The following is a 53,199-nucleotide window of genomic DNA, read 5'->3' on the forward strand; positions in this document are numbered from 1 at the left end:
TGCCGAGGTGGCGCTGGCCTGGCTGATGGCTCAGCCCGGTGTGACCGCGCCGATCGCCAGCGCGACCTCGGTGGCGCAGGTGGAAAGCTTTGCCCGCGCAGCCGCGCTGGCCCTCGCGCCCGACGAGCTGGCCCTTCTGACGGGCGCGGCATAGGGCAGCCGGATACGAAAAATCCCGCCGTGCTGTGCCACGGCGGGATTGTTTTCAGGTGGCCTGGATCAGGCCGCCAGAACCTCGTCGGCGGGGCCGAAGAACTCGTAATGGATCCGATCCGCCGGGACGCCTGCCTTGGCAAGCTCACCCACGAAATGCCGCAGGAACGGCTTTGGTCCACACAGATAGATGTCGGCCGATCGCAGCGGCACATTGGCATGCAGCCAGTCCATCGTGACAAAGCCCGTGTTCACATTATCCGCCGGGGCGGGCCGTTCATAGAACGTCGCCACCGTGGTCTGCCCATGCGATTGCGCGAAAGCCCGGATCTCATGGTCCAGCGCGTGGGTCTCGCGGCTCGTGGTGCCGTGGATGTAATAGGCGGCAAGGTCGGGATGGTTGCCGGCGATTTCCGCCAACATGCTGACCATGGGCGTCAGGCCGACCCCGCCCGACAGCAGCACGACGGGACGCGCGGGTGCCGAGGGAAGCTGGAAATCCCCAGCGGGCGCGGTGCATTCCAGAACCGCCCCGACCGCCAGCTGGTCGTGCAGGAAACGCGAGGCCTCGCCCTGCGGCTCGCGCTTGACGGTGATGCGGTAATGGTCCGCATTTGGCGCGCAAGAGACCGAATAGTTGCGGATGACACCCGGCAGGCCGGCGGTCTCGAAGCGCAGGGTCAGATACTGGCCGGGCCGGTGCGGGATGACCTTGCCCCCATCTTCGGGACTCAGGGTGAAAGAGGTGATGGTGTCGCTCTCGTCCCGCCGCTCGGCGATGACGAAGCGCCGCCAGCCCGTCCAGCCGCCGGGCGCGGCGTCGAGGTCGTCGCGCAGCACGCCTTCGCGCGCGATCAGGATATTGGCAAGGAACCAATAGGCCTCGCCCCATGCCTCAAGGATCTCGGGTGTCGCCGCGTCGCCCAGCACCTCGCTGATCGCGCCAAGGAGGGCGGTCGCAACATGCGGATAATGCTCGGGCAGGATGGCGTAGCCCACATGTTTCTGGGCGATCCGCTCGACCGCGCCGGCCAGCGCGCCCAGATTGTCGATGTTCTGCGCATAGGCCAGCACGGCCCCGGCCAGCGCGAAACGCTGCGCGCCGCTGCGCTGGTTGGCCTGATTGAACAGGCGGGCGATCTCGGGATCCTGGAACAGGCGGCGATACATGGCCTCGGTGATCCGGGGTCCGTGTTCCGCAAGAGCGGGAATCGTCGCCTTCACCAGAGCGATGGTTTGAGCCGAGAGGGGGGTCGTCATGGCATTCTCCTAAAAGAAGTATCCTGAATGCATCTTACCCGACCGGTATATACATGCATCTGATCTGCATGTAATGTGACAAAATGAAGCTGACCCGATATTCCGATTACGCTTTGCGCGTGCTGATGTATCTCGCGACTCACCCCGATCAGGTCGCCTCGATCCGGGAAATTTCGGGGTTTTACGGCATTTCGCACAACCATCTGATGAAGGTCGTGCAGGATCTTGGTCAGGCGGGATTTGTCGAAACCCTGCGCGGGCGCAATGGCGGGCTGCGTCTGGGTCACCCGGCCGCCGAAATCAGCATCGGCAAAGTGATCCGCCATACCGAGGGCCATAACAAGGTGATCGACTGCACCGGTTGCGTGATCGCCCCGGTCTGCGACCTGCCCCATGCGCTGTCCGCAGCGATGGAGGCGTTCATGGCCGTCCTCGACCGCTATCGCCTGTCCGATCTGGTCGCCTCGCCCGAAAAGCTGCGCGGGCTGTTCGAACCTGCCGGGACCGCGTCCCCGGCCTGATCGAACAGGTCCGGGGGCGCGCTCTTTCAGCGGGTTTGCTGGCTGGCGGTCTGGCCGATGATATAGCCGAAGGTCAGTGCCGGCCCCAGCGTGATCCCCGGCCCCGGATAGGCCCCCGACATGATCGAGTTGATGTCATTGCCGCAGGCGAAAAGCCCCGGAATGACCGCGCCAGAACGATCCTTGACCTCTCCCTTCCCGGTGATGTCGAGGCCCATCGAGGTGCCGATATCGCCCGGATAGATTTCGACCGCGTAGAACGGCCCTTTCAGCGGGCGCAGGCACGGGTTGGGCTGGTTCTCGGCATCGCCCAGATAGCGCTGATAGCTGGTCGAGCCCTTGCCGAAGGTCGTGTCCTCGGCGCGTGCCGCGTCCCGGTTGAAAGCCGCGACCGTGTCGCGCAAGGCCGTGGCGTCGATGCCGCATTGGCGCGCCAATCCCTCCAGCGTCGCGTCGCGCTTCAGATAGCCGCTGTCGATATGCTTGCCGATCCGCGCCGGGAAAGCATGGGCTGCGCCGAGCCCGTAGCGCCGCGTGGCGCGATGATCCGCGATCAACCAGGCCGAGCGCTGGCCCTCGGCCAGTAGTTTGCCGATCAGGCCCTGCACGAAATCATGGTAGCTTGAGGCTTCGTTGACGAAGCGCCTGCCATCATGCCCGACCGCGATGACCCCCGGCTTGGCCCGGTCGAGGAACAGATGTGGGAAGGGGCGCTTGCTGCCATCGGGATTGGGCAGAAGCGATACCGGCGTCCAGAAGCCGCCATTGGCGTTCGTGTCGACAAAGGCCGCCCCCGCCGCTTCGGCGGCCGAGATCGCGCCGCCGGTCCCGGTGACGGGCGACATCGAATAATGCGGCAGCCCGCGTTTCACATGCTCGAACGTCGCCTGACGCCGGGTCACGTCATGCGGATAGCCGCCCGCCGCCAGCACGACGCCCCGCGCGGTCGATATCCGCACCAGCCCCTTCGGTCCCTTGACCTCGGCCCCGGTCACCCTCCCATCCTCGTCCTTCACGAGGCTGATCAGCTCATGCCCGGTGCAAAGCGGGATGTTCAGGGCAAAGACCGTCTCGGCCAGACGCCCCGAAACCGCGGCACCCATCACCAGACGGGTATTTCGGCCATGCCTCACCCGGTCCAGCGCATAGCGCGCCACCCGTTTCGTCGCATAGACCATCGACGCGGTCGAGCGTGTCATGCGCAGGAAATGATACATGTCGGGCCGCCCCAGCGGCAGGCCGCCAAGGATGGTGAAATCGCCATAGGGCGGGCGCATGCGGTGCAGGTTCCTGCCCAGACGGCGCCCGTCATGGTCGAAGGCATCAAGCGAGCGGCCACCCTCGGTCGCGCCTTCGGCATCCGAGTGGTAGTCGGGGGAAACGACGCGATGGGCCAGCTTCAGCTCGGTTTTTTCGTGGAAAAAGCCGATCGCCTCGGGGCCCTTGTCCAGAAAGGCATCGACCAGTTCGGCATTGAAGAGGTTCCCGGTCTCGCCCTGGATATAGGTGCGGGCCGCCTCGCGGCTGTCCGGCATCCCGGCCGCCGTGGCGATGGGATTGCCCGGCACCCAGATCGCCCCGCCCGAGATCGCAGTCGAGCCGCCGAAATATTCGGATTTCTCGATGATGACCGGGTTAAGACCATGGTGACGCGCCGAAATCGCGGCGGCCATGCCAGCGGCGCCCGATCCGACGATCAGCAGGTCGCAGGTCGCGGGCAGGTCGGGTGAAAGGGGTTCAGGCATTGATCGCCTCCTCGCGCGGATAGCGGCCCATGGCCCAGCCGCCATCGACGGCAATGACCTGACCGGTGACAAAGGCTGCCTCGTCCGAGGCGAGGAAGCGCACCACGCGGGCCACCTCCTGCGGCGTTCCGGCCCGGCGCAGTGGCGCGCCGTCCACCATCTGATGACGCCGCCAGGCTTCGGTGCGGATGCGCTCGGCGGTCAGCGGCGTTTCGATCAGGCCCGGCGCCACAGCATTCACGCGGATGCCGTTCGGGCCGAAATCCGTCGCCATCTGCCGCGTCAGGCCGATCACCGCCGCTTTCGACGCGGTATAGCCCGCCGAATTCTGCGCCCCGATTTCGCCGAAGATCGAGGCGGTGTTGACGATCGCGCCACCGCCCGTCGCCATCATGGAAGCTGCGGCCCAACGGGACAGGCGGAAAAGGCCAAGGACGTTCACTTCGTAGAAGCGAGTGAAATCGGCGTCGCTGGTCCCCAGCGCATGGGCACCCGCACCGATTCCGGCATTGTTGACAAGGATGTTCAGCGTAAGGCCCGCGGCATCCAGCGCCGCGCCGATCCGCTCCGGCAGCGCCGAGTCAGTGACATCGCCTTGCAGCGCGGTGACGGCGGGACGGGCGCCAAGCCCGGCGATCCCGGCCATCTCGCGATCGACCGCGACGACGTGGGCGCCTGCGGCAAGCAGGGCCTCGGCAATGGCAAGGCCGATGCCCTGCCCCGCGCCGGTGACGACGGCGGTGCGCCCGTCGAGGGTGGAAATTCCAAACATGTCCGGCCCCTCAGAACGCCGCCGTGCCGCCGACCGAGCGGCCGCCATCGACAATGAGCACTTGCCCGGTGACGAATTGCGCGCGCGGATCGGCAAAGAAGGCGACCGCATGGGCGATGTCCTCGGGTGTGCCGAGCTGGCCCGAGGGTTGCTGCACGCGCAGCCCCTCGACGCCCTCGGAGCGCTCAAGCAGCATGTCGGTCAGGATCACGCCCGGTGCGACGGCGTTGACCGTGATCTGCTTCTCGGCCAGTTCCAGCGCCAGAGCCTTGGTGAAACCGGCCACCCCGGCCTTCGAGGCGACGTAATGGGCATAGTTGCGCGCGCCAAAGGCCGCACGCGAGGCGAGGTTCACGACCCGCCCGCCTTCCGGTAGCACCCGCGCCGCCTGCTGCGAGAGGGTGAACATCGCAACGAGGTTCACCTCATACATGCGGCGGAAATCCTCAGGCGTGAGGCTGTCGAAATCCTTGGTATTGAAGATGCCGGCATTATTGACCAGCACCCGCAGATCCCCCGCCCCGTCGATCAGCGCTTGCGTGGCGGCCGGGTCGGTGATGTCCAGCACCGCGGCGCGGGCGTCCCGGCCCGCCGCGACAAGCTGGCGGACGGTCTCGCTGGCGCCGTCCTCGGCGCGGTCGGCGACGATGATGGCATAGCCCTCTTCGGCAAGGCGATAGGCGATGGCCCGGCCGATGCCGGAGCCCGCGCCAGTGACGATAGCGGTAGGAGCAGATTGGGAGGTCATTCGGATCACCATTCGGTCGGAAAGGAACCCCGCGCGGACCGGGATCGTGCGCGGGGGTGGTTCGGTTCAGTTCGTGCCGAACGTCGTCTCGTCGATGCCGTCGTAGAGATTGGTCTTCAGCACTGCCGCCAGCGCCTCGGGATCGTCCTTGTTGACGTCCTTCAGCAAGTCGATCCACCTGTCCTCGAGCGCGACGAACTGCTTCAGAACCTCGGTCGGATCCTCGATCTTGCGCTCGGCCATCGACTTCGCGGGCAGCTCGGCCGCGACCTTGCTCTGGAAGGCGGCAAGGGTGTCGGTCATCTCCTGCGTCGGTTCGCTGACCTTCAGGCCGCGTTCCTTCGATCCTTCGAGGGCAGCGGCGACACCGACATTATAGGCCGCCTGCGACCGCGCGAGGCCGACCGCCATATTGTCGAGCAGCACACGGCGCTCGGCCGGTTCGAGACCCGCCCAGAAATCCGTGCCCACGACATAGGTCGCGCCCAGCACCACGCCTTGCGGCAGGGTGTTCACGGTCTTGGCGATCTCCCAGAACTTGTTGCCTTTGTCGAGGTTCGTCGCGTCCGACATGGTGCAGTCGATGGACCCGCGCTCCATACCCGAATAGACGTCCCCGATTGGAACCGAGACCGGGACACCGCCGAGCGACTGGATCCAGGCGGTCTGCGCCGTTCCCGCGACCCGCACCTTCTTGCCCGAAACGTCCTTGGGCGAGACGATGTCGCTCATGCAGATCAGGGTATAGAAGGGCGTCGCATAGCCGCCGAGGAACAGGCCGCCATTCCCGTTCCATTCCGCCTGCACCCGCGCGTTGGTCAGGCCCAGCTCGGTATAGGCGAAGGCGGCCGCGGTGCTGTCCCGGGCCGTGAAGGCCTGGTCGTTGACCGCATTGTTCAGCGGCAGTTCCGAGGGGTTGTAGGGCGGATAGACGATGCCGAGTTGCGCCACGCTGTCGCCGATGCCCTGCATGGTCGTGGGTGCGGGCACGAGGGCGCCCGAGGAATAGACCTCGAACTCGATCGCCCCGTCCGAGGCCGCGGCGACGTCCTTGGCGAATTGCTGATAGGGGTATTCGTTCAGGATATGCGCCGGGGCCATCCAGTTCGTCGCCTGATAGGTATCGGCGGTCGCGCTGCCCAGAAGTGCCGGCAGGATCGCTGCGCTCAGAAGATATTTCCGCATTGCTCATTCTCCCTTGTATGTGGTGGGGCCCGCCGGGCTCCTCATCCCGGCGGGTGGGGTCGTTAACGGGTGACCATCATCCCGGGCAGCCATAGGCTGATCTGGGGCACGGCGATCAGCAGGGCCAACACGCAGAGGTCCACGGCGATGAACCAGGTGACGCCTCCGAAGATGCTGTTCAGCGAGACCTTGTCGCCCAGCGAGGACTTGATGACGAAGACGTTCATGCCGACCGGCGGGCTGATCAGGCCAATGGTCATCAGCTTGATGACGAGGATGCCGAACCAGGTCAGGTCGACCCCGTGCTGGGTCAGCAGCGGCACCAGCACCGGCATCGTCAGCAGCATGATCGAGATTTCTTCCATGAAGGTCCCCATCACCACCAGGATGATGCAGATCAGGATCACGATGGTCATGGTGCTGTAGCCGTCGAAGAAGCCCATCACCCAGGTCGGAATGGTAGCCAGCGCGATGAACCGGGCGAAAAGCGCCGCACCGACAACGATCATGAAGATGGCCGAGGTGCCCGCCGCCGTGTCGATCACCGCCCGCTTCAGGATCTGGACGCTGAGGCGTCCACGAATGGCCGCGATGATGCAGGCAAGAAACGCACCGACCGCGCCCGATTCCGTCGCCGTGAAGGCGCCGGTGAAGATGCCGCCCATCACGATGATCGTCACGACCGGCAGCGGCCATGCGTCGCGCAGCAGGGCGAACTTCTCGGCCCGCGTCGAATTGTCGACATAACGCGGAGCAAGGTTCGGGTTCAGGATGCAGCGGATGGTGATCATCGCAATGAAGGCGCAGGCCGTGAGGATGCCGGGGATGAAGCCCGCCATGAACAGCGTGTTGATCGAGGTATCGACCAGCAGGCAATAGACGATCATCAGGACCGAGGGCGGAATCAGCGCCGCGAGGGTTCCCGAGGCCGCGACCGAGCCGGTGGCAAGGCCGGGATCATACTTGCTGTCCAGCATCTCGGGCACCGCGATGCGCGAGAAGGCCGCCGATGTCGCGACACTCGATCCGCTGGCCGCGCCGAAGAGGGCAGAGGCGAATACCGTGGACGAGGCAAGCCCGCCGGGGATCCGCGCAAGGAAGATCCGCGCGGCGCCGAAGAGACCACTGGTCAGGCGCGCCTCGACCGCGACGAAACCCATCAGCAGGAACATGGGGATCGCCGACAGGTTCCAGTCGCCGATCAGGTTGAAGGGGATGGCCTTGGTGATGCCGATCGCGGGTTTCAGCCCCATCATCGCCCAGATCCCGAAGAATGCGGTCGAGCCCATGGCCACGCCAATTGGTACGCGAATGCCGATCAGGCCAAGAATGATTGCGATGCCGGCGAAGCCGATTTCAAGACGTTCCATGACGAACCTCAGATTTCCAGGGCATGGGCCGAGGTGCGGACACGCCCGCGCTCGCCCAGAATGAGCCGCAAGAGGATGACGACCACCGCCAGCAGGAAGCCGAGGGGAAGCAGGAATTTCGCGGGCCAGGTGGTGATCCGCCAGATCCCGTCAACGGTCTCGTTGATGCGCCAGGCATGCACCGCCACGCCCCACGAGAACCAGCCGAGGATCGCGTAGTAGACAATCGAGACCACGTCGGCGAGCTTCAGCATCACCGCCTGTACGCGCGGCGAACATTTCTCGTAGACCACCTCGACGACGATCGAGCCGCCCGAGGCCTCGACCCAGGCCAGCGGCAGGAAGACGCAGCCGATCATGTAATAGGCCGCGACGATTTCCGCTGTTCCGGGCAGTGGCGCGTTGAACGCGTATTTGCCGACCACGTCGATCATGACGTGGAACATCATCAGCGCGACTGTCGCGCCTGCTATCAGACCCAGCAGGTGGGTCAGTCTTTCTGTAATCTTGACCATCTCGCCCTCCCCCGGCGCGTCATTGCATGCGATAGCCGCCGTTCACGTCGATAACCGCGCCCGTGATGTAAGAGGCGTCGGCGCCCATCAGGAAGGCGACGGCCCCCGCGACATCCTCGGGTGTCCCGATGCGGTTCAGCGGAATGTTGGCAGCCGCCGTGGCGTCGTTCTCGGGCGGCAAGGACAGGCGCAGCATCGGCGCGTCGATCAGGCCCGGCGCAACCGCGTTGACGGTGATGCCCAGATGCGCGGATTCCCTCGCGCCGGCCTTGATCAGCGCCATGACCGCACCCTTGGACGCAATATAGGCCGAGCTCGAGCGATAGCCGCCAAGCTGTGCCGCGACCGAGGAGAAGCCGACGAAGCGGCCATTCTCGATCCGGCGCCGGTTCGCGCCGCGCAGGTATTCGCGCAAAAGCAGGAAAGTCCCGGTCGAGTTCACGGTTTGCGTGCGGTCCCAATCAGCCAGGGTGATATCGGTGATCGGCGGGCGCTCGCCATTCGCGGCGAAAAGCAGGATGCCCGCCGCGGCGACGACCTGATCGATCGGCGCGTCAAGCGCCTCGGCCTCGGCGAAAGCTGCGGCGACAGCGGCTTCGTCGGCGACGTTCAGCGCAATCGCGCGGTGCCCTTCTCCCGGCAATCCCGCCACGACGCGCGCGGCCGCCTTCAGCGAGAGGTCTGCCGCGAGGACGCGAAATCCCTCGTCTGCAAGCCTGCGGCAGACAAATTCACCGATGCCACCGGCCGCGCCGGTGACAAGACAAGTTCCATTCATATCGAGAGGCTCCCCACCTTCATTGATCTTGCAATGAACACATTATCGGCAATATGGCAAATTAAATCTTTCCAAATTACGCATTTTGGATACATTCAAGACATACATGAAGGAGAGCCACTTGTCCGAACCGCATACCAGCACCGAGCTGGCGACAGAGCGTCTGCGCGAGGCGATCCTCAGCGGACAGCTTCTGCCCGGTGACAAGCTCCATCAGGACCGGCTGGCCGAAATGCTGGGGATCTCACGCACGCCGCTTCGGGCGGCACTGACGACGCTGGCGCAGACCGGGCTCGTCTCCTATGCCAGCAACCGCGGTTTCTATGTCCGTGAGTTTTCGCTGTCCGAGGTTGCTGGAGCCTTCGAGGTGCGGGCCGAGATGGAGGCGCTGGCCTGTCGCCTCGCTGCCGCCAACATGACCGACGAGGCCGCCCGCCACCTCTCCGAACTCGTGGCCGAGGGGGATCGCCTTTTGGAGCCCGGCGAGCTATTGCCCGAGAATCTTGGCGACTATCGGCGCATGAACGTGAATTTCCATACGGCGGTGATGCGCCTCTCGGCCAATCCCTGGATCACCACTTTCGTGCAAAGCCTGCACAATGTGCCCGCGGCATCCGACCGGGTAATCATGTGGCGGGACTTCCGCGTCATCGCGCGGTCCCATGACGACCACCACCGCATCGCCCATGCCCTGAGCAAGCGGCAGGGCGAACGCGCCGCCGCCATCATGCGCGAACACATCACCTTCGCGCTGGAACACCTGAAACTGCAATTGCAGCTTTACCCGCAGGACTTCCTGCGCATCCCCAGCCCCGACAAACCCGTGCGGGGCAGACAATCGACCCGGAACCGGAGAACCCAGGAATGACCGCTCGTCTCTTCTTTTCGCCAGCCTCGCCCTATGTCCGCAAAGTCATGGTGGCGGCGCATGAGCGCGGCGTTGCCGATCAGGTGGAACTGCTGCCCTCGGCGGCAGGGCCGGTGAAGCGCGATCCCGCGATCGTGCGCCATAACTCGACCGGCAAGGTGCCCTGCCTGCTGCTGGAGGATGATTCCCCGGTATTCGACAGCCGCGTCATCACCGCCTATCTGGATTCGATCGGCACCTCGGGAACGACGATCTATCCGCAGGATGACAGCCGCTTCACCGTCCTGACGGTCGAGGCGCTTGGCGACGCGATTCTGGATGCGGCGCTGCTGCACCGCTATGAAAACGTCCTGCGCCCCGAGGAAAAGCGCTGGGACGACTGGGCGCGCGGCCAGATGGAAAAGATCGACTCGGGCCTTGATGACCTTGAGGGTCGCTGGTTCGAGGCCATCTCGGGTCCGTTCCACGCCGGCGCGATCGCAATGGCCTGCACGCTCGGCTATCTGGACTTCCGGTTTGCGGACAAGGACTGGCGCAAGGGGCGCGAAAGGCTGGCGGCCTGGTATGACGAGGTGGCAAAGCGCCCCTCGATGACCCAGACCGCGCCGAAGGCCTGACCCGCCACGCGCCGAGACAGGCTCGCCCGCGTCTCCCTTTGGGGAGGACGCGGGCGAAACCTCGACCCCCTGCCCTCACAACAGGAAGCTATTCGCGTTGAGGGTGACGGGATCGTCCAGCAGGATGGCGAAATCGGCCTTCCGGTCGCCATTCACATCGGCGAGCACCTGCGTCCCTGCGGCAACGCTTCGGGTGGCAAGCTCTCCGGCCTTGCCGGTGAAGGCGGCCGCACCGATAAAGCTGAACGCCTGATTTCCCGCCAGATCGGTCCGGGCGTCGATCGCGCTCAGATCGATGCGGTCGCCTTGGGCCATGCTGAAATCGGTGATCGTGTCGCGGCCTGTCGCGGCCGCGGTCGAATCCGAAAGCGCCCGGAAGACGAAGACATCGGCGCCCTGCGCGCCGGTCAGCCGGTCTGCCCCTTGCTCGCCGATCAGCCGGTCGGCACCGGCGCCGCCATCCAGCACATCCTTGCCGGCCCCGCCCGACAGCGTGTCGTTGCCCCCGCCACCGGCCAGCGTGTCATTGCCCGCGGCGCCGTTCAGCATGTTCTTGCCAGCATTCCCCAGCAGATTGTTCGCAAGGGCATTCCCGGTGCCATTGAGATTGCCGCTGCCTGCAAGGACGAGGTTTTCCAGATTCGCACCCAGCGTCCAGGCAATCGAGGTCTGCACGCGGTCGGTGCCGCCATTCGCGGCCTCGACCACGCGATCGCCGACGGTTTCCACGATATAGGTGTCGTTGCCCGCGCCCCCGGTCAGCAGGTCGCTGCCGTAGCCACCTGCCAGCGTATCATTGCCGGCCCCGCCGTCGATCGTGTCATCGTCGCCATTCCCGTCGAGATAATCCGCCCCGTCGCCGCCATAGATCTCATCCCGACCGAAACCGCCCGAGATCACGTCGGCACCGGAGTCGCCGCTGAGCGTGTCATTCCCCGCGCCGCCGAGCAGGCTGTCATTCTCGGTCCCGCCGCTGATCAGGTCGTTGTCATTGCCGCCGTCGATGGTGTCATTTCCCGCGTCGCCGGACAGCGTGTCCATTCCGGCTCCGCCAAGGATGCTGTCCTGTCCGGTTCCGCCGCGGATCAGGTCGTTACCGGTCTCGCCGAACAGGCTGTCATTGCCCGCCTCGCCGTTCAGCGTGTCGTCGCCATCATGGCCCACGGCGCTATCAGCGCCGTCGCCACCGGTCAGCAGGTCGTTTCCGCTGCGTCCGGCGAGCACGTCGTTGCCAGCGCCACCGTCGATCACGTCGTTCGAGATGCTGCCATTTATGGTGTCGTTGCCGCCCAGGCCCTGAACCGGCTTGCCCTCCCATGTCAGGGTATCCCCCTCGACATCGACATAGCCGACCCCGATGTTATCCGCCCCCTCGGTGCCTTGCACGATTCCATCGGGGCGCCGCAGGTTCAGAAGAACGGCGCGACCATTCGCCCAGTCCAGCACCAGATCATCGGAGATGCCGTCGCCGTCATGGTCGACCAGCTTGCCCGAGGCCATAAGCTCGGCCGCCGTCCATTCGCGGCCGCCAATGGTGATCCGGTCGCCCAGATCACCCCGGAAATCGGTCACGAGATCCTCGCCCCCGCCGTCGAGCACGAAATGATCCGCGCCGCGACCTCCGGTCAGGACGTCATTGCCGGCTCCGCCGTGCAGGAAATCGTCGCCATCGCCGCCCAACAGGACGTCATGGCCGGCACCGGCCACGAGGCGGTCATTATCGCCCTGCCCGAACAGGTAATCGCGGCCCGCGGTCCCCGTAAGGCTGTCGTCTCCCGTCCCGCCATAAAGCATGTTTAACGCGCGCCCGATGCCGACAAGCGTGTCATTGCCACCGTGCCCGGTTCCATAGCCAAGCCCGTCCACCGCAATGACACTGCCGTCCTCCTCATAGACGGTGCCGGGAAGAAGCGTCGCAACGACACGCTCGTTCCCCGCCCGGTCCGGGTCGGACTGGCCAAGCAGGAAGCCGTTCATGGCCTCTGCATAGATGTCGGGATGCAGGAAATTGACCCGCTTGCCATTGGTGATGGTCACGAGGGACGAGTCGCCCGTTTCCGCCGCCGGAAACCAGCCGAGCCCGATCCCGGCCTCTGCAAAGACCTCATAGGTCCGGGCCATCCAGAAGGCCATGTTCGATGCATGGTGCGAGAGGTTGGTCTCGGTGATGACCAGATCATCATCCCCGATGGCGCCATAGCGCTGCCTGATCAGGTCCGCCATGCCGTCGATCTCTTGCCCCGGACCTGCACCCGCCGCCCAATGGGGATAAAGATGCGCCGACCAGACAAGGTCGTCGCCCACCGCAGCGCGGATCTGGTCCAGAACGCTGGTCCCGCCATCGCTGGCCGTCGTTTCGGCCAGAACGTCAAAGAGCGAGGAATAGGCCCAGCCGCCGACCATGATGCGGGCATCCGAACGCGCGTCGATCAGTTCCGCGACCTCGGCCATATGGTCGCCGTAAAGGCGCACGAACTCGCCACTGCCGCCACCCATGTCCTCGGCCCGGCTGTAGGAGGCCGGCTCGTTGACTGCCTCCAGCGCGTAGACGGCCGATTTCACATCGCCATGGGCATCCAGCCAGTCGAGCATCTTGCCCCAGCTTCCGATCATCCGGTCATGGACCGAACCAGCTAGCCCGGCGCGCATCCCCTCGACGTCGAGGTTCCCCGTCTCGCCCAGCCGCTGCGCCTCGCCATCGGCATAAGTGAAGACAAGCTGAAAGCCCTGCTGGGTTGCCGCGCTGAGGAAACGTTCGAACTGCGGATCAAGCGAGCCATTCTTGTTGAACGACCAGTCATTGAACATCACGCGGATGGTATTCGCGTCGGGAATGCTCGATCGCAGCAGGCTCGCATAGGCTTCGGGCTGGTTCTCCATTCCCATCGGCCGGGTCTGAAATTCCGACTGCCAGAGGTAGTATTTGTCGTCGGAGGCGAGATTCTCGCCATAGGTGCCAGCAGCCTTGTCGGCTGCAATTGCCTTTTCTGCCATGACTTGCAGGTTAATCATGCGGATCTGAGTGGTGTCGGACACGGGTTCTCTCCTCCGAAGCTTGCTTTCTTCGCTGCCTGCTCCCTCGTAACGGACATAGCCCCTTAAACCCAAGATTGTGGTGCTTTGTTGCAAAACAATCTTGAATATCAAAAAAGTCCTGCAAATTTAGAGGGTTGTGTGGCGAAAAGAAGCCGACGGAGTCGTGATTTACGACCCCGCCACGTGCTTTCCGATATGTAGGAGGGAATCACTCCCTGCCCCGCCGGCCAGAGCAAGCGGGGCACCGACCGCCGGCTGCGGTCCGGGCTGGAGAGTTACCGCCCCTAGTTGCTGAAGGCGTTGATCAGGTTCAGGACCGACAGCACCTTCCGCGTCCCGCTGTCGACGCGATAGATCTGGTCGTCGTCACGGTAATAATCCCAGCCGCGCCGCGCCTCCAGGTCATAGCGCCTCGGGTCGCGGATGATGGCATAGTCTCCGACGCGCAGGATATCCCCTACGCGCGTCCCATAGCCTTTTGCATGTCCCGGCGGAACGCAGGGCGGGTTCTTCTTGGCAAGGCCGGGCGGGCAATCGGCGCGGTAATAGGCACGGCCGTAATGACCGCCGCGCGGCCTGTCGTCATCATAGTGACGGGAATGCTTCTTTCCGTGACCGTTTCCCTTGCCGGGGTCGGCGGTGACGGGTGTGGCGACAATCAGGCCGAGCGCAAGCCCGGCGAGCGCCAATCTGAAGGGGGACTTCATCGTGATGCCCTCGATGGATGGTGATGAAGGTTTAACGCGTCATCCGTCGGTTCGGTCCTCACAGACCTGACAGCGGCGGGATTCCGCTGCCACGACGCCCGCCCTTCGCCGGTGAGCATCTGCGGGGTAGATGGTCGTTGCCGCGAAAACAGCCATATCGCGGTGCATTTGCACAATAATTAGACAAAATTCGTAGCCATCCAAAATTTTCCTTGCCTCTGGCGTCAAATTTGGTCTTGTAGCCTGTATACAGGATTCAAATGCCCCGGAAGGACTCACCATGGCGCTTATGACGGCCGAACAGTATCGCGAAAGCCTCCGTGACGGGCGTCAGGTCTGGGTTTCAGGCGAGAAGGTTGAAGACGTCGCGACCCATCCGGCGCTGAAGCCGATGGTCGATGCCATCGCGCGCATCTATGACATGCATCACGATCCCAAGACCCGCGATCTGATGACCTATACCCGCGAGGACGGGACGCTTGGGGCGCGGACCTATCAGGTTCCGACCACCAAGGAGGAATTGCGCGCCCGCCGGCTGATGACGACCGCCATCCTCGACGATATCTGCCCGACGATCGACCGCTTCGGAGACGAGACGGTGACGCCGCTCTTCGTCCTCGCCAACCGCAAGGAACTGCTCGACAAATATGACGAGCGTTACCACAAGAACGCCGTCGCCTGGATCGAGCGCCTGCAGCGCGACAACCTGTTCATGACCTCGGGCAATACCGATGTGAAGGGCGACCGCTCCAAGCAGCCCTGGCAGCAGGACGACCTCGACATGAACACCCGTGTCGTGCGCGAGACGCCCGAGGGCGTGATCATTCGCGGCGCCAAGTTCGAGACCGGCGCACCCTATGGCCATGTCGCCTTCATCAAGCCGACGGTCGGCTATTGGTGCGAGGAGAACCGCGACTTCGCCATCGCCTGCGTGCTGAAGCTGAATGCGCCGGGCGTGCGCCATATCTGCCGCCGCCGTCTGTCGGGCAACAACACCGATCTGAACAGCTTCGAGAACCCGCTCGCCGCCCGCTTCGACGAGCTGGACACCCTGATCGTGTTCGATGACGTGCTGATCCCGTGGGAGGACGTGCTGATCTGCCGCCATCACGAGCTTGCCGCCTATATCCGGTCGGATTTCTCGCGTTGGTCGGCACAGGCCTTCCTGGTGCGCAGCCAGGCCAAGGCCGAGCTGCTGGTCGGCGCGGCGCTGCTCAACGCCGAGCAGGCCGGGACGCTGAACATGCCGCCGGTCCGCTCGAAGATCGCGCAGCTCATGGCCTATAAGGCGACGATCGACGGCTTCCTGCTGGGCGCCGAAGAGGCCTGCCAGACCACGGAATCCGGTTTTGTCATGCCGAACCAGCAGATTCAGAATGCCGGTCGGGTCTATTGCTCGATGAACTACGGCAAGATGGTCGACCTGCTGCGCGATCTGGTCGGCGGAACCCCGGTGATGCTGCCGGACGAGGCGATGCTGCGCTCGCCCGAGACGCGGGCCGATGTCGAGAAGTTCTTCCGCGTCGGCAATTACGACGCCGAAACGCGGCTCCGCGTGATGTCGCTGGTCCATGACCTGACCGCATCGGCCTATGCCGGCCGGGCTACCTCCTATTCGATGTTCGCCGAAACCCCGGTCTTTGCGCAGGAGGGCGCGCTTTTCGCCTCGTTCGAGAAAGACAAGGCTGTCAATCGCGCCAAGGAAATGGCAGGTCTTCCTGTATCCTGAATACAAGGAGAGGTGAGGATATGGCGAGCGACTGGCAGATAACCCCAAGCAGAAGTGCCAAGGAACTGGTCTACGAATCCCTTCGCGACCGGATCGTCAGCGGCGATCTGGCGCATGGGGAGAAGCTTTCCGAGGTTCCTCTGGCCGAGCGGCTTGGCGTTTCGCGCACGCCCCTGCGCGACGCGCTCGCCCGGCTGGCGGCCGAGGGGTATCTGGCGCCCGCCGAACCCTCGGGCCTCAGCGTGGTCGACCCGCTGCAAAACCTCGAGGAACTCATCATCCGTCGCGCGGCCCTTGACGGGGTGACGGCGCATCTTGCGGCGCGCCGCGCGACCGATGACGAGATCGAGACCATCCTTGCCCTTGGCGCGCAATACTCGCAGGGCGCGGATCTCGACCTCGGCGAAAGGCGGCTGCGCAACCATCGCTTCCACGACGCGATCACCATCGCCGCGCATTCGAACAACCTGCGCATCGAAGCCGAGAATTTCCGCGTCTTCTTCACCTCGACCCGGCTTCTGCAGGCCTTGACCGTGAGCGAGACGGCCGAAGCCATTCAGGGCCACATGAAGATCGCCGAGGCCATTCAACAGCGCGATCCCTTCGCCGCCGAGCATGAGGCGCGCGAGCATATCTACTCGGCCTATCGGCGCCATCTTGGCGCGGACAATAAAGCGTAAACCTACAGGGAGCCCAACCATGGTCAATTCGATCATATCTCGTCGTCGTCTGCTGGGAACTGCCGGTCTGGGCATGGCCGTGGCGCTTGCCGCCCCGCGCCTTGCCTTCGCCAATGCAGGAAAGGAGATCTCGGTCCAGATCTGGGGCTCCACATGGACCGGCTCGGTCTCCAAGGCGGCCGCCCTGTTCGAGGAGCGCACCGGCATCAAGGTCAAGGTCATCACCCAGGCCTCCGCGGGCGAGGGGCTGGTGAAGCTCCAGACCATGCGCGACAAGCCCGAGGTCGATGTCTGGTTCACCACCTCGGCGCTGGCGGCGCGGGCGCAAGAAGATGCGGGACTGTTCCTGCCGATGCCCTATGACCTGTTGCCCGCCGCCGCCGCGATCGAGGAAACGGCGCGGTCGAGCCATTGGGTCGGCCTTTATTCCTATCCGATGGGCATCGCCTATCTGACCGACGAGGTCGATGCGCCGATCACCGAATGGTCCGACCTCTGGGATCCGCGTTTCAGCCAGTCGCTCTGCGTGCCGGCGATGACGCAATATCAGGGCCGTGTGCTGGCGATTGCCGCGATGATCAACGGGGGCGACCTCACGAATGTCGATCCGGGCTTTGCCGCGCTGAAGGAACTCTCGCCGAACGTGGTGTCCTGGTACACCTCCGACACCACGGCCCGCAAAGGTATCGCGCAGGGCGAGTATTCGGTGCTGGTCACGCCGCCCGCGGGCTACAAGATGCTGCTCGACAATGGCATCAACGCCAGCTTCGTGACGCCCAAGCCCTCGCCGATGACCTATGACGTGATGATGCTGGTCAACACGCCCCGTCAGGCCGAGGCCGCGCAATTCATCGACTTCTGCCTGACCGAGGAGGTGCAGAACCTCGTCGCGCAAGCCCAGGGCATGGGTCCGGTGCATCCGAACGCGACCTCGATCCCCGAGATCCAGGCCGTCCTGCCCAAGCCCGAGGACCGCGTCGGTCTGGACGAGGTGCTGATCAACGCCGACATCAACGCATGGAACGAGCGTTTCAACAGGGAAGTGGTTTCGTGAACGGACACAAGGGTCTGGATGTTCGCGATGTCGTCAAGAAATATGGCGATGTCACCGCGCTTCACGACATCAACTTTCATCTGGAGCGCGGCGAACTCCTGACCTTGCTGGGGCCTTCGGGCTGCGGCAAGACTACGCTTCTGCGGTCGATCGGCGGCTTCGTCTCGATCCATTCGGGCGAGATCGTGATCGAGGGGGCCTCCGTCGGCTCCCTCCCGCCAGAAAAGCGTCCGACGGCGACGGTGTTTCAGGGCTATGCGCTTTTCCCGCATATGAGCGTGGCCGAGAATGTCGCCTATGGCCTGCGCCTGCGCGGAGTCCCGAAATCCGAGCTGAGGGACCGGGTGACAAAGGCCCTCGACTCGGTGCAGCTCTCGCATCTTTCCGACCGGATGCCGGCGCAGCTTTCCGGCGGGCAGCAGCAGCGCGTGGCGCTGGCCCGCTGCTTCGTCGTCGAACCGCGCGTGTTGCTGATGGACGAGCCCTTCTCAGCGCTGGACAAGAACCTGCGCGAGGACATGCAGGTCGACCTGCGCAAATTGCAGCAGCGCCTTGGCATCACGACCGTCGTGGTCACCCATGATCAGGAGGAGGCCTATATCCTCTCGGACAAGGTCGCGGTGATGAATGCCGGACGGCTTCACCAGTTCGACACGCCGGGCGGGATCTATGACCGCCCCGCCACGCGCTTCGTCGCCGATTTCACCGCGATGACCAATGTGCTGAGCGGCCGGCGCGAGGGCGAGATGTTCCTGGCCGATGGCATCGGCGCCTTCCCGGCGCCGGCCGATCTGCAGCAGGGCGATTTTCTGGGTCTTCGCCCGGAAAGCCTCGATGTGGTTCCGGCGGATGACCAGCGCGCGATCCTGCAAGGCGAGGTGAAATTCGTTGCCATGACCGGCGCCAATGCCTCGATCGAGCTTGGCTTCGCGGGTGGCCGCATCAAGATCGTCGCGCCGCGCCTGCCAACGGTTCCCGCCATCGGCAGCGTCGTCGGCCTTGCCATGTCGGATCGCGGTCGCCCGGTGCGAGTGCCCGCATGAGGAAGCTGCCCCTGATCAGCGCGCCAGCCTTCGTGCTGCTGGCCATGCTGTGCGGAGCCTATGGCGCGTTCTTCGCCTCGGGCTTCCTGACCCAGATCGAGGGCACCGCCCGCATCGGCGGCGCGCCCTCCTTCGACAACTATATCCGCTTCCTGACCGATGAGAGCCAGCTGAGCCTTTTCGGCTATACGCTGGTCTTCTCGCTGATCGTGTCGGCCATCACCATCGTGATCGGCTATCCTCTGGCCTATTTCCTCGCCCGGTCCGAGCATCGCAGGCTGCGCCTGCTCATCCTCGGGCTGCTGATCGCCACCTTCATGTCGGGCACCGTGACGCGGGCCTATGGCTGGATGGTGCTGCTGGGCAACAAGGGCCTGCTCAACCAGCTCCTCATGGATCTGGGGATTATCACCCGTCCGCTCAGGATCATCTATCGCGATGCCGGGGTTGCGATTGCGCTGATCCATTTCATCCTGCCCTTCTTCGTGATGACTGTGGTTGGCGGCATCAAGAACCTGCCGCGCGGGGTCGAGGAAGCCTCACGCGACATGGGCGCGGGTCCGGTCAAAACCTTCTTCAAGGTGACGCTGCCCCTCTCGCTGCCCGCGATTGCCGAAGGTCTGGCGCTCGCGCTGGCGCTCTCGCTCTCGGCCTTCCTCTTCCCGCTGATGCTGGGTGGCGGACGCGTGCGCATGGTGGCGAATTACATCTATGAGCAGATCTTCGTCTCCTTCGACATGGCCTTTGCGGCGGTGGTCTCGGTCGCCTTCCTCGTCATGGCGCTGCTGACGCTGGTGCTGATGAACAAGGGGCAGAGGTTGCTTCTGAACTTCATCGCCGGCCGCTACACCCGGAAAGGAGAGCCGTCATGAAGCTTGGTCCCGTTGGGCGGGTGCTGTGGTCGGCCTATATGGTCCTGATCCTCGGCTTCCTGCTCGCGCCGCTGGTGTTCGTGGTCTATTATTCCTTCCTGCCGACCGCCTTCTTCAAGCTGGAATGGCAAGGCTTCTCGCTGCGCTGGTATGAGGCATTCTTTGCCTCGGACGTGTTCATGTCGGCGCTGTGGAACACGCTGACCATCGCCCTGCTCGTGGTTCCGGTGACCCTGATCGTCGCCCTGCCAACCACGCATATGATGGCGAACGGACAGTTGAAATGGCTGGGTCAGGCGCTGACGATCCCGGTGATCGTCCCCGGCGTCGTGACCGGGATCGCGCTGATGGGTCTTTTCGCCATGCTGGGAATGGACAATGCCTATCTGCGGCTGATCCTTGGCCTGACGCTGTTCTGCCTGCCCTTCACCATGCGCGCGATCAACGCGGTCTATTCCAGCCTCGACCGCCGGCCCGAGGAAGCCGCGCGTGATCTGGGCGCGGGTCCGGTGCGGACCTATATGCAGATCACCCTGCCGCAACTGAAGGCCGGGATCCTCTCCGGGGCGATCCTTGCCTTTGTCGAGGCGATCGACAACTTCTCGATCGCGGTCTTCATGGCCGACACCTCGACCAAGACCCTGCCGATCGCCGCCTATGAACATATCCGCGACTTCGACGATCCGACTGTCGCGGCGATGTCGACGCTGTTGATCGGGCTCGCCTTCCTGCTGGTCGTGGTTCTGGAAAAGACCGTCGGCCTCGAAAAAATGATCCGCCAGGGCTGAGGTGCCAAGATGAATGACGAGACCTTATCGCGCGACACCTTCCGGCAGGCCATGTCCAAGCTGCCTGCCTCGGTCAATGTGATCACAACCGATGGCGATGCGGGGCGCTGGGGGATGACGGCCTCGGCCGTGTGTTCGGTCTCGGACCAGCCGCCAAGCCTGCTGGTCTGCATCAATCAGGCGACGCGGCTTTACGAGCTGGCGATGAAGAACCGGGTTCTCGCCGTCAATGTGCTGAAGAACGACCAGAAGGAAATCTCGGCCCTGTTCGCGGGCGGCGATGTCGCGCGGCGCTTCGCGACCGGCAACTGGCAAAGCCTGCGCACCGGCGCGCCGCTGCTTCTGGATGCCCTCGTCAGCTTCGATTGCCGGGTGTCGCAGGTGGTGCCCTCGGGCACGCATGGCATCTTCATCGCCGAGGTCGTGGCGGCCCATGTCGCCGATGCGGGCGGCGGTCTGGTCTATTTCGACCGCGCCTATCGGCCATTGGACGAAATGGCTGCCTGACCGGCCCCCCCGAAAGCCCCGCGAAGCGCGGGGCTTTTTCATGGGTTCAGATCGCGGACGGATCCAGTGCTCGCTGCTGGTAAAGCGCGGCGGTCGGGCGATATTCCTGCCAGAGCGCCTGAAGCTGGGCCAGCGGCTCCTCGGCCGCGTCCACGCGCAGATCGGCCCATGTCACGTCGGTATCGTCGACGACCTTCATGGCCGCCGCGCGCAGGGGGCCACCCTCTCCGCCCGAGGCCTCGCCAGCCTGAAGGGCAGCAAGCAGCCGATCCTCCAGATCAGCCGTGGGATCGGCAGCGAAGGCCGCGACCATCGCCTCGACCACGCCCGCGCTGGCAAGGATATTGCCGATCGCCACGCAATCCTGACCACTCGCCCCGCCAATCGCGCCGCGATTTCGGGCGCCATGCCGGAATGCGCTTTCGCCCCGCAAGTTCAGCACCGCCAGTTGACGCCATTCGATATCCGGGGTCGAGGCCGCAAGCGCCGCGATCACCGCTGCGGGGGCGACCCCCTCGGCCAGCAGCGACAGCCCGCGCGGACCCAGCCGGGGATCGGTGATCGCCTGCGTCAGCACCCCGCCGACGCCGGGCTTCAGAAACAGGCAACGCGCGCCCACGCAGGGGCTCGAGGTGGTGATGACGCCGCCGATCCTGCCCGTGCGGTCGCAGCGTCCCAGAAGGGAAAAGGTCATTCTCCGGGGTTCTCCCACTTGGCCGCGTCGGTGGCTGGCGGGATTGACGCCCTGCGCCATTGACTTGCGGCGATTATTGCGGTGTCCTGTATGCAGGATACATAAAAGAATCGCCATGCCAAAAATCACCGAACTCGCCGCCCGCTTCACTACCGACCTGCCGCGGATCCTCGATCAGGTGAGGCAGGTGGTGAATATCGACAGCGGAAGCTGGGATGTTGAGGGCGTGAACGCCGTTCAGGATGTCTTTGCCGCGGCGCTGGCGGATCTGGGCTTTGCCGTCACGCGCATTCCCGGCGAAGGGCGTGGCGATCAGTTGCGGGCCTTCCGGCGGTTTGGAGAGGGGCCGAACGTGATGATCCTCGGCCATGCCGATACGGTCTGGCCGCGCGGCACCGTGGCGGAATGGCCCTTTGCGCAGGACGGCAACCGGCTGACCGGGCCGGGCATCGCCGACATGAAAACGAATGTGGTCATGGCCATCCACGCGCTGCGGCTTCTGATCGAAGGCGTCGGCGGCGCGGACATGTCCAAGGTCGGCGCGGTCACCTTCCTGATCGTCCCCGACGAGGAGATCGGATCGCCCCAGTCAAAGGACTGGATCATCGCCGAAGGGCAGGATTGCGACATCTGCCTGACACTCGAACCCGCGCGCCCCGGTGGCGGCACGGTGATCGGCCGCGGCGCGGTGGGCGCGGCCTATATCCATGCGACCGGGGTAACGGCGCATGCCGGCTCGAACCGGCTGGGCGGGGCCAGCGCCATTTCGGCCGTGGCGCCGCTGGTCGCCCGGATCGAGGCGCTCGGCTCGATCGAGGAGGGGAATTACGCCACGGTGGGCGTCCTGCGCGGCGGTGATGCCAAGCAGGTGGTCTCGGGCAGCTGCGAGGCGCATCTGGACCTGCGCGCCGCCAGTCAGGAGGCCGCCGATGCGCTGTGGCAGGGGATCGTCGATATCGTCGAAAAGGCAGAGATCGACAGCCGCGTGACCCTGAAGCTGTCGGGAGGCTTCATCCGCCCCTGTTTCCCGCGCCTGCCCGCGATGGATCGTCTTTATGCGCTGGCCGCGGATTTCGCGAGCCAGATCAATCATCCGATCGCCCCGAACATCTCGCGCGGGGGGTCGGATGGCAGCTTCATCGCCGCCCTCGGCAAACCGACCATCGACGGTCTGGGCGTCATCGGACATGATATCTGCTCGCGCCGGGAATGGGCAGAGTTGGACAGCCTGCCCGCGCGCGGTGCCATCCTGGCCGGGCTGATCGCCAAGGCGGCCACGATCTGATGCCGCATATCCTGATGATCGCAACCGGCGGCACCATCGCCTCACGCGCGGCGGCGGAGGGCGGGCCGGTCACGGCGCAACTTGGCGGCCCCGATCTTCTTGCCGGGGTGGACCTGCCCGAGGGGGTCGAGGTCACGGTGAGGGGCTTCGCTTCGCTGGGGTCATATGCACTGACGCTCGCCGATCTCCACGATCTGGCCGCGCTGCTGGCATCCGAAATGACGGATTACGACGGCGTTGTGATCACACATGGCACCGACACGATGGAGGAGACCGCCTTCGCGCTGGAACTGCTTCTGGCCCCGCCGATACCGGTGATCCTGACCGGGGCGCAGCGCCACGCCGGACAGGCGGATACCGACGGGCCGCGCAACCTGCGCGATGCGATCCTTGCCGCGGCCACCCCCGCCCTCGGCGCGGCCGGCGTCGCGATCCTGTTCGAGGGCGACCTTCATGCCGCCCGCCATGTCCGCAAAAGCCATACCAGCCGCGTCGACACCTTCCGCTCGGGTGATTTCGGCAAGATCGGCTCGGTCGATGTGGGCAGGATCGACCTGCGCCATCTGCCTCAGCGCCTCGCACCCTTGGGACTCGACGCCGCCCCGCAGGAGGTGGCGCTGATCTCGGCCGCGATGGGAATGGGGCCGGAACTGCTGCATTTCGCACTCGGCCATCCCTATCGCGCCGTCATTTTGGAAGGCTTCGGCCGGGGCAATTTCCCGCAAGGATGGGCCGAGGCCACCGCCGCCCTTACCGCTGCCGGAAAGCCGGTCATCGTCACCTCGCGCTGCCCGGAGGGCGCGGTCCGGCCGATCTATGGCAAGGACAGCGGCGGCACCAGCATGGCGGCTGCCGGCGCGATCTTCGCCGGCGACCTTGCCGGCAACAAGGCGCGGATCCTGCTGGCCTTCCTTCTCGGCCACCCTTCCCTTGACGCGGAGACCGAGTTTGAACGCTATTGTGCCTAAGACCGCCTTCGCCCCTGTCTCCACCGTCGAGGCGGGGCTGGAGGCCGATGATCCACGCCGCGGCGCCGTCATTGCGCTTGGCAATTTCGACGGCTTTCATGTGGGTCATCTCTATCTGCTCGAAACGGCGCGCGACATGGCCGGCGATGCGCCCTTCGCGGCGATGTCCTGCGAGCCGCATCCCGTCAGCCTGTTTCGACCGCAATCGCCCCGCTTCCGCATTGCCAGCGCCACCCAGAAGGCATGGCGCGCGGCCGAGATCGGCCTGAGCTATCTGTTTCAGCCGCGTTTCGACCCTGACTTCGCCGCCCTCACGCCCGAGGAGTTTCTCCACGACACGCTCATCGGCGGGCTTGGCATCAAGGGCATCGTGGTGGGCGAGGATTTCCGCTTTGGCCGCGACCGCGCCGGAGATACCGGCTTTCTTGAAACCCATTGCGCCCGGTCGGGGATCGAGTTGCGGGTGGTCAAGAAGCTGCCCGGCTATTCCTCGACCCGGGTGCGGCAGGCGATACAGCGCGGCGACCTCGACGCCGCCGCCGACATGCTCGGGCGGCCCTGGCACGCCGAAGTCACCTTCGACGGCTGCCATATGCAGATCGAAGCCAGCCAGATCCTGCCGCCTCCGGGGCAATACATCCTGCGCAAGCGCGCGACGGGAGAGGTGATCTCCAGTCATCTCGACGCCGAGGGCGCGCTGCATGGTCCCGTCACGATCGAACCCGGCTCGGCAAGCTGGGCGTTCCTGCGGCTGATCGCCTCGGCCGCGTGAGGCCGGCAGCCGGGTCCGCTCTCCCGACAGGGCCGGTCAGATCCAGCCATGCCCTGAGCGAAAACCTGCCTTGCGTCACCAATGGTTCTTGTTGGGATCGCAACCAACTAAGCATGGGACGAGGCCCTTCCCGTTTCGCGATCGCAACGCCGCAAGGCATAAGGACGCGCGCAGCAGGATAAGACAGCCAGCACCCTTGCGGCAGCCCGCTGCAGAACCGGAGAAGCCCGATGGATCCTGTGCGTTCCGCACGGCGGCGCCAGCTTTTTTGCTCGCTCGCGATATTCGCAGCACTTCTGGGCAGCACCGCGCCAAGCCCGCTTTATCCGGTCTATGCCGAGCGGTTCGGGCTGAGCCATGCGATGAATACGACGGTCTTTGCCGTCTATGCCATCGGCACGCTGCTGGCCCTGCTGTTTTGCGGCGCGCTGGCGGCGCGGGTGCGCGACCTGCGCGCGATCCTGTTGCCGGGTCTTGCGATCACGGCGACAGGCGCGCTGGTCTTTGCCTTCGCGCAGGATCTGCCGATGCTGCTGGCCGGGCGAGCGCTGAACGGTTTCGGGACGGGGATGATCACCGGCATCGCCTCTGCCGCGATCTATGGCCTGGCGGCACCCGGTCGTCAGCGGGGCGCCGCGGCGCTGGCGACGCTGGCTTTCACCGCAGGCGCAGCGGGCGGCCCCTTGCTTACCGCAGCCGCGCTTTCGCTGAATATCGCGCCGACCGTCACACCGTTCATCGCCATCGTCGCCGTGGCCCTGCTGGCCATTGCGGGCCTCATGTCCTCGGGGGCACTGGCCGGAGGCGCGCCCCGCAAGCCTGAGGCAACACCCCCCTCCGCCGAGGACGGGGTGATGTGGAGCAGCTTCCTCCTTGCCTGCCTCGGGATCTTTTCGGCCTGGACGCTTGGCGCGATGCTGATGGCGCTGGGGGCGGATCTGGCGCATGAGGTCTATGGTCTGCAATCGGCCGCCATAGCCGGGATGGTCGCCATGCTCTTTCAGGCCTCGGGTGGCATGGGGCAGGCGATCTTCGGCACGCTCCAGCCGCGCCTCTCGCTTGGGGTCGGGCTGACGGGGATCGCGCTGGCTCAGGCCGGGCTGGTTCTTGCGGCGATCTGGGGGCTGGGAGGGGTGATGCTGGCCCTCATGCTGCTTTGCGGGCTTTCCTATGGCGCAACTTTCGTCGGTGCGCTCAGCATGGCCAGCGCCTCGTCCGGCGATGATCGTCGCGCCGCCCTGCTCTCACGCTTCTATATCTGCGGCTATGCTGCCAATGCCGGTCCGCCGCTGGTGATGGGCGCCTTTGCCGATCGGATCGGCCTGCAGGCTGCGTTCTTCGGCTTTTCCGCGATCCTGATCCCGCTTGCGGCAATCGGCGTGGTCCTGGTGCTGGTGGCAAAGACCCCTCACCCACATCAATGCCCCGAGATCGAACAGGCCGACACCGGCTGCTGATCTTTGCCGACGGGCAGCCGATGCGCTAGGGGCGGGCGCGAAACTCCTCCACCGCCTCCTCGGCCACCTGCTGAAGCGCGGCGGCCAGATCGGCGGGCACGCGCGGATAGGGTCCGTCCTTTCCTTTCAGCACCAATGGCAGGCCGACCGGGGATTCTCCGGTCAGGGTGGCGTAATGGACCATGGTGATGAAATACCAGCCGTTGGGATTGGGATGGATGTTGTCGTCGAACACGTCCCGGATCGAGGACATTCCCGGCACCCGCCCCTCACCGATCGCTTCCTGCAGATGGACCATCGCGACCCCCGCCGGAACCAGCTGCATGGGGTTCTTCAGTTCCGGCAGGCCGGCATTCACGTCATCGACGATCTTCTGCCAGATCGGCAGGTCCGCCACGATCCGGTCCCGCCATGCCTGCGGATCGTCGATATCGTCCCAGGTCTGGTAGAGATATGACCTGACCTCCGGGTTGGCCTTCGCCGCCAGCTCGACCCAGCGCTTCGCGTAATCCGGGGATTCGTGCCATTCGACGGTCGTGGCCAGCGGGACGCGCTCGGTGATGACGAGGGCGTCGACCGGATGCGCGGACAGCCATGCCCTGCCATCCACGCCCTGCGCGGTCGCGCTGTCCCGCCACAGGATCTGCAGCGGTGCGCCATTGATCAGCGAATATTCGACCGGCGCATCCAACACCGCGGACATCCTCTCGGGCAGGTTCGGGCTGACGAGGCTGTGCCCGATGTAAAGCGCCGAGATCCCCTTGATCAGGAGTTGCAGGATGGCCGGCATCGTCAATCCTTTCCGCGCTGGTTGCGAAGCGGTGGCCGACCTCCTGCACCGCCGATGCCGCCCGGCCTTCCAGCGATTGGAGGAGACGGCTTCGTCATCGTCAAGCGGAATTCGTGGGGTGGGTTGGTCCCATGTCGTCGCGCGCACTCGCCCGTGGTCAGGGCGCTCAACCCGACAAACGCCATGCTGGCGCCGGATCCCGGGGAACCGCGTTGACAGCCTCCGATGCCAGACCTACCGTCCGCGGCGATCCGTGGCATCCTTCCCGCGCCTTGGCGACCCTTTAGGCTGAACGAAGGCGGAACTGCGCGACATCCCTGACCACACATGGCCCGTCCTCACCTGCGCAGGCCGGCGGGCCGTCGAATCCCGGCGGATGGCCGTGACAGCCGCCACTATACGAAACTGGAGAGCAGAATGTCCTATCCCACCCCGATGATGTTCATTGCCGGCGAATGGTGCCCGGCCTCGGACGGGGCCAGCCAGCCGGTGCTGAACCCCGCGACCCAAGAGGTTATCGGACATGTGCCTCTGGCCACGGCGGACGATCTGGACCGCGCCGTCGAGGCCGCGGTCAGGGGCTTTGCCGTCTGGCGCAAGGTCGGGGCCTTCGACCGCTACAAGATCATGCGCAAGGCCGGCGAGCTTTTGCGCGAACGCGCGCCCGCGATCGCGCGCAACCTCACGATCGAGCAGGGCAAGCCTCTGGCCGAGGCCATGGTCGAGACCCTCAGCTGCGCCGATGTGATCGACTGGTTCGCCGAGGAAGGCCGCCGGAACTATGGCCGCATCGTTCCTCCGCGCGCATCGAACATCCACCAGCAGGTCATCCGTGAGCCGGTGGGGCCGGTCGCGGCCTTCACGCCGTGGAACTTCCCTCTGAACCAGGCGGTCCGCAAGATCTCGGCGGCGCTGGCGGCGGGATGCTCGGTCGTGATCAAGGCGCCGGAGGAGACGCCGGCCAGCCCGATGGCGCTGATCCAGGCCTTTGTCGATGCCGGCGTTCCGGGCGATGTGCTGAGCCTCGTCTTTGGCGAGCCTGCGATGGTGTCGAACCATCTGATCCCGCATCCCGATATCCGCAAGATCTCGTTCACCGGATCGACCGCGATCGGCAAGGAGCTTTCGGCGCTGGCCGGGCGCCACATGAAGCGCAGCACCATGGAGCTGGGCGGCCATGCCCCCGCCATCGTCTTTGCCGATGCCGATGTGGATCAGGCGGCGAAGCTCCTTAGCATGAGCAAGTTCCGCAATGCGGGGCAGGTCTGCGTCTCGCCCACCCGGTTCCTCGTCCATGAGAATGTGATGGACCAGTTCCTTGACCGCTTCCAGACCGCAGCCGCCGCCCTGAAGGTCGGGGATGGGCTGGAAGACGGCGTAACCATGGGACCGCTGGCCCATGCCCGCCGCCTGTCCGCGATGGAGGAGATCGTCGGCGATGCGCGCGAGAAGGGGGCGGAAATCCGCCTCGGCGGCGCGCGGCATGGCAACAAGGGCTATTTCTTCCAGCCGACGGTCATGACCTCGGTTCCCGAGGACGCGCGGATCCTGCATGAGGAACCCTTCGGCCCGATCGCGCCCATGATCCCGTTCCGTGACGAGGAGGCCCTGATGACCGAGGTGAACCGCCTGCCCTATGGGCTGGCCGCCTATGCCTTCACCGCCGCAGCCGAGACGCGGGCCATGCTGGCCGACAGGGTCGAGGCCGGGATGCTGACCATCAATCATCTGGGTCTTGCTTTGCCCGAGGTTCCGTTCGGCGGGATCAAGGATTCCGGCTATGGTTCGGAAGGCGGGACCGAGGCGCTGGACGCCTATGTCAACACCAAGTTCGTGACCCAGACGGTCTGAACCTGTCCTGCGCCCGTCCTGACGGGCGGGCGCATACCGCAATGACCAGCGACTAGCGCGAACGCCCGTCCAGTGCGAGCGCCCCCGGACCCGTGGTCACCAGCATGAGGAACACGAAGCAGAACAGGACCGCCGCATCCCCGCCATTGGCCGCCGGATAGGGGCTTTGGGGCGCATGTACCAGAAAATAGGCGAATGCCATATGACCGGACAGGATGAAGGCGACGGGGCGGGTGAACAGCCCCAGAATGATCATCAGGCCGCCCACGATCTCCAGCCCGGCCGAGACCAGCAATAGCGTGGAAAGCGTGCCCGGGCCGGGCACCGGGAAGTTCAGCAGCTTCTGTGTTCCATGCTCGAGATAGAGCAGACCCGCCACGATCCTCAGAAGCGCGATTGCATAAGACTGTAGGCCGTTCAGAGTGTTAACCATCATGGTCCTCATGCCACAGGATGTCCTGCGCCCCAGTCAGGGGCAGCAACCCGGCAAAAGCAAGCGGCGCGGTGGGCAGCGCCCCGAAAAACCGGGGGCCGCTTGCACCGGCGACACACCGGTCAACCCTTGGGCGCACCATGATGCCGCGCCAGATGCACCCGGTCGTCGACGCTCGAGAACAGGACGGCGATGACCATGCCCAGCGTGACACCGAGGAGCGTGTCCCACACCCGCTCGGGCGCCATGGCGGGGCCGGAAACATGCGGCGCGGCCAGATGGCTCATCAGAAGCGCCATGGGCGTGATCAGGATCTGCCCCAACCCGTAATTGCTGCCGATGATCACCTCGGTCGCGAATTGCAGCAGGATCAGGATGCCGATCAGGCTCCAGGCCGAGGGGTCGTGGGTCAGGATCAGCCAGACGACAAGCGCCCCGGCCATTGTCCCGACCATGCGTTGCAGCGCGCGGTTGAGGCTGAGATGCAGGTGCTGTCCCTGAATGACGGCGATGGTGCCCATCGCGGCCCATGCAGGATGTGGCGCGCCGAGCGCATGGCCCACCAACCCCGCAATCGCCGTCCCGAGCGCGATGCGCGCCGAGGCCAGCAGCCGATGGCCAAGCGGACGCTCGGGTTCGGAGGGAAGGGGCCTGTCCGGTCCCGCAGCGTGACGGATGCCTTCGGTCGCGATGCAGACGACCAGCCCCAGCACGGCGACAAGGCCGGTGGCGAGGACGCGGGCGGCGATATCCTGCAAGTCCCCGCCATGCCCCATCGAGGCCCCGGCGGCAAAGACAAAGATCAGGACGCCCGGCGGCCCGAACTGACCGGTGACCGAGACGAAGAAGAACACACCCGACAGCACGGCCAGCAGCAGCAGTTGGACCACGGCCGAGGCCCCGGCCCAGACCGCCAGCGACATGGTGAGCACCGCAGAGACCTGCACGAGGCCGCAGAGCAGCACGATCCGCGCGCGCCGCCCCTCGGGTGCGAACCGCCCGAACAGCGCGACCAATGCGCCGAGCGCCGCGAAGCCCGCCAGATCGCTATAGGGCGAAAGCTGCATAATCGGCAGGGCAATCGCCAGCGTCAGCGCAGCCTGAAACCCGGCCAGCGCCGAGTTGCGCAGCGATGGCTGGCGAACCAGTGCCATGCTGTCGCGCATGTGATGGGGCCGCATCAGGTGGCGGACGGCGCGAAAGCGGCCGGGGGCCAGAGCGGTTTCGGTCGTCTCGCTCACTTTGTCGCCTCGCTCTCGGTCAACCCGATGAGCCGGCGCTCGATCGTCTGAAGACTGTCCAGCATATCGGCGATCTGCGCATCGCTCAGGTCGATCAGCAACTCCTCCTCGGCGCGGCTAAGCTGGCGGCGGATCTCGGCGACACGCGCCCTGCCCTTTTCGGTCAGGTGGATCAGCTTGGCGCGCCCGTCGGTCGGATCTGACTGACGCTCGACCAGGCCCTCGCGGCACAGGAAATCCAGGATTCGGACAAGGCTCGAGCCATCGACCCCGACCAGCGCCGCCAGATCCTTCTGGCTGATCCCGCCGCCCGTCTCCTGCAGATGGACCAGCGGCAGCCAGCTGGCATCCGTCAGCCCGGCCTCGGCCAGACGCAATTCCAGCGTCCGCCTCCACTTGCGGGCAAGAATCGAGAAGCGGATGCCGAAACGGGCGCGGGGGGAGGTCGGATCATGGGTCATGCAGGAGAGATAGGAAAATATGATTTGAATTGCAATGCAAATCATATTTAGCCCAACGCGAGGCCGCGCTGACCGTCACGTGTCGGCCTCTTCCGGCGCTTTCAGCATCCGCCAGCCCATCACCCCGAAAAGAATGGTGATCAGGGGGTTCAGCAAATTGAAGAACGCATAGGGAATGTAGTCGATGGTGGCGATCCCCAGCGTCGCCGCCATATAGGCCCCGCAACTGTTCCAGGGGACCAGCGGGCTTGTGACCGTCGCGGAATCGCCCACCGCGCGGGACAGAACCACGGGGGCGAGGCCCAGTTTCCTGAAGGCCTTCTGAAACAGCTTTCCGGGCAGGACGATCGAGATGTATTGATCCGATGCCAGCACATTGGTCCCGATCGCAGCCACCACCAAGGCGACGATCAGCCGGCCGGTGGTCGTGGCGCCGCGCAGGACGGGCGCGAGGATGCGGTTCAGCGCGCCGATGCGGTCGAGAATGCCCCCAAAGCTCAGCGCGGCGAGGATAAGCCAGACGGTGACGAGCATACTCTCCATCCCGCCCCGGCTGAGGAGGATATCGAGAGATTCCTCGCCGGTATGCGAGACGAAGCCATTGGCCAGCGCGATCCACACGCCCTTGACCAGAACCAGCACCCTCGGCAAGTCACCGGCATCGGGAACCGAGCGGATGACCGCGTCGGGGTTCAAAAACACCCCGAGCAGCCCCCCGACGATGGCCCCGGTAAAGATGGTCAGAAAGGGCGGAACCCGCAGCAGGGCCATGGCCAGCACCACGACCAGCGGCAGGAAGGCCAGCGGCCCCTTGTTCAGCGCGGCGAGATCTCCGCTGAGGTCGGGGACATAGTCGCTGGGCTGACCCAGCAGCCAGAAGGCGACGAAACACAGCAGAAGCGTCGGGATCGAGGTCCAGAGCGTCTCGACGATATGCGTATAGAGGTTGGCCCCCGCCGCGGCCGTGGCAAGATTGGTCGCATCCGACAGCGGCGAGGATTTGTCGCCGAAATAGGCGCCGGAGATGATGGCGCCCGCGGTGATCGCCGGGTTGAGGCCCATTTCGACCGAAACGCCCATCAGCCCGATCCCGATCGTGCCCGCCACCGTCCAGGACGATCCGATGCAGATCGCCACCGCGGCGCAGATCACCACCACGGAAATGTAGAAATAATGCGGCGACAGAACCTTGAGCCCCCAATAGACCATCGTTACCAGGGTTCCAGACATCGCCCATGTGCCGATCAGCGCCCCCACCGCCATCAGGATGAAAAGCGCAGGCAGGCCGGTGCCCACGCTTTCCAGCGCCGCCGCGCGCATGTTGTCAAGCGAATGGCCAAAGCGCAGCCCCACCAGCACGGTCACGACAGCGGCGATGACCAGGGCAATCTGATTCGCGCCGCCTGCGGCCTCGTCCCCGAAAAGCGCATAGGCAAGCGCCAGCATCGCCACCAGCGCCACGATCGGCACAAGCGACCAGCCAAGTGTCGGCGTCGCTCCGGCCTGCGGGGCGGGCACGTCATCATCGCTCATCGACTCTCCCTTTCGAACCGGATCGGGCCACGGTTGGACCGCCATGCGCTGCGGTGACGGGGCTTATACTTGCGCACCAGAACCAACGGGATAGCAAGTCGAATTAATGTGAGCAATTGCAGCAATCCGAAATCGTTTCGATCACAATTTGCGCTCATATCCCACGAAAGTCATTGACTAAGAACATTCTCCGGGGTGGAGTGTGAACGGCAACAGATGCCCCTACGATTTTCGACTCGTCAAGATAATCATATCGGGAGGTCGCCATTCGTAATTTTCGCTTTCCCACAGCTTTCACGATCCTCTTTGCCTTAATTGTCATCGTTGCGATTCTGACGTGGATCGTGCCAGCCGGCGTGTATGAGCGCGCATTAAATCCCAATCTCGGAGCGGAAGCGCCTGTCCCGGGAACCTATCACAACGTGGACCCGAATCCCCAGGGACTGACATCGGTCATTCTTGCTCCAATCGCGGGCATGTATGATCCGGGGCTGCTCGGCTCCAGCTCCAGCGCCGCCATCGACGTCGCCCTGTTCGTGCTGATCATCGGCGGCTTCCTTGCGGTCGTCACCAAGACCGGCGCGATCGACGCGGGGATCGGCGGCCTGCTCCACAAGCTCAAGGGGCGGGAGATCCTGATGATTCCCATCCTGATGATTGCCTTTGCGCTGGGTGGCACCAGCTATGGCATGGCCGAGGAGACGCTGGCCTTCTATGCGCTGGTCATCCCTGTATTCTTGCGGGCGGGCTATGACACGGTTACCGGTGTCGCGGTTATCATGCTTGGCGCGGGGATCGGAACATTGGGGTCGACCTTCAATGCCTTCGCCACGGTCGTCGCATCGCAAGGCGCGGGCATTCCATTTACCACCGGCATCGTATTACGGTTCGTGATTCTTGCTGCCTGCCTTGCGATCGGTATTCTATATGTGATGCGTTACGCCCGCCGGGTGCAGGCCGAACCCTCGCGATCCATCGTTGCGGATATGGCAACCGAAAACCGCAACTTCTTTCTCAAGTCATCCGAGGAGGAAGGCGATAACCTGCCCGAGCTGACCACAATTCGGAGCGTTATTCTCGGGCTCTTCGGTCTGACTTTCGTGGCGATGATTTACGGCGTCGTCGCGATGGACTGGTGGATGGGCGAAATGTCCGGCCTGTTCCTTGCGATGGCCATTGTCGTCTGGATCGTCGCCAAATTCGGCCCGGAAACACGCATGGATGAAAAAACGCTTGTCGATACCTTTGTCGACGGCGCGCGCGACCTTCTCGGGGTGGCGCTGATCATCGGCGTCGCGCGGGGCGTCGTCGTGATCATGGATGCAGGCAAGATCACCGACACGATCCTGCATTCGGCCGAGGAATTCGTCATGGGGCTGAGCGAGATCACCTTCATCAGTGCGATGTTCGTGATCCAGCTTCTGATGTCCTTCCTCGTCCCCTCGTCCTCGGGGCTGGCCACGCTGTCGATGCCGATCATGGCGCCCATGGCGGACTTCGCCAATGTCGGCCGCGATCTGGTGGTGACGGCGTTCCAGTCGGCGAATGGTCTGGTGAACCTCTTCAACCCGACCTTCGCCGTGGTCATGGGCGGCATTGCCATCGGCCGCGTCTCCTATGAGCGATGGCTGCGTTTCGTCTTTCCTCTCGTCCTGATGCTCGCCGTGGTCATCCTCGTCGCGCTGAGCATCGGTGCCCTCGTAAGTTAATTTCCCTGCGGATCCGGCCCATGTGGCCGATCCGACAATCACAGGAGCGCAAGATGCAGTTCGGAGTCCATTCCGAAATCGGTAAGTTGCGGAAGGTGATCGTATCACGCCCTTCGCTGGCGCATGAGCGGCTGACGCCCGAAAATTCCCATGAGCTGCTGTTCGACGACGTGATCTGGGTCCAGAAGGCCCGCTCGCATCACGCCGATTTCGTCCTTCGCATGAAGGATCGCGGCATCGAGGTTTTCGACATTCAGGAATTGCTGGCGGAAACCTTCGATGCCTCGCCCGAGGGGCGCGCGTTCTTCATGGAGCGCCGCATCACGCCAAACTACATCCTGCCCACCGTGACCGAGGCCCTCAAGCCCTGGCTCGACAGCCTTTCGGGCAAGGAACTGGCCCGTCACATGATGGGCGGCGTGCTGATGTCCGACCTGCCGCAGGATCTGCTGTCGCCCTTGCTGAAGACCGCGGTTGAGACCACGACCTTCATCATCCCTCCGGTTCCCAACATGCTGTTCCAGCGCGACCCGTCCTGCTGGATCTATAATGGCGTGACCGTGAACCCGATGTTCTGGCCGGCCCGCAAGCCCGAGACGCTGATGCAGCGGACGGTCTACAAGTTCCATCCGATGTTCCGCGACCAGGATTTCAAGATCTGGTGGGGGGACGAGGATCAGGACTGGGGCAATGCCAGCATGGAAGGCGGCGACGTCATGCCCATCGGCAAGGGCGTCGTGCTGATCGGCATGGGCGAGCGGACGACGCCCCAAGCGGTGGGTCAAGTCGCGCGGGCGCTGTTCCGCAATGGCGCGGCCGAACGGGTGATCGCCTGCATGATGCCGAAATCGCGCGCGGCGATGCATCTCGACACGGTGTTCACCTGCCTTGACCATGACAAGGTGACAGCCTTCCGGTCCGTCGCCGACCAGATCAGGTGCTTCTCGGCCCGCCCCGGTTCTTCGGGTGGCGACGATGTGGACCTGCGCGCCGAAAAGGGCTCGATCTTCGATGTCTACAAGGATGCGCTGTCGCTGAACCGGCTCGAGATCATCGGCACCGGCGGCAACGAGTTCCAGAAGGAGCGCGAGCAATGGGACGACGGCAACAACGTCGTCGCGCTCGAACCCGGTGTCGTCCTTGGTTATGACCGGAACACCTACACCAATACCCAGATGCGCAAGGCCGGTATCGAGGTCATCACCATCGACGGCTCCGAGCTGGGCCGCGGGCGCGGCGGCGGTCACTGCATGACCTGCCCGATCCTGCGCGATCCCGCCTACTGATCCCCGAGCCGGCCGCGCCTGACCGATCGGCGCGACCGGCCCCATGCCATATTCGAGGACTCTTGCCATGTCGTTCAACCTGAAGGGCCGAAGCTACCTCAAGATCCAGGACTTCTCGCAGAGGGAGATGCACTATCTCCTCAATCTGGCGCGAGACCTGAAGCGGGCGAAATACAGCTACTCCGAACAGCCGGCCCTGATCGGGCGCGAGATCTGCCTGATCTTCGAAAAGACCTCGACCCGGACCCGCTGCGCCTTCGAGGTCGCGGCCCATGACCAAGGCGCCCATATCACCTATCTCGATCCCTCGGGCAGCCAGATCGGCCATAAGGAGTCGATGAAGGACACCGCCCGCGTGCTGGGCCGCATGTTCGACGCGATCGAGTATCGTGGTTCGGACCAGAAGAAGGTCGAGGAGCTTTCGACTTTCGCGGGCGTGCCGGTCTATAACGGCCTGACCGATGACTGGCACCCGACGCAGATGCTGGCCGACATGCTGACCATGGTCGAACATGCCGACAAGCCGCTCAAGGACATTTCCTATTGCTTCATCGGCGATGCCCGCAACAACATGGGCAACTCGCTGCTGATGCTCGGGGCGATCTTCGGGATGGATGTGCGGATGATCGCGCCGAAGTCCTTGTGGAACCACGAGGAAGTGATCGAGGCCGCAAAGGAACGCGCCAAGGAAACCGGCGCCCGCATCACCATCACCGACAATATCGACGAGGGCGTCAAGGGCGTGGATTTCGTCCATACCGACGTCTGGGTGTCGATGGGCGAGCCGAAGGAGGTCTGGGGCGAGCGGATCAAGCTCTTGCTGCCCTATCAGGTCAACCGCGCCCTTCTCGACAAGACCGGGAACCCGCAGGTCAAGTTCATGCATTGCCTGCCGGCGTTCCACAACACCGAGACCAAGGTGGGCCAGGACATCTTCGACCAGTTCGGCATCTCGGAAATGGAAGTGACCGAGGAGGTGTTCGAAAGCCCGGTGAACATCGCGTTCGAGCAGGCCGAGAACCGGATGCATACCATCAAGGCCATCCTGGTCGCCACGCTGGGGGGCTGATCCATGTCCCGCATCGTGGTGGCCCTCGGGGGCAACGCGCTTCTCCGCCGGGGAGAGGCGATGACGGCCGAGAACCAGCGCAGAAACGCCCGCCTCGCCGCGGAAGCGCTTGCGCCCCTCTGCCTGGAGCATGACACCGTCATCACGCATGGTAATGGCCCGCAGGTCGGCCTGCTGGCCCTGCAGGAGATCATGAATACCGAGGTCGAGGACTATCCCCTCGACGTTCTCGTCGGCGAGACGATGGGGATGATCGGCTATATGATCGAGCAGGAACTGGGCAATTTCCTGCCGCTCGATCATCATATCGCCACGCTGCTGACCATGATCGAAGTCGATCCCGACGATCCGGCCTTCGCCGACCCGACCAAGTTCATCGGCAAGGTCTATTCCGAGGAAGAGGCAAGGCAGGAAGAGGCCAGCAAGGGCTGGACGATGAAGCCCGACGGCAAGTACTGGCGCCGGGTCGTCCCCTCGCCCAAGCCGAAGCAGATCTTCCAGACCGAGGCGATCAAGTGGCTTCTGGAAAAGGGCGTCACCGTCATCGCCGCGGGCGGCGGCGGCATCCCGACCATGTACAAGCCCGGCGAGGAGCGAAAGCTGGTCGGGATTGAGGCTGTGATCGACAAGGATCTGGCCTCATGCCTTCTGGCCAAGGTCATCAATGCCGATACGCTGGTGATCGCGACGGATGCGGATGCGGTCTATCTGGACTGGGGTACCCCTGAACAGCGGGCGATCCGCGCGATCACCCCGGACGGGCTCGACGCCTATGACTTCCCGGCGGGTTCGATGGGCCCGAAGGTGCAGGCCGCGCAGGACTTCGCCCGGGTCAGCGGGCAGAAGGCGATCATCTGCTCTCTCAAGGGGATCTCGGCCGCCCTGCGGGGCGAGGCGGGAACCACCGTCAGCAATGCCAGCACCGAAACGATCGTGAACGGCTAGAAGATCGAGAGGCGGCCCGTCCTGCCGGGGCGACGGCAGGGGCCGCCTTCAGGAAAGGTTGAGATGACAGATCGCGTGACTGCCGATGCCCCCTGGGCGATCGGTGCCGATGCCGTGGCCTTGGGGCTGGGGGTGGACCCGGAACAGGGGCTTTCCCCCGAGGAGGCACAGGCGCGGTTGGCCGCCCATGGCCCGAACCGGCTGGCCGCGACCCACACCACCCCGATCTACGTGCTTTTCCTGCGCGAGTTTGCGAACCCTCTGCTGATCGTGCTGCTGATCGGCGCGGCGGTCTCGCTGCTGACCGGTCATACGATCGACGCCATCGCCATTGCCACCATCGTCGTTCTGAACGCGATCATCAGCTTTTATCAGGAATACAGCGCCGCCCGCTCGCTTGCCGCGCTGCGCGAAATGGCCTCGCCGCTTGCCTTCGTCAAGCGCGGCGGCAATTGGGAGGAGATCCCCGCCGCCGACGTGGTCCCGGGGGACATCCTGCGCCTCAAGGCGGGCGATATCGTGGCGGCGGACCTGCGCTTTTTCCGCGCCGCGCAATTCGCCGTGGACGAGGCCGCGCTGACCGGCGAATCCGAGCCGGTGGACAAGGGCATTGCCCCGATCGACGACCCGGAACTGACGCTGGCCGACCGGGTCAATATGGGCTTCACCAGCACCAAGGTCACGCATGGCACGGCCGAGGGCATCGTCACCGCCACCGGCATGGACAGCGAGGTCGGCCATATCGCCCACCTGATGACCACCGCCGAGGAACCGAAAACCCCGCTGCAGACCCGGATCGAGAAGCTGTCGAAGATCCTGATGGCCATGGCGATCGGCGTAGTCGCCGTGGTCATCGGCATCGGGATCTTTCACGGCATGGCCCCGCTCGAGATGCTGAATACCGGCATCTCGCTTTCGGTGGCGGCGATCCCCGAGGGCTTGCCGACCGTCGTGACCATCGTGCTGACGCTCGGGTCAAAGCGGATGGTGCAGAACAATGCGCTGGCGCGAAAGCTTTCCTCGGTCGAGACATTGGGCACCACCTCGGTCATCTGCACCGACAAGACCGGGACGCTGACCCAGAACCAGATGCAGGTCATGCGGCTCTGGGGCGGCGGCAAGACCTGGACCGTGACCGGAGAGGGTTTCGATCCGCATGGCAACTTCCTCGATCCCGCGGGAAAGCCCGCCGTGCTGGATCAGGAGCCGGGCTTGCGCGATCTGCTGGAGATCGCGGTCTATTGCAACGACTCCGTGCTGACCGAGGTTGACGGCCGCGCGGCCATTCAGGGCAACCCGACCGATGGCGCGCTGGTCGTGGCCGGGGCCAAGCTGGGCATCACCCGCGACGGGTTGATCGAACGGAATTTCCGCACGCAGGAAGTCTTCCCCTTCGATTCCGAGCGCAAGATGATGAGCATGCGCGTCGCGTTGCCCGACGGAACGCATCGGCTGATCGCCAAGGGCGCGCCCGACGTGCTGGTCGCGCGGTCGCAGGGCGTGCTGATCGACGGCGTGGTCCAGCCCCTGACCGGCGAGGCTCGGGCCGAGGTCGACCGCGTCATCGCGGATTTCGGGGGCCGGGCACTGCGCACGCTCGCCGTCGGGTTCCGGCCGCTCGACGGGGCCGGCATCAATCCTGACGACCCGGAGCGTGAGCTGGTCCTGACCGGCATCTTCGGCATCATGGATCCCCCGCGCCCAGAGGTCAGCGAGGCGGTCGCCGAGGCCCGGACGGCCGGCATCCGCACCGTGATGATCACCGGCGACCACGCCGTCACCGCCCGCGCCATCGCCGAGCAGATCGGCATCATGACCTCGACCGACCAGACGGTCCATACCGGGGCGGAAATCGACCACATGTCGGATCTGGAACTGCGCGGCATCATGCCCCATGCCGCCGTCTTTGCCCGCGTCACGCCCGAGCACAAGCTGCGCATCGTCAAAGCGATGCAGGCCAATGGCGAAGTCACCGCGATGACGGGCGACGGCGTGAACGACGCGCCGGCGCTGCGCACCGCCGATATCGGCGTCGCCATGGGCATCACCGGGACCAACGTGGCCAAGGACAGCGCTGCGCTGGTGCTTCTGGACGACAACTTCTCGACCATCGTGAAGGCGGTTCGCGAGGGGCGGCGGATCTATGGCAACCTGCTGAAATTCGTGCGCCAGGCCCTGACCGCCAACGTGGCCGAGGTTTCGACCATCCTTTTCGCCTTCCTGCTGATGGGCGCGGACCCCCTGATGCCGCTGACCCCGCTGATGGTGCTTTGGGTCAACCTCGTCTCGGACGGCATCCCCGCCCTTGCGCTTGGCTTCGAGGAATCCGAGCCGGACGTGATGGAACACAAACCCCGCCCCCGTGACGAGGACATCTTTGCCGGTGGCCTCAAAGAGCGGATCGTCATCCGGGGGTTGGCCGTCGGCGCGGTCAGCTATTACTCGTTCACGGTCGGTCAGGGCATGGGACTCAGCCTCGAGGCCTCGCAGACCATGGCCTTCGCGACGATCATCTTCGCGCAGCTCTGGCACATCTTCGACGCGCGGACCACGACGACGCTGTTCCGCAAATCGCCCTTCGGCAATTCCAAGCTGCTGATGGCCATTACCCTGTCGCTGGTTCTGTCGGCCATCGCCATCTATACGCCCTTCGGCAATCTGGTCATCGGGACCGAAAGCCTCAGCGCCCGCCTGCTTCTGGGCTGTGCCTTCATCGCCGCGCTGCCGACTTTCGTGCTGTCTGGCCTGAAGGAGATCTTCGGCTTCAAGTTCCTCTGACCCCGGCGAGGGCTTGCCGCCTTATGGTTGGCAATCCCCCCGTCAAGCTCTATGAGGAAGCAAATCACACGGACCCGGTGCAATTCCGGGTGGCTATTCCGGCCGCCGATCCGCCGGACAACACCACATCCCCGTCCCTTCACATGAACAGATCACGGCACTACCTGCGTCAGTGGCAGGAAAACCCTGTTTCGGAACTCCTTGCCGGCGCAGTCGCTACCTTCGCGCTGATCCCCGAGGTCATCGCATTCTCCTTTACCGCCGGCGTCGATCCCGAAGTCGGCCTGTTCGCCTCCTTCGTGATCAGCATCGTCATCGCGATCTTCGGCGGCCGTCCGGCGATGATCTCTGCCGCGGCGGGTTCCGTCGCGCTGGTCGCGGCGCCCTTGGTGCGTGAACATGGCCTCGAATACCTGCTTGCGGCGGGGCTGCTGGCCGGGCTTCTGCAGGTGGCGTTCGGCATTCTCCGCCTCAGCTCGCTGATGCGCTATGTCTCCAGTTCGGTCCGCACCGGCTTTGTCAACGCCTTGGCAATCCTGATCCTTGCCGCGCAGTTCCCGCATATCATCGGGGCCGGGGCCGCCGGCTATGCGGTGATCGCAGCCGGGCTCGTGATCATCTATCTTGCGCCGCGCCTGACCACGCGCATCCCCGCGCCGCTGATCTGCGTGGTCGTGCTGACGGCGCTCTGCGCGCTCGTTGGGGTCGAGGTGCCGACGGTCGCGGATCTGGGCCAGTTGCCGCAGGGATTGCCGGTTTTCGCGCTTCCCGAGGTTCCCGTCGATCTGGACCTGCTGCGGATCATCTTCATGCCGGCGCTTGCGATCGCCATGGTGGGCCTGCTTGAATCGCTGATGACCGCCACGGTGGTCGACGACCAGACCGGGACGCCCTCCGACAAGGATGCCGAGGCGCGGGGGCTGGGCCTTGCCAATGTCGCGGCGAGCCTCTTCGGAGGCATCGCCGGCTGCGGCATGATCGGCCAGACCGTTTCGAACGTGAAATATGGCGGGCGGGGCCGGCTTTCGACCATGGCGGCGGGCGCGATCCTGCTGCTGCTGATGGTGTCTTTGAAGGGTGTGGTTTCGCAGGTGCCGGTCGGCGCGCTGGTCGCGATCATGATCATGGTCTCGATCGACACGTTCGACTGGGCGTCACTGCGGCGGCTGCGCCGCGCTCCGCGCATGTCCAATCTGGTGATGCTGGCCACGGTCGCCGTCACCGTGGTCAGCCACAACCTGTCGCTGGGCGTGCTGACCGGCATCCTGATGAGCGGGGTGTTCTTTGCCTCGAAGGTCGCCGCCATGCAAAGCGTCACGCGCGAGGGCGACACCTATACGGTCGAGGGGCAGATCTTCTTCGCCTCGGCCGATGCCTTCATCGACGCCTTCGACCCGCTGGAGCATGACGGGCCGGTCAGGATCGACCTCAGCCGCGCGAAGATCTGGGACATTACCGCCGCCGCGGCGGTGGAAAAGGTCCGCGACCGCTTTGCCCGTCACGGGCTGCCGGTCACGGTCGTAGGCCTTGGCGCGGGGCCTGCCTGAGCCACGCTCAAGATTATGTGCAGCAAATATTTATTTGATGCACACTTGCTTTCATGTGCAGCAAGTTTCTAATTGATGCACATGAAAAGCCAAAGGTGAACGACATGCAGATCATGGCCCAGAGCCGGCCGGCGGTGGCCGCATATCAGGATCTTCTGCGGCTTCATCTGGATGAAAACGCCTCCGGCCTGATCGGCACTGTCGAGGAACGGCACCGCAATGGCCGCACCTATCTTTATGAGCGTTTCCGCATCGGCACCGAGATGCAAAGCCGCTACCTGGGCGAGGACAAGCCGGAACTGCGCAAGCGTCTGGAGCGCGCAGAGGCGCTGAAGGCCGAGGCAGAGGAACGCCGTCGGCGCATGAGCCGGCTTGCCCGGACCCTACGCGCCGAGGGGTTCAGCGCCACCGACCGGGAAACCGGCTCGATGCTTCTGGCCTTTGCCCGCGCCGGGGTGTTCCGGCTGGGCGGCACGCTGGTCGGCACTTCGGCCTACGGGCTTTATCAGGGCGAGCTGGGCGTGCGGATGGATTACGAGCAACTGGCCCAGACCGGCGACATCGACTTTGCCAGCTTCGAGCGGCTCTCGGTCGCGCTTGAGGACCGGGTCGAGGAAAGCCCGGCCCAGATCCTCGCCGCGCTCAAGTTCGATCCGGTCCCCGGCATCTCGGACCGGCAGGTCTGGAAGTGGCGGCAGAGCCATTCCGAAGCCATGGTCGAGTTCCTGACCCCTGCCTTCGGTGACGAGACGGTCAAGCCCCTGCCCGCCCTTGGCGTCAGCGCGCTGGCCCTGAATTATCTGAATTTCCTGATCGCCGAGCCGATCCCTGCCGTCGCCATCTATCGCTCGGGCGTTCTGGTTCAGGTGCCCCGGCCCGAGCGTTTTGCTATCCACAAGCTGATCGTGGCCGATCGCCGCATCGGCGGCCCGGACCAGTTGAAGGCGCGAAAGGACCGGGCACAGGCGGAATTCCTGATCACCGTCCTCGCGCAGGACCGCCCCGACGATCTGGCCGAGGCCTATGAGGACGCCCTGTCCCGAGGCCCCCGCTGGCGCCAGCGGATCGAGGCGAGCCTCGCGCGGATGCCCGAAACGCGCGAACGACTTGCCGTGCTGGGTTGAGCTATGCCTCGTCCGCCCCGTTCGTGGTGATCAGCCGGTCCAATGCCGCGTCCAGTGCCGCGGCCTGATCGCCCAGTTCGGCGCGCAGCCGGTCCTGAAACTCCAATGCCAGCGGGGCAAGGCGATCCATCAGCGCCCGCCCCTCGGGCGTCAGTTGCAGCACGATCAGGCGACGATCAGAGCCGTGGTCGGATTTCTGGACCAGCCCGGCCTCTTCCAGACGGGTGGCTGCCCGGCTGACCACGGATTTGTCCAGGTTGACCCGGTGGTGGATGTCGCGGATGCTGACCTCTGCCGACTGGCCAAGATGGGCCAGAACGCGCCATTCCGGAACGGTGAGTCCCGCCTCGGCGGCATAGATCATCGCAAAACGGCGGCTGACCTGCGCCGCCGCGACGCTAAGCCGATAGGGCAGGAACTCATCCAGGTGAAACGGCATCGGCAAATTCCTTGTTCTGTCCATTGCATCGACAATAATTTTCGCCACCGCACAAGAAAAGATTGCTTCGTTGTGACGGCAACGGTATATTCGTTGCAACAGCAATGAAATTCGTCAGCGATGGAGGGCGCCCCATGACGATCCAGGAACTTCCCAACGGCATGGTCCGTGCGGCAACGACCAGCGGCACCCATGAAGGCTATATGCCGGGCTTCGGCAACGACTTCGAGACCGAGGCGCTGCCGGGCGCGTTGCCGCAGGGCCAGAACAGCCCGCAGAAATGCAATTACGGCCTTTATGCCGAGCAGCTCTCGGGCACCGCCTTCACCGCGCCGCGCGGCCAGAACGAGCGGACATGGTGCTATCGCATCCGCCCTTCAGTCCATCATACCGGCCGTTTCAGCCCGATCGACGTGCCCTATTGGAAGACCGCGCCGAACATCCTGCCGCATGATCCCCACCGCAAGAACATCATGTCGCTGGGCCAGTATCGCTGGGATCCGATCCCGGTGCCGGATCAGGACCTGACATGGATCACCGGCATGCGCTCGATCACCACGGCGGGCGACGTGAACATCCAGGTCGGCATGGCCAGCCATGTCTATCTGGTTACGAAGTCCATGCAGGACGAATATTTCTTCTCGGCCGACAGCGAGTTGCTGGTCGTCCCGCAGGAGGGGCGGCTGCGCTTTTGCACCGAGCTCGGGATCATCGACCTTGAGCCCAAGGAAATCGCCATCATCCCGCGCGGCCTCGTCTATCGCGTCGAGGTGCTGGAAGGCCCCTGCCGCGGCTTCGTCTGCGAGAATTACGGCCAGAAGTTCGACCTGCCCGGCCGCGGCCCGATCGGCGCGAACTGCCTTGCCAATCCGCGCGACTTCAAATGCCCCGTCGCAGCCTTCGAGGACAAGGAGACCCGCTCGCGCGTGGTCATCAAGTGGTGCGGCCAGTTCCACGAGACCTGGATCGACCACAGCCCGCTGGACGTGGTGGCGTGGCATGGCAATTATTGCGCCTATAAATACGATCTGCGGACCTATTCCCCGGTCGGCGCGATCCTGTTCGACCATCCCGATCCGTCGATCTTCACCGTGCTGACCGCGCCCTCGGGTCAGGAGGGGACGGCGAATATCGACTTCGTGCTGTTCCGCGAGCGCTGGATGGTGGCCGAGCATTCCTTCCGCCCGCCATGGTATCACAAGAACATCATGTCCGAGCTGATGGGGAACATCTACGGCCAGTATGACGCCAAGCCGCAGGGCTTCGCGCCGGGCGGCATCAGCCTGCATAATTGCATGTTGCCGCATGGCCCGGACCGCAACGCCTTCGAAGGCGCCTCGAATGCCGAGCTGAAGCCCGAGAAGCTGGACAACACCATGTCTTTCATGTTCGAGACCCGCTTCCCTCAGCACCTGACCGAATTCGCCGCGACCGAAGCGCCGATGCAGGAGGAATATATCGAGGTTTGGGACCATCTCGAGAAGAAGTTCGACGGAACGCCCGGCGTCAAGTAATGCCCTTTCGGCGCGCGGGCTGAACCGCGCGCCCACCCTTCAGCCCAGCGGCACGCCCCGCTCGTCCTTCAGTGTCCGCAGCACGATCTCTGACCTGACCTGCGAGACCTGCGGATGGGGCAGCAGATGGCGATGGATGAAATCGGCGAAGGCCTCAAGGTCGCGGGTCCGCACGTCCAGCACATAATCGGCATCGCCCGCGACCGAAAAGGCCGAGCGGATCTGCGGATGACTGGCCACGAAGCGGGCGAAGTCGTCCTCCTTGGTCTGGCCGTGGCTGGAGAGGTTCACCCGGATCAGCGCGCGCAGCCCATAGCCCAGCTTTGCCGCGCTCAGCCGCGCCGAATAGCCCTCGATCACCCCCGCCTGCTCCAACGCCGCCCGCCTGCGCGAGCATTGCGAGGCCGAGAGATTCACCACCTCGGCCAAGGCGGCATGGGTCATGGCCCCGTCACGCTGCAAGGCCACCAGAATCGCCACGTCGAAGCTATCGAGCTCCATATCCTGCACGATGCTCCTGTTTCATGCGGGTTTCGTGCATAATCTTGGCCAAACCCACGCATTTCGCAAGCATCACGCATGTTTCCTGCGCCATCATGGCTCAATCGTGACCAGATCGCATCGACAGGAGGCAGCTCATGGGTCCATTTCCGCATGACGCACCCAAGGCGACCATCAGCAAAGCCAATCCCGCCGGGACCGATGGCTTCGAATTTGTGGAATTCGCCCATCCGAAGCCGGAGGTGCTGGACCGGATATTCCGGCAGATGGGCTTCGTCCCGGTGGCGAAGCACAAGGGCAAGGACATCACCCTCTACCGTCAGGGCGACATCAACTATCTGCTGAACGCCGATCCGGCCTCGCATGGGGCGGAGTTCGTGAAGCAGCACGGCCCCTGCGCGCCGGCCATGGCGTGGCGCGTGGTCGATGCGCAGGCGGCGCTGAAACGCGCCCTCGACCTCGGGGCCGAGGAATATACCGGCCCCGGCAAGTCGATCGAGACGCCCGCGGTCTACGGCATCGGCGGCTCGCTGCTCTATTTCATCGACAAATATGGCGATGCGGGCAGCGCCTATGAGGCGGATTTCGACTGGCTGGGCGCGCCGGACCCGAAACCCGAGGGCTTCGGCTTCTACTACCTCGACCACCTGACCCATAACGTGATCCGCGGCAACATGGACACCTGGTACAAGTTCTACCACGACACGTTCAATTTCCGCGAAATCAAGTATTTCGACATCAAGGGCAAGCAGACCGGTCTGGTCAGCCGGGCGCTGACCTCTCCCGATGGCAAGATCCGCATCCCGATCAACGAATCCACCGACGATCACAGCCAGATCGAGGAATACCTGCGCGAATACAAGGGCGAGGGCATCCAGCACATCGCCATCGCCTCGAACGACATCTATGCCGGGACCGACCTGATCCGCGAGGCGGGGATGGAGTTCATGCCCGGTCCCCCCGACACCTATTACGAGATGTCGCACCGCCGCGTGAAAGGGCATGAAGAGCCGCTGGACCGGATGAAAAAGCACGGCATCCTGATCGACGGCGAAGGCGTGGTCGGCGGGGGCGAAACCCGCATCCTGCTCCAGATCTTCTCGAAAACGGTGATCGGCCCGATCTTCTTCGAGTTCATCCAGCGCAAGGGCGATGACGGCTTTGGCGAGGGGAATTTCCGCGCCCTTTTCGAATCGATCGAGGAAGACCAGATCCGCCGTGGCGTGCTCAGCGCCAATCCGGCTGCATGAGGGCATGGTCCCGCCCCCGGCGGGATCGTTTCACCCTTGGCCTGGTCCGATTACCGCTCTGCCCCGCCGCCGGGCACGCCGATCTGCCGCCCGGATGAGGTCGGCGGCATCCGCAGCCTGACCGTCGAAACCGAGAGGGGAAATTTCCCGCTGCTGATCCTGCGCGCGGGCGAGGGTTGGCGCGCCTATGTGAACGCCTGTCCGCACCAATACCTGCCGCTGGATCACCGTGGCGGGCAATTGCTGTCCGCGGACGGCACGAAACTGCTCTGCACTGCCCACGGCGCACGCTTCGACATCCATACCGGCGCCGCGATCGACGGCGCGGATTGCGGACTCGATCCGGTGCCGTTGGAGCAGCAGGGCGACATGCTGGTGATCGGCGTGACGCAGGACTGAGGGCGACCGCATCGCGATTTCGAACCGGGTGCCGGGGGGCGTTAACCGCGCATTAACCCCTGCCGGCTATCAGGCTGGATTATATGATATAACCATGACGGCTCTCGTCCCCCGCCATATCCATCCCCGTGCCAGCGACGGGGCTTATGCAACTCGAAATAGAAATGAACCGGGAACATCGCCAAACAGCAGTGAAAACTTGCGGCAGGTCAGAAAAAGCGCATCATCTGGCAGTCATATGAGGTTCGGTCGGATTTATGCGATTGAAGGCCAACAGATTCTTGGGCTTCAGCGAGGGATGCGCGCGGAGGCGCCGCCGCATTCTGGGTGGCTGTCCCTTTTTCTCGCTGATGGCCCCGCCGCAGGCAACGGATTGGCCCTTGATGGCTGCGCGCGACGTCAGAACATCGACAGGATCATCCTCTCTCGCTGATGCGATGGGGCCATTCGCCGGCTTCCGGTCGGCGCCATGACCGCCGATCTGGCCGCGCGGCATTGGGATGCCATTATCATCGGGACCGGCATCGGCGGGGGGACTATCGGCAGGCGGCTGGCGGAAAAGGGCATGTCGGTCCTCTTTCTGGAAAAGGGCGCCGCTGGCCCGCGCGAGGCGGTGGATGGCCTGGCCCCGGACGAGGTGACGGACCCCGCCGCGCGCATCCAGCGTGGCTCCTGGCCCGATCCCGTGCGGGTGCGGATCGGCGGGAATGAGCGCAGCTTCTACGCCCCCCTCGGCGCCGGAGTGGGCGGGTCTTCCGTCTTCTACGCCGCCACGCTCGAACGTCCCGAGGCGCATGATCTGGACGACAGCTCTGCCCGGCCCCACCCGACGGCGGGCTGGCCCGTCAGCTTTTCGCAGATGCTTCCCTATTTCGATCAGGCGCAGGCGATCTATTCGGTCAGGGGCCAGCCCGACCCGCTCTCGCCCCATCCCTCGCCCCAGCTTGGACCGGGCAGCGCGATGTGTGATGGCGACGCGCGGATCATGGCGCAGATGCGCAGGCTGGGGCTGCATCCCTATCAGCTGCACAGCGCGCTGCGGCAGATACAGGGCTGCGAATCCTGCCTGGGGCGCAAATGTCCGATGAACTGCAAGATGGATGGCAGGTCGGCGGGGGTCGAGCCTGCCTTGGCCACCGGGCGCGCCGCGCTGCTTGACCGCTGCGAGGTGATGCGCCTCGAGGGCGAGAGAGAGCGCGTGACCCACGTGTTTGCCCGCCGCGATGGCGCGATGCTGAACTTCACCGCCGACCACGTCATCCTTGCGGCCGGCGCGCTTTCCTCGCCAAGGCTCCTGCTGGACTCCCGCGCGCCCTATTGGCCGGAGGGCTGCGGCAATGCCCGGGATCAGGTCGGACGCCATCTGATGTTCCACCTGAACGAGATCTTCGCCCTCTGGCCGCGCCGGGGCGAGGCTTTCGCAGAGGCAGCGAAATCCGTGGGATTCCGCGATCTCTACTATGCCGAAGGGCAAAGGTTCGGGATGGTTCAGGCCATGGGCCTCAATGTCGGTCAGGGCGAGATCCTGCACCACCTGCGCCGCAAGATCGCGGCCTCGGCCCTGCGCCGCGTGCCCGGAACGCGCGAGCTGGCGCGGGTTCCCGCCACGATCGCGGCCCGGATGCTGGGGCAGGCCAAGGTCTTTGTCGGGCTGCTCGAAGATCTGCCCTATGCCGAAAACCGCGTGCTGCCGGATCGGGACAAGCCGGGCGGCATCCTGATCGACTATCGCTTCGCCCCCGAACTGTTGGAGCGACGCGCCCGGTTCCGCCAATTGATCAAGTCTGCCCTGAAGGGCCAGCGGACCATGTTCCTGACGCAGGAGCCTGAACCGAATTTCGGCCATGCCTGCGGCAGCCTGCGCATGGGTCACGATCCCGCCCGCAGCGTGGTCGATGCCACCTGCCGCGTTCACGGGATGACCAACCTCTGGGTGGCCGACGCCTCGCTCTTGCCGACCTCCATGGGCGTCAACCCGAGCCTGACCATTGCGGCGAACGCGCTCAGGATCGCGGATCTGCTGACAATGGGGATCGCCTGAGCGACTGTCCCCCATAGGCCGCGCCGCTATTGCCCGGATGCCATCAACGCGTTACTCGGTGCGGGACGGGCCGAGCTGCCCGATGTGACAGGAGCAGACGTGAGCGCCACATCCCGGAAGAGCCGAAAACTGACCCCGATGGACATTCAGGGCCGCAAGTCGGGCGACAAGATCGTCTGCCTGACCGCCTATACGACGCCGATGGCGCGTCTGGTCGACGAGGCCTGCGACCTGGTTCTTGTCGGCGACAGTGTCGGGATGGTGCTGCACGGCCTTCCCTCGACCGTCGGCGTGACGATGGAGATGATGATCCTGCACGGGCAGGCGGTGGCGCGCGGGCTGGACCATGCCTGCATGGTCGTCGACATGCCCTTCGGCTCCTGCGAGGAAAGCCCGGAAATGGCGTTTCGCAATGCCGCGCGGCTGATGACCGAGACCGGCGCACAGGCGGTGAAGCTGGAAGGCGGACGCCACATGGCCGACACCGTGCGCTTTCTGGTCGACCGGGGGATCCCGGTCGTGGGCCATGTCGGCCTGACCCCGCAAGCCGTCAACGCGCTTGGCGGCTACAAGGTCCAGGGTCGCGGCGCCGATGGCGACCGGGTCGCCGCGGATGCAGCCGCCCTTGCCGATGCCGGGGCTTTCGCGGTTGTGCTTGAGAAACTGCCCGCCGAACTCGGCGCCCGGATCACCGCCGAAATTCCGGTCCCGACCATCGGCATCGGCGCGGGGCCGGATTGTGACGGTCAGGTGCTGGTCGTCGATGACATGCTGGGCCTCTTCTCGGACTTCCAGCCAAAATTCGTCCGCCGCTATGCCGAGCTGGGACAGGACGTGGCCCGCGCCGTCGCGGCCTATGCGGCCGATGTCCGGCAGGGCGTGTTCCCCGGCCCCGAGCACAGCTTTGGCACTGGGGCCTGACGCATGAGCGCGACCATCATCCGCCGGCTGGACGAGCTGCGCGCAAGGCTGCGGGACTGGAAGGCGCGGGGCGAGGTCGTGGGCGTCGTCCCGACCATGGGCGCGCTGCATGAGGGTCACCTGAACCTCGTGCGGGCCGCAAAGGCCAGTTGCGACCGCGTCATCGTCACACTGTTCATCAATCCGCGCCAGTTCAACTCGCCCGAGGATTTCGCGAAATATCCGCGCACCGAACTCAGGGATGCGGAACTCCTCGGCCCTTTCGGGATCGACGCGCTCTTCGTCCCCGATGGCGACGAAGTCTATCCCCCGGGCCATGCGACGGCGATTTCCGTTGCGGGCGTCAGCGAGCCGCTGGAGGGGGCGCACAGGCCCGGCCATTTCGACGGCGTGGCGACGGTCGTGACCATCCTCTTCAACATGACCGAGGCCGACCGCGCCTTTTTCGGCGAAAAGGACTGGCAGCAATTGCAGGTGGTGCGCCGGCTGGTCGCCGACCTGCGGCTGCCGGTCGAGATCGTTCCCTGCCCCACCATCCGGGCCGAGGACGGGCTGGCCTTGTCCTCGCGCAACCAGCGCCTCAGCCCCGAAGGCCGCAGTCAGGCGACCGCGATCCCCGACACGCTGGAGGCCGCGGCGCGGGCGATTTCTCAGGGCCGACCGCTGGAGCACGTCCTGGACCGGGCCCGTGCCGATCTTGCGGCAAGGGGGATCGGGCCGGTCGAGTATCTGGAGCTTTGCGACGCCGAAACGCTCGGCGCCCCCCGGTCCGGCCATGCCATGCGCCTCCTGGTCGCCGCCTGGCTCGACGGGGTCAGGCTGATCGACAATGTCGCGGTAAATCCACCCGGTCCCGCCGCCTGAGTTTTAATCTTGCGCACGAGATGTGCTAAGGCGAATCTTCGACAAGGAAATCCGGCATAAGGATTCCTTATGTTGTTCCTGTTGCGATTATCGCCCTGATCTCGGTCGGCGCGGGTCCGGCTTTTGTCGGTCCCTGCGGCCTAAATATTCAGCGATGCTGATGTCCGATTGGTTCTAACGATTTGCGGAGAAGATCCGTGGCCTGCCAGAGTTCCCTGATCCCTCTGAACCTATAACCAGCTTCGCGCCGAAGAGCTGGCGCAATTCCTGATGATGGGGGGAATTCCACCTCCGGTTTTCTCTATGCCTTTGCCTTTGGTTGCATTTTCGTCGCGATCTTTGCTTCACAAAGCTTTCCCAGCCAATCCGACGCTTCGATCGTCGCGGTCTGCTCTGGCAGGTGGCCACGGTGGCCCAAGCATCGGGATCGTCTCAGCCGACGAAGCTACAGTCCGGGAAAAGCCGCGGACGAGGCTTTGTCGCGACAGAAAGTGCATGACCTCATGATCGCCGCCAGCTTTCCGGGGCGGGAGATGTCCCCCGCCCTCGCCTATCTCTTCCCCCTCAATGCCGTCGAGACCGAGACGATTTTCGGCCTCCGCCGCCGGCTGAAGGCCGAGGGAATCGAGGCGGTTGAACCCGGCTGATCTCAGATCGGGTAATGCAGCGGTCCGTCCTGTTGGGTGATCCAGCGCAATTCGGTGAACTCGGCGATCCCCGCCGCGCCGCCGAACCGGCCATAGCCCGAGGATTTGACCCCGCCGAAGGGCATCTGCGCCTCGTCATGCACGGTCGGTCCGTTGACATGGCAGATGCCGCTCTCGATCCGGGCGGCGACGGCCATGGCGCGGGCCTGATCGCGGCCAAAGACCGCGGCGGCCAGCCCCATCTCATTGTCATTGGCGATCGAGACGGCCTCGTCCACGCTGGCCGCGCGGATGATCGAGGCGACCGGCCCGAAGCTTTCCTCGGAATAGAGCCGCATCGAGGGGGTGACGTGGTCAAGCGCGATCGCGTCGATCAGCGTGCCGGACCCGCCGCCGCCTGCGACCAGCCTTGCCCCCTTGCCCGTCGCGTCCTGCACCAGCTCGCGGATGCGGTTCGCGGCCTCAAGGCTGACCATCGAGCCGAGGGGCGTGTTCCCCTCGCGCGGGTCGCCGGCCTTGAGGGTCGCGACCTTCCGCGCGAAGGCCTCGACAAAGCGGTCGCCAATCTCGCCCACGGTGATGATCCGCTCGGTCGACATGCAGATCTGGCCTTGGTTCATATAGGCGCCGAAGGCCGCCGCGGCGACGGCGGCGTCTATATCGGCATCTTCGAGGACGATGAAGGGCGCCTTGCCGCCCAGTTCCAGCAGCGCCGGCTTGATGTGTTTCGCCGCAGCCTCGGCGATGATCCGCCCCACGCGGGTCGAGCCGGTGAAGTTCACCCGCCGCACCGCGGGATGGGCGATCAGCGCATCCACGATCGCCGGCGCGTCATTCGGCGCGTTCGAGACCACGTTCAGCACTCCGCGCGGGAACCCGGCCGAGGCGATGGCCTCGACGATCAACCCATGCGTGCGCGGGCAAAGCTCGGAGGTTTTCATCACCACGGTATTTCCGCAGGCGAGCGGCGTCGCCAGCGCCCGCACGCCAAGGATCACCGGCGCGTTCCAGGGCGCCATGGCAAAGACGACGCCGACCGGCACCCGCAGCGCCATCGCAGTCGTGCCGGGGCGGTTCGAGGGGATCACCTCGCCCTTGATCTGGGTCGTCATCGCACCGGCCTCGACCAGCATCTCGGAGGCGAGCTTGACGTTGAAACGCGCCCAGGCCTCGGTCGCGCCGATCTCCTCCTTCATCGCCGCGACGATCTCGTCCCCGCGCGCGAGCAGCGCCATCGCCGCTGCCATCAGCAGCCTGCGCCGCTCGCCCGCCGAGCTTTGCGACCACTCGGCAAAGGCGCGCGCGGCGGCATCGGCCGCGCGCTCGGCATCCGCAACCGTGGCCGCCGCCGCCGAGGTCGCGACCTCGCCGGTGATCGGGTTCATCCGCTCGAACCGCTTCCCGTCCGAGGCGGGGCCTTCGCTGCCGTCGATATAAAGCTCAGCGTGATGCATGATATGTCCTTTCATTCGGTTCGGTGCCGGTCCGGCCCAGAAAGATCTGGGCCAGATGCGGGTCAGCCGCAATATCGGCGCTGCTCCCCTCGCCCATGATCCGGCCGCTGGTCATCAGATATGCGCGATCGGCGAGGCCAAGGCTCAGCCGCACGTTCTGCTCGACCAGCAGGACGGCGAGGCCGCGCGCCTTGACCTGCGCCAGTGCGGCGAAAAGCTCCTCGGTCACGATGGGCGCAAGCCCGAGGCTCGGCTCGTCCAGCATCAGCAGTTTCGGC

General features: G+C 64.8%; 49 protein-coding genes, 1 pseudogene and 1 other annotated feature. Of the genes and pseudogenes, 30 read left to right on the top strand and 20 right to left on the bottom strand.

The genetic code is table 11. From position 1 onward, the window contains the following. Positions 1–25: 25 nt before the first annotated feature. A complete protein-coding gene (locus VNQ78_RS19590; RefSeq protein ID WP_414694118.1) occupies positions 26–154 on the top strand; it encodes a hypothetical protein in 129 nt (42 codons plus the stop codon). A gap of 65 nt (positions 155–219) precedes the next feature. Here the strand turns inward: VNQ78_RS19590 and hmpA are convergent, their stop codons facing one another. After that, on the bottom strand, positions 220–1,413 hold the full coding sequence (hmpA, locus tag VNQ78_RS19595; RefSeq protein ID WP_325693069.1) for an NO-inducible flavohemoprotein: 1,194 nt from the start codon (positions 1,411–1,413) through the stop codon (positions 220–222). A gap of 83 nt (positions 1,414–1,496) precedes the next feature. Between hmpA and VNQ78_RS19600 the strand changes: the two genes are divergently transcribed. Continuing rightward, on the top strand, positions 1,497–1,934 hold the full coding sequence (locus tag VNQ78_RS19600) for an Rrf2 family transcriptional regulator (RefSeq protein ID WP_325693072.1): 438 nt from the start codon (positions 1,497–1,499) through the stop codon (positions 1,932–1,934). A gap of 26 nt (positions 1,935–1,960) precedes the next feature. On the opposite strand, the gene VNQ78_RS19605 is transcribed toward VNQ78_RS19600, so the two are convergent. The 7 genes from VNQ78_RS19605 to VNQ78_RS19635 all read right to left on the bottom strand — a co-directional run bounded on the left by VNQ78_RS19605 (position 1,961) and on the right by VNQ78_RS19635 (position 9,047). Continuing rightward, positions 1,961–3,679 carry an FAD-binding protein gene (locus VNQ78_RS19605; protein ID WP_325693075.1) on the bottom strand — a complete coding sequence of 573 codons (1,719 nt, stop codon included), beginning with the start codon at positions 3,677–3,679 and terminating at the stop codon, positions 1,961–1,963. Beyond that, positions 3,672–4,451 (bottom strand): SDR family NAD(P)-dependent oxidoreductase, encoded by a 780-nt coding sequence (locus VNQ78_RS19610; protein ID WP_325693078.1) that lies wholly within the window; start codon positions 4,449–4,451, stop codon positions 3,672–3,674. Before VNQ78_RS19610 ends, VNQ78_RS19605 begins: the two co-directional genes overlap by 8 nt. A gap of 10 nt (positions 4,452–4,461) precedes the next feature. Continuing rightward, positions 4,462–5,199: an SDR family NAD(P)-dependent oxidoreductase gene (locus VNQ78_RS19615; protein ID WP_325693081.1), complete on the bottom strand. Its 738-nt coding sequence runs from the start codon at positions 5,197–5,199 to the stop codon at positions 4,462–4,464. A gap of 66 nt (positions 5,200–5,265) precedes the next feature. Continuing rightward, positions 5,266–6,384, bottom strand: a complete 1,119-nt coding sequence (locus tag VNQ78_RS19620; protein WP_325693084.1) for a C4-dicarboxylate TRAP transporter substrate-binding protein — start codon at positions 6,382–6,384, stop codon at positions 5,266–5,268. Positions 6,385–6,446: 62 nt separating this feature from the next. Further along, a complete protein-coding gene (locus VNQ78_RS19625) occupies positions 6,447–7,754 on the bottom strand; it encodes a TRAP transporter large permease (RefSeq protein WP_325693087.1) in 1,308 nt (435 codons plus the stop codon). Between the two features lie 8 nt (positions 7,755–7,762). Next, entirely contained in the window at positions 7,763–8,269 is a 507-nt protein-coding gene (locus VNQ78_RS19630; protein ID WP_325693090.1) for a TRAP transporter small permease, read from the bottom strand. A 19-nt stretch (positions 8,270–8,288) separates the two neighbouring features. Next, complete coding sequence (locus VNQ78_RS19635; protein WP_325693093.1) at positions 8,289–9,047, bottom strand: SDR family NAD(P)-dependent oxidoreductase; 759 nt, start codon at positions 9,045–9,047, stop codon at positions 8,289–8,291. Between the two features lie 121 nt (positions 9,048–9,168). On the opposite strand from VNQ78_RS19635, the gene VNQ78_RS19640 reads away from it, so the two are divergent. After that, entirely contained in the window at positions 9,169–9,915 is a 747-nt protein-coding gene (locus VNQ78_RS19640; protein ID WP_325693097.1) for a GntR family transcriptional regulator, read from the top strand. Further along, positions 9,912–10,532, top strand: coding sequence for a glutathione S-transferase (locus tag VNQ78_RS19645; RefSeq protein WP_325693100.1), 621 nt, complete (start codon positions 9,912–9,914; stop codon positions 10,530–10,532). The genes VNQ78_RS19640 and VNQ78_RS19645 overlap by 4 nt, the downstream gene beginning before the upstream one ends. A gap of 75 nt (positions 10,533–10,607) precedes the next feature. On the opposite strand, the gene VNQ78_RS19650 is transcribed toward VNQ78_RS19645, so the two are convergent. Continuing rightward, positions 10,608–13,568: a type I secretion C-terminal target domain-containing protein gene (locus tag VNQ78_RS19650; RefSeq protein WP_325693103.1), complete on the bottom strand. Its 2,961-nt coding sequence runs from the start codon at positions 13,566–13,568 to the stop codon at positions 10,608–10,610. A gap of 284 nt (positions 13,569–13,852) precedes the next feature. After that, positions 13,853–14,275 (bottom strand): hypothetical protein, encoded by a 423-nt coding sequence (locus VNQ78_RS19655; protein WP_325693106.1) that lies wholly within the window; start codon positions 14,273–14,275, stop codon positions 13,853–13,855. A gap of 280 nt (positions 14,276–14,555) precedes the next feature. Between VNQ78_RS19655 and VNQ78_RS19660 the strand changes: the two genes are divergently transcribed. The 7 genes from VNQ78_RS19660 to VNQ78_RS19690 are packed head-to-tail and all read left to right on the top strand — an operon-like array spanning position 14,556 to position 20,948. Continuing rightward, positions 14,556–16,004 carry a 4-hydroxyphenylacetate 3-hydroxylase family protein gene (locus VNQ78_RS19660; protein WP_325693109.1) on the top strand — a complete coding sequence of 483 codons (1,449 nt, stop codon included), beginning with the start codon at positions 14,556–14,558 and terminating at the stop codon, positions 16,002–16,004. Positions 16,005–16,024: 20 nt separating this feature from the next. Further along, complete coding sequence (locus tag VNQ78_RS19665) at positions 16,025–16,684, top strand: GntR family transcriptional regulator (RefSeq protein WP_325693112.1); 660 nt, start codon at positions 16,025–16,027, stop codon at positions 16,682–16,684. Positions 16,685–16,703: 19 nt separating this feature from the next. Beyond that, positions 16,704–17,738, top strand: a complete 1,035-nt coding sequence (locus tag VNQ78_RS19670) for an ABC transporter substrate-binding protein (RefSeq protein WP_325693115.1) — start codon at positions 16,704–16,706, stop codon at positions 17,736–17,738. Then, complete coding sequence (locus VNQ78_RS19675) at positions 17,735–18,781, top strand: ABC transporter ATP-binding protein (RefSeq protein WP_325693118.1); 1,047 nt, start codon at positions 17,735–17,737, stop codon at positions 18,779–18,781. Before VNQ78_RS19670 ends, VNQ78_RS19675 begins: the two co-directional genes overlap by 4 nt. Continuing rightward, on the top strand, positions 18,778–19,653 hold the full coding sequence (locus VNQ78_RS19680) for an ABC transporter permease (protein ID WP_325693122.1): 876 nt from the start codon (positions 18,778–18,780) through the stop codon (positions 19,651–19,653). Before VNQ78_RS19675 ends, VNQ78_RS19680 begins: the two co-directional genes overlap by 4 nt. Then, positions 19,650–20,441 carry an ABC transporter permease gene (locus VNQ78_RS19685; RefSeq protein WP_325693125.1) on the top strand — a complete coding sequence of 264 codons (792 nt, stop codon included), beginning with the start codon at positions 19,650–19,652 and terminating at the stop codon, positions 20,439–20,441. Before VNQ78_RS19680 ends, VNQ78_RS19685 begins: the two co-directional genes overlap by 4 nt. A gap of 9 nt (positions 20,442–20,450) precedes the next feature. Next, entirely contained in the window at positions 20,451–20,948 is a 498-nt protein-coding gene (locus tag VNQ78_RS19690) for a flavin reductase family protein (protein WP_325693128.1), read from the top strand. Positions 20,949–20,994: 46 nt separating this feature from the next. On the opposite strand, the gene VNQ78_RS19695 is transcribed toward VNQ78_RS19690, so the two are convergent. Continuing rightward, on the bottom strand, positions 20,995–21,642 hold the full coding sequence (locus VNQ78_RS19695; protein ID WP_325693130.1) for a DUF1028 domain-containing protein: 648 nt from the start codon (positions 21,640–21,642) through the stop codon (positions 20,995–20,997). 115 nt (positions 21,643–21,757) lie between these two features. Here VNQ78_RS19695 and VNQ78_RS19700 point away from each other — a divergent pair, with 115 nt between their 5' ends. The 4 genes from VNQ78_RS19700 (at position 21,758) to VNQ78_RS19715 (ending at position 26,124) form a co-directional block, all read left to right on the top strand. After that, positions 21,758–22,927 (top strand): M20 family metallopeptidase, encoded by a 1,170-nt coding sequence (locus VNQ78_RS19700; protein WP_325693133.1) that lies wholly within the window; start codon positions 21,758–21,760, stop codon positions 22,925–22,927. Then, positions 22,927–23,895, top strand: coding sequence for an asparaginase (locus VNQ78_RS19705; protein ID WP_325693136.1), 969 nt, complete (start codon positions 22,927–22,929; stop codon positions 23,893–23,895). Before VNQ78_RS19700 ends, VNQ78_RS19705 begins: the two co-directional genes overlap by 1 nt. Next, entirely contained in the window at positions 23,876–24,667 is a 792-nt protein-coding gene (locus VNQ78_RS19710; RefSeq protein ID WP_325693138.1) for an adenylyltransferase/cytidyltransferase family protein, read from the top strand. The genes VNQ78_RS19705 and VNQ78_RS19710 overlap by 20 nt, the downstream gene beginning before the upstream one ends. 230 nt (positions 24,668–24,897) lie before the next feature. Then, on the top strand, positions 24,898–26,124 hold the full coding sequence (locus VNQ78_RS19715; RefSeq protein WP_325693141.1) for an MFS transporter: 1,227 nt from the start codon (positions 24,898–24,900) through the stop codon (positions 26,122–26,124). Positions 26,125–26,149: 25 nt separating this feature from the next. Here the strand turns inward: VNQ78_RS19715 and VNQ78_RS19720 are convergent, their stop codons facing one another. Continuing rightward, positions 26,150–26,914, bottom strand: coding sequence for a hypothetical protein (locus VNQ78_RS19720; RefSeq protein WP_325693144.1), 765 nt, complete (start codon positions 26,912–26,914; stop codon positions 26,150–26,152). Positions 26,915–27,331: 417 nt separating this feature from the next. On the opposite strand from VNQ78_RS19720, the gene VNQ78_RS19725 reads away from it, so the two are divergent. After that, complete coding sequence (locus VNQ78_RS19725) at positions 27,332–28,765, top strand: NAD-dependent succinate-semialdehyde dehydrogenase (protein WP_325693148.1); 1,434 nt, start codon at positions 27,332–27,334, stop codon at positions 28,763–28,765. A 52-nt stretch (positions 28,766–28,817) separates the two neighbouring features. On the opposite strand, the gene VNQ78_RS19730 is transcribed toward VNQ78_RS19725, so the two are convergent. The 4 genes from VNQ78_RS19730 to VNQ78_RS19745 all read right to left on the bottom strand — a co-directional run bounded on the left by VNQ78_RS19730 (position 28,818) and on the right by VNQ78_RS19745 (position 32,433). Then, the gene (locus VNQ78_RS19730; protein ID WP_349255700.1) at positions 28,818–29,201 is read right to left on the bottom strand and encodes a DoxX family protein; all 384 of its coding nucleotides are present in this window, start codon (positions 29,199–29,201) and stop codon (positions 28,818–28,820) included. A gap of 119 nt (positions 29,202–29,320) precedes the next feature. Further along, positions 29,321–30,439, bottom strand: a complete 1,119-nt coding sequence (locus tag VNQ78_RS19735; protein ID WP_325693151.1) for an FUSC family protein — start codon at positions 30,437–30,439, stop codon at positions 29,321–29,323. Then, entirely contained in the window at positions 30,436–30,900 is a 465-nt protein-coding gene (locus VNQ78_RS19740) for a MarR family transcriptional regulator (RefSeq protein WP_325693154.1), read from the bottom strand. Before VNQ78_RS19740 ends, VNQ78_RS19735 begins: the two co-directional genes overlap by 4 nt. Positions 30,901–30,975: 75 nt before the next feature. Next, entirely contained in the window at positions 30,976–32,433 is a 1,458-nt protein-coding gene (locus tag VNQ78_RS19745; RefSeq protein WP_325693157.1) for a Na+/H+ antiporter NhaC family protein, read from the bottom strand. 329 nt (positions 32,434–32,762) lie between these two features. Here VNQ78_RS19745 and VNQ78_RS19750 point away from each other — a divergent pair, with 329 nt between their 5' ends. The 7 genes from VNQ78_RS19750 to VNQ78_RS19780 all read left to right on the top strand — a co-directional run bounded on the left by VNQ78_RS19750 (position 32,763) and on the right by VNQ78_RS19780 (position 42,891). After that, the gene (locus tag VNQ78_RS19750; RefSeq protein ID WP_414694119.1) at positions 32,763–34,142 is read left to right on the top strand and encodes a YfcC family protein; all 1,380 of its coding nucleotides are present in this window, start codon (positions 32,763–32,765) and stop codon (positions 34,140–34,142) included. Between the two features lie 53 nt (positions 34,143–34,195). Then, positions 34,196–35,428 carry an arginine deiminase gene (locus tag VNQ78_RS19755; RefSeq protein ID WP_325693160.1) on the top strand — a complete coding sequence of 411 codons (1,233 nt, stop codon included), beginning with the start codon at positions 34,196–34,198 and terminating at the stop codon, positions 35,426–35,428. Between the two features lie 67 nt (positions 35,429–35,495). Further along, a complete protein-coding gene (locus VNQ78_RS19760) occupies positions 35,496–36,497 on the top strand; it encodes an ornithine carbamoyltransferase (RefSeq protein ID WP_325693162.1) in 1,002 nt (333 codons plus the stop codon). A gap of 3 nt (positions 36,498–36,500) precedes the next feature. Beyond that, positions 36,501–37,442, top strand: a complete 942-nt coding sequence (gene arcC / locus VNQ78_RS19765; RefSeq protein WP_325693165.1) for a carbamate kinase — start codon at positions 36,501–36,503, stop codon at positions 37,440–37,442. A 63-nt stretch (positions 37,443–37,505) separates the two neighbouring features. Continuing rightward, complete coding sequence (locus VNQ78_RS19770) at positions 37,506–40,220, top strand: cation-translocating P-type ATPase (protein WP_325693168.1); 2,715 nt, start codon at positions 37,506–37,508, stop codon at positions 40,218–40,220. 23 nt (positions 40,221–40,243) lie between these two features. Next, positions 40,244–41,767: a SulP family inorganic anion transporter gene (locus VNQ78_RS19775; RefSeq protein ID WP_325693171.1), complete on the top strand. Its 1,524-nt coding sequence runs from the start codon at positions 40,244–40,246 to the stop codon at positions 41,765–41,767. Continuing rightward, positions 40,288–40,343: a sequence feature (sul1 is cis-regulatory element that is thought to sense ions involved in sulfur or methionine metabolism; They are found in Alphaproteobacteria), on the top strand. (Overlaps the previous gene by 56 nt.) A 104-nt stretch (positions 41,768–41,871) precedes the next feature. Next, positions 41,872–42,891, top strand: a complete 1,020-nt coding sequence (locus VNQ78_RS19780; protein WP_325693211.1) for a nucleotidyltransferase family protein — start codon at positions 41,872–41,874, stop codon at positions 42,889–42,891. Position 42,892: 1 nt separating this feature from the next. Here VNQ78_RS19780 and VNQ78_RS19785 read toward each other — a convergent pair whose 3' ends face one another. After that, entirely contained in the window at positions 42,893–43,330 is a 438-nt protein-coding gene (locus VNQ78_RS19785; RefSeq protein WP_325693174.1) for a MarR family winged helix-turn-helix transcriptional regulator, read from the bottom strand. Positions 43,331–43,464: 134 nt separating this feature from the next. Between VNQ78_RS19785 and hmgA the strand changes: the two genes are divergently transcribed. Continuing rightward, complete coding sequence (gene hmgA / locus VNQ78_RS19790) at positions 43,465–44,844, top strand: homogentisate 1,2-dioxygenase (RefSeq protein ID WP_325693177.1); 1,380 nt, start codon at positions 43,465–43,467, stop codon at positions 44,842–44,844. A 39-nt stretch (positions 44,845–44,883) separates the two neighbouring features. Here hmgA and VNQ78_RS19795 read toward each other — a convergent pair whose 3' ends face one another. Continuing rightward, entirely contained in the window at positions 44,884–45,345 is a 462-nt protein-coding gene (locus VNQ78_RS19795) for an Lrp/AsnC family transcriptional regulator (protein ID WP_325693213.1), read from the bottom strand. 137 nt (positions 45,346–45,482) lie between these two features. Between VNQ78_RS19795 and hppD the strand changes: the two genes are divergently transcribed. The 6 genes from hppD (at position 45,483) to VNQ78_RS19825 (ending at position 51,467) form a co-directional block, all read left to right on the top strand. Further along, positions 45,483–46,595 carry a 4-hydroxyphenylpyruvate dioxygenase gene (hppD, locus tag VNQ78_RS19800; protein WP_325693180.1) on the top strand — a complete coding sequence of 371 codons (1,113 nt, stop codon included), beginning with the start codon at positions 45,483–45,485 and terminating at the stop codon, positions 46,593–46,595. A 36-nt stretch (positions 46,596–46,631) separates the two neighbouring features. Beyond that, complete coding sequence (locus tag VNQ78_RS19805) at positions 46,632–46,994, top strand: Rieske (2Fe-2S) protein (RefSeq protein WP_325693183.1); 363 nt, start codon at positions 46,632–46,634, stop codon at positions 46,992–46,994. 469 nt (positions 46,995–47,463) lie between these two features. Further along, positions 47,464–49,035, top strand: coding sequence for a GMC family oxidoreductase (locus VNQ78_RS19810; RefSeq protein ID WP_325693186.1), 1,572 nt, complete (start codon positions 47,464–47,466; stop codon positions 49,033–49,035). Between the two features lie 138 nt (positions 49,036–49,173). Then, positions 49,174–49,956, top strand: coding sequence for a 3-methyl-2-oxobutanoate hydroxymethyltransferase (panB, locus tag VNQ78_RS19815; RefSeq protein WP_414694120.1), 783 nt, complete (start codon positions 49,174–49,176; stop codon positions 49,954–49,956). 3 nt (positions 49,957–49,959) lie between these two features. Beyond that, a complete protein-coding gene (panC, locus tag VNQ78_RS19820; protein WP_325693191.1) occupies positions 49,960–50,820 on the top strand; it encodes a pantoate--beta-alanine ligase in 861 nt (286 codons plus the stop codon). A gap of 476 nt (positions 50,821–51,296) precedes the next feature. After that, positions 51,297–51,467, top strand: coding sequence for a hypothetical protein (locus tag VNQ78_RS19825; RefSeq protein ID WP_325693194.1), 171 nt, complete (start codon positions 51,297–51,299; stop codon positions 51,465–51,467). A gap of 2 nt (positions 51,468–51,469) precedes the next feature. On the opposite strand, the gene VNQ78_RS19830 is transcribed toward VNQ78_RS19825, so the two are convergent. After that, positions 51,470–52,921 carry an aldehyde dehydrogenase gene (locus VNQ78_RS19830; protein WP_325693198.1) on the bottom strand — a complete coding sequence of 484 codons (1,452 nt, stop codon included), beginning with the start codon at positions 52,919–52,921 and terminating at the stop codon, positions 51,470–51,472. Continuing rightward, positions 52,908–53,199: pseudogene (locus VNQ78_RS19835) on the bottom strand (ABC transporter ATP-binding protein); the annotation flags it as partial. The gene VNQ78_RS19830 and the pseudogene VNQ78_RS19835, both read right to left, overlap by 14 nt.

It is taken from the genome of Paracoccus sp. (in: a-proteobacteria) (assembly GCF_035556475.1).
Taxonomy (GTDB): domain Bacteria; phylum Pseudomonadota; class Alphaproteobacteria; order Rhodobacterales; family Rhodobacteraceae; genus Paracoccus.

Coding starts and splice junctions, on each gene's coding strand:
- VNQ78_RS19590 (WP_414694118.1), top strand. CDS start 26: ATGGCTCAGCCCGGTGTGACCGCGCCGATCGCCAGCGCGACCTCGGTG.
- hmpA (WP_325693069.1), bottom strand. CDS start 1,413: ATGACGACCCCCCTCTCGGCTCAAACCATCGCTCTGGTGAAGGCGACG.
- VNQ78_RS19600 (WP_325693072.1), top strand. CDS start 1,497: ATGAAGCTGACCCGATATTCCGATTACGCTTTGCGCGTGCTGATGTAT.
- VNQ78_RS19605 (WP_325693075.1), bottom strand. CDS start 3,679: ATGCCTGAACCCCTTTCACCCGACCTGCCCGCGACCTGCGACCTGCTG.
- VNQ78_RS19610 (WP_325693078.1), bottom strand. CDS start 4,451: ATGTTTGGAATTTCCACCCTCGACGGGCGCACCGCCGTCGTCACCGGC.
- VNQ78_RS19615 (WP_325693081.1), bottom strand. CDS start 5,199: ATGACCTCCCAATCTGCTCCTACCGCTATCGTCACTGGCGCGGGCTCC.
- VNQ78_RS19620 (WP_325693084.1), bottom strand. CDS start 6,384: ATGCGGAAATATCTTCTGAGCGCAGCGATCCTGCCGGCACTTCTGGGC.
- VNQ78_RS19625 (WP_325693087.1), bottom strand. CDS start 7,754: ATGGAACGTCTTGAAATCGGCTTCGCCGGCATCGCAATCATTCTTGGC.
- VNQ78_RS19630 (WP_325693090.1), bottom strand. CDS start 8,269: ATGGTCAAGATTACAGAAAGACTGACCCACCTGCTGGGTCTGATAGCA.
- VNQ78_RS19635 (WP_325693093.1), bottom strand. CDS start 9,047: ATGAATGGAACTTGTCTTGTCACCGGCGCGGCCGGTGGCATCGGTGAA.
- VNQ78_RS19645 (WP_325693100.1), top strand. CDS start 9,912: ATGACCGCTCGTCTCTTCTTTTCGCCAGCCTCGCCCTATGTCCGCAAA.
- VNQ78_RS19655 (WP_325693106.1), bottom strand. CDS start 14,275: ATGAAGTCCCCCTTCAGATTGGCGCTCGCCGGGCTTGCGCTCGGCCTG.
- VNQ78_RS19660 (WP_325693109.1), top strand. CDS start 14,556: ATGGCGCTTATGACGGCCGAACAGTATCGCGAAAGCCTCCGTGACGGG.
- VNQ78_RS19665 (WP_325693112.1), top strand. CDS start 16,025: ATGGCGAGCGACTGGCAGATAACCCCAAGCAGAAGTGCCAAGGAACTG.
- VNQ78_RS19670 (WP_325693115.1), top strand. CDS start 16,704: ATGGTCAATTCGATCATATCTCGTCGTCGTCTGCTGGGAACTGCCGGT.
- VNQ78_RS19680 (WP_325693122.1), top strand. CDS start 18,778: ATGAGGAAGCTGCCCCTGATCAGCGCGCCAGCCTTCGTGCTGCTGGCC.
- VNQ78_RS19685 (WP_325693125.1), top strand. CDS start 19,650: ATGAAGCTTGGTCCCGTTGGGCGGGTGCTGTGGTCGGCCTATATGGTC.
- VNQ78_RS19690 (WP_325693128.1), top strand. CDS start 20,451: ATGAATGACGAGACCTTATCGCGCGACACCTTCCGGCAGGCCATGTCC.
- VNQ78_RS19695 (WP_325693130.1), bottom strand. CDS start 21,642: ATGACCTTTTCCCTTCTGGGACGCTGCGACCGCACGGGCAGGATCGGC.
- VNQ78_RS19700 (WP_325693133.1), top strand. CDS start 21,758: ATGCCAAAAATCACCGAACTCGCCGCCCGCTTCACTACCGACCTGCCG.
- VNQ78_RS19705 (WP_325693136.1), top strand. CDS start 22,927: ATGCCGCATATCCTGATGATCGCAACCGGCGGCACCATCGCCTCACGC.
- VNQ78_RS19715 (WP_325693141.1), top strand. CDS start 24,898: ATGGATCCTGTGCGTTCCGCACGGCGGCGCCAGCTTTTTTGCTCGCTC.
- VNQ78_RS19720 (WP_325693144.1), bottom strand. CDS start 26,914: ATGCCGGCCATCCTGCAACTCCTGATCAAGGGGATCTCGGCGCTTTAC.
- VNQ78_RS19725 (WP_325693148.1), top strand. CDS start 27,332: ATGTCCTATCCCACCCCGATGATGTTCATTGCCGGCGAATGGTGCCCG.
- VNQ78_RS19730 (WP_349255700.1), bottom strand. CDS start 29,201: ATGATGGTTAACACTCTGAACGGCCTACAGTCTTATGCAATCGCGCTT.
- VNQ78_RS19740 (WP_325693154.1), bottom strand. CDS start 30,900: ATGACCCATGATCCGACCTCCCCCCGCGCCCGTTTCGGCATCCGCTTC.
- VNQ78_RS19745 (WP_325693157.1), bottom strand. CDS start 32,433: ATGAGCGATGATGACGTGCCCGCCCCGCAGGCCGGAGCGACGCCGACA.
- VNQ78_RS19755 (WP_325693160.1), top strand. CDS start 34,196: ATGCAGTTCGGAGTCCATTCCGAAATCGGTAAGTTGCGGAAGGTGATC.
- VNQ78_RS19760 (WP_325693162.1), top strand. CDS start 35,496: ATGTCGTTCAACCTGAAGGGCCGAAGCTACCTCAAGATCCAGGACTTC.
- arcC (WP_325693165.1), top strand. CDS start 36,501: ATGTCCCGCATCGTGGTGGCCCTCGGGGGCAACGCGCTTCTCCGCCGG.
- VNQ78_RS19770 (WP_325693168.1), top strand. CDS start 37,506: ATGACAGATCGCGTGACTGCCGATGCCCCCTGGGCGATCGGTGCCGAT.
- VNQ78_RS19775 (WP_325693171.1), top strand. CDS start 40,244: ATGGTTGGCAATCCCCCCGTCAAGCTCTATGAGGAAGCAAATCACACG.
- VNQ78_RS19780 (WP_325693211.1), top strand. CDS start 41,872: ATGCAGATCATGGCCCAGAGCCGGCCGGCGGTGGCCGCATATCAGGAT.
- VNQ78_RS19785 (WP_325693174.1), bottom strand. CDS start 43,330: ATGCCGTTTCACCTGGATGAGTTCCTGCCCTATCGGCTTAGCGTCGCG.
- hmgA (WP_325693177.1), top strand. CDS start 43,465: ATGACGATCCAGGAACTTCCCAACGGCATGGTCCGTGCGGCAACGACC.
- VNQ78_RS19795 (WP_325693213.1), bottom strand. CDS start 45,345: ATGGAGCTCGATAGCTTCGACGTGGCGATTCTGGTGGCCTTGCAGCGT.
- hppD (WP_325693180.1), top strand. CDS start 45,483: ATGGGTCCATTTCCGCATGACGCACCCAAGGCGACCATCAGCAAAGCC.
- VNQ78_RS19810 (WP_325693186.1), top strand. CDS start 47,464: ATGACCGCCGATCTGGCCGCGCGGCATTGGGATGCCATTATCATCGGG.
- panB (WP_414694120.1), top strand. CDS start 49,174: ATGGACATTCAGGGCCGCAAGTCGGGCGACAAGATCGTCTGCCTGACC.
- panC (WP_325693191.1), top strand. CDS start 49,960: ATGAGCGCGACCATCATCCGCCGGCTGGACGAGCTGCGCGCAAGGCTG.
- VNQ78_RS19830 (WP_325693198.1), bottom strand. CDS start 52,921: ATGCATCACGCTGAGCTTTATATCGACGGCAGCGAAGGCCCCGCCTCG.